The sequence below is a fragment of the Micromonospora sp. NPDC047740 genome, from assembly GCF_043204735.1.
Taxonomy (GTDB): domain Bacteria; phylum Actinomycetota; class Actinomycetes; order Mycobacteriales; family Micromonosporaceae; genus Micromonospora.
Map to the genome: position 1 here is coordinate 340,516 of NZ_JBIDCT010000004.1, position 56,506 is coordinate 397,021.

At 72.8% G+C, this 56,506-nt stretch carries 46 protein-coding genes, 1 tRNA gene and 2 pseudogenes (1 of these 49 cut by a window edge); 15 read left to right on the plus strand and 34 right to left on the minus strand.

Annotated elements, in window-relative coordinates:
• The 3 genes from ACGF4F_RS10770 to ACGF4F_RS10780 form a co-directional block, all read right to left on the minus strand.
• Positions 1-15, minus strand: the start of a protein-coding gene (locus tag ACGF4F_RS10770) for an NAD(P)/FAD-dependent oxidoreductase (protein ID WP_393076726.1). 1,227 nt of this gene lie to the left of the window's left edge; the window shows 15 of its 1,242 coding nt (coding positions 1-15); the start codon lies at positions 13-15; the stop codon falls past the left edge of the window.
• A complete protein-coding gene (locus ACGF4F_RS10775; RefSeq protein ID WP_393076729.1) occupies positions 5-2,143 on the minus strand; it encodes an MMPL family transporter in 2,139 nt (712 codons plus the stop codon). Before ACGF4F_RS10775 ends, ACGF4F_RS10770 begins: the two co-directional genes overlap by 11 nt.
• A gap of 168 nt (positions 2,144-2,311) precedes the next feature.
• A tRNA-Asn gene (locus tag ACGF4F_RS10780) sits at positions 2,312-2,384 on the minus strand.
• Between the two features lie 285 nt (positions 2,385-2,669).
• On the opposite strand from ACGF4F_RS10780, the gene ACGF4F_RS10785 reads away from it, so the two are divergent.
• From ACGF4F_RS10785 to ACGF4F_RS10800, 4 genes are all read left to right on the plus strand, one after another.
• Positions 2,670-3,056 carry a hypothetical protein gene (locus tag ACGF4F_RS10785; protein ID WP_357434828.1) on the plus strand — a complete coding sequence of 129 codons (387 nt, stop codon included), beginning with the start codon at positions 2,670-2,672 and terminating at the stop codon, positions 3,054-3,056.
• 265 nt (positions 3,057-3,321) lie between these two features.
• Entirely contained in the window at positions 3,322-6,657 is a 3,336-nt protein-coding gene (locus ACGF4F_RS10790; RefSeq protein WP_393076732.1) for a ThuA domain-containing protein, read from the plus strand.
• Between the two features lie 87 nt (positions 6,658-6,744).
• Positions 6,745-7,818, plus strand: a complete 1,074-nt coding sequence (locus ACGF4F_RS10795) for a sugar phosphate isomerase/epimerase family protein (protein WP_393076735.1) — start codon at positions 6,745-6,747, stop codon at positions 7,816-7,818.
• A 110-nt stretch (positions 7,819-7,928) separates the two neighbouring features.
• Positions 7,929-9,110, plus strand: a complete 1,182-nt coding sequence (locus ACGF4F_RS10800) for an ROK family protein (RefSeq protein WP_393076738.1) — start codon at positions 7,929-7,931, stop codon at positions 9,108-9,110.
• A gap of 70 nt (positions 9,111-9,180) precedes the next feature.
• On the opposite strand, the gene ACGF4F_RS10805 is transcribed toward ACGF4F_RS10800, so the two are convergent.
• The 20 genes from ACGF4F_RS10805 to ACGF4F_RS10900 all read right to left on the minus strand — a co-directional run bounded on the left by ACGF4F_RS10805 (position 9,181) and on the right by ACGF4F_RS10900 (position 30,529).
• Positions 9,181-10,191 (minus strand): sugar phosphate isomerase/epimerase family protein, encoded by a 1,011-nt coding sequence (locus ACGF4F_RS10805; RefSeq protein ID WP_393076741.1) that lies wholly within the window; start codon positions 10,189-10,191, stop codon positions 9,181-9,183.
• Between the two features lie 267 nt (positions 10,192-10,458).
• A complete protein-coding gene (locus ACGF4F_RS10810; protein ID WP_393076744.1) occupies positions 10,459-11,526 on the minus strand; it encodes a polyprenyl synthetase family protein in 1,068 nt (355 codons plus the stop codon).
• Positions 11,523-12,917, minus strand: a complete 1,395-nt coding sequence (locus ACGF4F_RS10815; protein ID WP_393076747.1) for an alkaline phosphatase family protein — start codon at positions 12,915-12,917, stop codon at positions 11,523-11,525. The genes ACGF4F_RS10810 and ACGF4F_RS10815 overlap by 4 nt, the downstream gene beginning before the upstream one ends.
• A 76-nt stretch (positions 12,918-12,993) precedes the next feature.
• Positions 12,994-14,193, minus strand: coding sequence for a metabolite traffic protein EboE (eboE, locus tag ACGF4F_RS10820; RefSeq protein ID WP_393076750.1), 1,200 nt, complete (start codon positions 14,191-14,193; stop codon positions 12,994-12,996).
• Complete coding sequence (locus ACGF4F_RS10825) at positions 14,193-15,044, minus strand: TatD family hydrolase (RefSeq protein WP_393076753.1); 852 nt, start codon at positions 15,042-15,044, stop codon at positions 14,193-14,195. The genes eboE and ACGF4F_RS10825 overlap by 1 nt, the downstream gene beginning before the upstream one ends.
• Positions 15,044-15,664, minus strand: coding sequence for an EboA domain-containing protein (locus ACGF4F_RS10830; protein WP_357434820.1), 621 nt, complete (start codon positions 15,662-15,664; stop codon positions 15,044-15,046). The genes ACGF4F_RS10825 and ACGF4F_RS10830 overlap by 1 nt, the downstream gene beginning before the upstream one ends.
• Before the next feature lie 32 nt (positions 15,665-15,696).
• On the minus strand, positions 15,697-16,746 hold the full coding sequence (locus ACGF4F_RS10835) for a sugar phosphate isomerase/epimerase family protein (protein ID WP_393076756.1): 1,050 nt from the start codon (positions 16,744-16,746) through the stop codon (positions 15,697-15,699).
• Positions 16,743-17,633, minus strand: a complete 891-nt coding sequence (locus ACGF4F_RS10840; RefSeq protein WP_357434818.1) for an SCO3242 family prenyltransferase — start codon at positions 17,631-17,633, stop codon at positions 16,743-16,745. The genes ACGF4F_RS10835 and ACGF4F_RS10840 overlap by 4 nt, the downstream gene beginning before the upstream one ends.
• Positions 17,630-18,778 (minus strand): inositol-3-phosphate synthase, encoded by a 1,149-nt coding sequence (locus ACGF4F_RS10845; protein ID WP_393076759.1) that lies wholly within the window; start codon positions 18,776-18,778, stop codon positions 17,630-17,632. Before ACGF4F_RS10845 ends, ACGF4F_RS10840 begins: the two co-directional genes overlap by 4 nt.
• A gap of 299 nt (positions 18,779-19,077) precedes the next feature.
• Positions 19,078-20,250 carry a Gfo/Idh/MocA family protein gene (locus ACGF4F_RS10850; protein WP_393076849.1) on the minus strand — a complete coding sequence of 391 codons (1,173 nt, stop codon included), beginning with the start codon at positions 20,248-20,250 and terminating at the stop codon, positions 19,078-19,080.
• Between the two features lie 53 nt (positions 20,251-20,303).
• Positions 20,304-21,356: a substrate-binding domain-containing protein gene (locus ACGF4F_RS10855; protein ID WP_073835579.1), complete on the minus strand. Its 1,053-nt coding sequence runs from the start codon at positions 21,354-21,356 to the stop codon at positions 20,304-20,306.
• A 92-nt stretch (positions 21,357-21,448) separates the two neighbouring features.
• On the minus strand, positions 21,449-22,561 hold the full coding sequence (locus tag ACGF4F_RS10860) for an ABC transporter permease (protein WP_357434815.1): 1,113 nt from the start codon (positions 22,559-22,561) through the stop codon (positions 21,449-21,451).
• Entirely contained in the window at positions 22,558-24,171 is a 1,614-nt protein-coding gene (locus ACGF4F_RS10865) for a sugar ABC transporter ATP-binding protein (RefSeq protein WP_357435288.1), read from the minus strand. The genes ACGF4F_RS10860 and ACGF4F_RS10865 overlap by 4 nt, the downstream gene beginning before the upstream one ends.
• Positions 24,172-24,233: 62 nt before the next feature.
• The gene (locus ACGF4F_RS10870) at positions 24,234-25,412 is read right to left on the minus strand and encodes an ROK family protein (protein ID WP_357434814.1); all 1,179 of its coding nucleotides are present in this window, start codon (positions 25,410-25,412) and stop codon (positions 24,234-24,236) included.
• Between the two features lie 315 nt (positions 25,413-25,727).
• Positions 25,728-26,789, minus strand: a complete 1,062-nt coding sequence (locus ACGF4F_RS10875; protein WP_393076764.1) for a YihY/virulence factor BrkB family protein — start codon at positions 26,787-26,789, stop codon at positions 25,728-25,730.
• A gap of 61 nt (positions 26,790-26,850) precedes the next feature.
• Complete coding sequence (locus ACGF4F_RS10880) at positions 26,851-27,660, minus strand: ABC transporter permease (protein ID WP_393076767.1); 810 nt, start codon at positions 27,658-27,660, stop codon at positions 26,851-26,853.
• 11 nt (positions 27,661-27,671) lie between these two features.
• Entirely contained in the window at positions 27,672-28,436 is a 765-nt protein-coding gene (locus tag ACGF4F_RS10885) for an ABC transporter permease (protein ID WP_393076853.1), read from the minus strand.
• 857 nt (positions 28,437-29,293) lie between these two features.
• Complete coding sequence (locus ACGF4F_RS10890) at positions 29,294-29,482, minus strand: hypothetical protein (protein WP_393076769.1); 189 nt, start codon at positions 29,480-29,482, stop codon at positions 29,294-29,296.
• 55 nt (positions 29,483-29,537) lie between these two features.
• Complete coding sequence (locus ACGF4F_RS10895) at positions 29,538-29,729, minus strand: DUF397 domain-containing protein (RefSeq protein WP_393076772.1); 192 nt, start codon at positions 29,727-29,729, stop codon at positions 29,538-29,540.
• Entirely contained in the window at positions 29,720-30,529 is an 810-nt protein-coding gene (locus tag ACGF4F_RS10900) for a Scr1 family TA system antitoxin-like transcriptional regulator (RefSeq protein WP_393076775.1), read from the minus strand. The genes ACGF4F_RS10895 and ACGF4F_RS10900 overlap by 10 nt, the downstream gene beginning before the upstream one ends.
• 516 nt (positions 30,530-31,045) lie before the next feature.
• Between ACGF4F_RS10900 and ACGF4F_RS10905 the strand changes: the two genes are divergently transcribed.
• A complete protein-coding gene (locus ACGF4F_RS10905) occupies positions 31,046-31,282 on the plus strand; it encodes a flavin reductase (protein ID WP_073835572.1) in 237 nt (78 codons plus the stop codon).
• An 84-nt stretch (positions 31,283-31,366) separates the two neighbouring features.
• Here ACGF4F_RS10905 and ACGF4F_RS10910 read toward each other — a convergent pair whose 3' ends face one another.
• Positions 31,367-32,299, minus strand: a complete 933-nt coding sequence (locus ACGF4F_RS10910; protein WP_393076778.1) for an ABC transporter ATP-binding protein — start codon at positions 32,297-32,299, stop codon at positions 31,367-31,369.
• Between the two features lie 99 nt (positions 32,300-32,398).
• On the opposite strand from ACGF4F_RS10910, the gene ACGF4F_RS10915 reads away from it, so the two are divergent.
• From ACGF4F_RS10915 to ACGF4F_RS10940, 6 genes are all read left to right on the plus strand, one after another.
• On the plus strand, positions 32,399-32,548 hold the full coding sequence (locus tag ACGF4F_RS10915) for a hypothetical protein (protein WP_393076781.1): 150 nt from the start codon (positions 32,399-32,401) through the stop codon (positions 32,546-32,548).
• An 82-nt stretch (positions 32,549-32,630) separates the two neighbouring features.
• Positions 32,631-34,895, plus strand: a complete 2,265-nt coding sequence (locus ACGF4F_RS10920) for a TRAP transporter permease (protein ID WP_393076784.1) — start codon at positions 32,631-32,633, stop codon at positions 34,893-34,895.
• Entirely contained in the window at positions 34,892-35,911 is a 1,020-nt protein-coding gene (locus tag ACGF4F_RS10925) for a TAXI family TRAP transporter solute-binding subunit (RefSeq protein WP_357434807.1), read from the plus strand. Before ACGF4F_RS10920 ends, ACGF4F_RS10925 begins: the two co-directional genes overlap by 4 nt.
• Before the next feature lie 64 nt (positions 35,912-35,975).
• Positions 35,976-38,423 (plus strand): nitrate- and nitrite sensing domain-containing protein, encoded by a 2,448-nt coding sequence (locus ACGF4F_RS10930; RefSeq protein ID WP_393076787.1) that lies wholly within the window; start codon positions 35,976-35,978, stop codon positions 38,421-38,423.
• Complete coding sequence (locus ACGF4F_RS10935; RefSeq protein WP_387272597.1) at positions 38,420-38,812, plus strand: roadblock/LC7 domain-containing protein; 393 nt, start codon at positions 38,420-38,422, stop codon at positions 38,810-38,812. The genes ACGF4F_RS10930 and ACGF4F_RS10935 overlap by 4 nt, the downstream gene beginning before the upstream one ends.
• Complete coding sequence (locus ACGF4F_RS10940; RefSeq protein ID WP_393076790.1) at positions 38,809-39,777, plus strand: TAXI family TRAP transporter solute-binding subunit; 969 nt, start codon at positions 38,809-38,811, stop codon at positions 39,775-39,777. The genes ACGF4F_RS10935 and ACGF4F_RS10940 overlap by 4 nt, the downstream gene beginning before the upstream one ends.
• A 3-nt stretch (positions 39,778-39,780) precedes the next feature.
• Here the strand turns inward: ACGF4F_RS10940 and ACGF4F_RS10945 are convergent, their stop codons facing one another.
• The 6 genes from ACGF4F_RS10945 to ACGF4F_RS10970 all read right to left on the minus strand — a co-directional run bounded on the left by ACGF4F_RS10945 (position 39,781) and on the right by ACGF4F_RS10970 (position 45,769).
• Complete coding sequence (locus tag ACGF4F_RS10945) at positions 39,781-40,317, minus strand: hypothetical protein (protein WP_393076793.1); 537 nt, start codon at positions 40,315-40,317, stop codon at positions 39,781-39,783.
• The gene (dnaG, locus tag ACGF4F_RS10950) at positions 40,318-42,210 is read right to left on the minus strand and encodes a DNA primase (RefSeq protein ID WP_393076796.1); all 1,893 of its coding nucleotides are present in this window, start codon (positions 42,208-42,210) and stop codon (positions 40,318-40,320) included. It lies immediately after the preceding gene.
• A gap of 86 nt (positions 42,211-42,296) precedes the next feature.
• Entirely contained in the window at positions 42,297-43,559 is a 1,263-nt protein-coding gene (locus tag ACGF4F_RS10955) for a phosphatidylserine/phosphatidylglycerophosphate/cardiolipin synthase family protein (protein WP_393076798.1), read from the minus strand.
• 45 nt (positions 43,560-43,604) lie between these two features.
• Positions 43,605-43,853 (minus strand): helix-turn-helix transcriptional regulator, encoded by a 249-nt coding sequence (locus ACGF4F_RS10960; protein ID WP_357434801.1) that lies wholly within the window; start codon positions 43,851-43,853, stop codon positions 43,605-43,607.
• 10 nt (positions 43,854-43,863) lie between these two features.
• On the minus strand, positions 43,864-44,715 hold the full coding sequence (locus ACGF4F_RS10965; RefSeq protein WP_393076802.1) for an ABC transporter permease: 852 nt from the start codon (positions 44,713-44,715) through the stop codon (positions 43,864-43,866).
• A 76-nt stretch (positions 44,716-44,791) separates the two neighbouring features.
• Positions 44,792-45,769: an ABC transporter ATP-binding protein gene (locus ACGF4F_RS10970; protein ID WP_393076805.1), complete on the minus strand. Its 978-nt coding sequence runs from the start codon at positions 45,767-45,769 to the stop codon at positions 44,792-44,794.
• 131 nt (positions 45,770-45,900) lie between these two features.
• Here ACGF4F_RS10970 and ACGF4F_RS10975 point away from each other — a divergent pair, with 131 nt between their 5' ends.
• The gene (locus ACGF4F_RS10975) at positions 45,901-46,557 is read left to right on the plus strand and encodes a hypothetical protein (protein ID WP_393076808.1); all 657 of its coding nucleotides are present in this window, start codon (positions 45,901-45,903) and stop codon (positions 46,555-46,557) included.
• A 62-nt stretch (positions 46,558-46,619) separates the two neighbouring features.
• On the opposite strand, the gene ACGF4F_RS10980 is transcribed toward ACGF4F_RS10975, so the two are convergent.
• The 4 genes from ACGF4F_RS10980 to ppdK all read right to left on the minus strand — a co-directional run bounded on the left by ACGF4F_RS10980 (position 46,620) and on the right by ppdK (position 52,059).
• Positions 46,620-47,459 (minus strand): siderophore-interacting protein, encoded by an 840-nt coding sequence (locus tag ACGF4F_RS10980; protein WP_357434798.1) that lies wholly within the window; start codon positions 47,457-47,459, stop codon positions 46,620-46,622.
• Between the two features lie 169 nt (positions 47,460-47,628).
• Complete coding sequence (locus ACGF4F_RS10985; protein ID WP_393076811.1) at positions 47,629-48,882, minus strand: deoxyguanosinetriphosphate triphosphohydrolase; 1,254 nt, start codon at positions 48,880-48,882, stop codon at positions 47,629-47,631.
• Complete coding sequence (locus ACGF4F_RS10990) at positions 48,866-49,219, minus strand: VOC family protein (protein WP_357434796.1); 354 nt, start codon at positions 49,217-49,219, stop codon at positions 48,866-48,868. The genes ACGF4F_RS10985 and ACGF4F_RS10990 overlap by 17 nt, the downstream gene beginning before the upstream one ends.
• 131 nt (positions 49,220-49,350) lie before the next feature.
• Positions 49,351-52,059: a pyruvate, phosphate dikinase gene (gene ppdK / locus ACGF4F_RS10995; RefSeq protein ID WP_357434795.1), complete on the minus strand. Its 2,709-nt coding sequence runs from the start codon at positions 52,057-52,059 to the stop codon at positions 49,351-49,353.
• A gap of 372 nt (positions 52,060-52,431) precedes the next feature.
• On the opposite strand from ppdK, the pseudogene ACGF4F_RS11000 reads away from it, so the two are divergent.
• The 3 genes and pseudogenes from ACGF4F_RS11000 to ACGF4F_RS11010 all read left to right on the plus strand — a co-directional run.
• Positions 52,432-54,208 (plus strand): annotated as a pseudogene (locus tag ACGF4F_RS11000) (beta-N-acetylhexosaminidase); the annotation flags it as partial.
• Between the two features lie 304 nt (positions 54,209-54,512).
• A complete protein-coding gene (locus tag ACGF4F_RS11005) occupies positions 54,513-54,728 on the plus strand; it encodes a DUF397 domain-containing protein (protein ID WP_393076856.1) in 216 nt (71 codons plus the stop codon).
• Positions 54,729-56,261: 1,533 nt separating this feature from the next.
• Positions 56,262-56,506, plus strand: a pseudogene (locus ACGF4F_RS11010) (phytochelatin synthase); the annotation flags it as partial.

Here is a 56,506-nt window from a genome sequence, read left to right on the forward strand (position 1 = left end):
GGTCTCAGCGGGCATGTGTCACCTCCGCCCCGGCCCGATCCCCGTCCCGGTTGGCCCGCGACAGCCGGCTCGGCCACCAGACCTTCGGCCCGATGTCGTACGCGAGCGCGGGCACTAGCAGGGACCGGACGACGATGGTGTCGAGCAGCACCCCGATGGCGACCGCCACGCCCAGCTCGACGAGCACCACCAGCGGTAGCACGGCGAGCGCGGAGAACGTGGCGGCGAGCACGATGCCGGCGGAGGTGATCACGCCGCCGGTGACGGCGAGGCCGGCCAGCACCCCGGCCCGGGTGCCCCGGCGGACCGACTCCTCGCGGACCCGGCTCATCAGGAAGATGTTGTAGTCGATGCCGAGGGCGACCAGGAACACGAACGCGAAGAGCGGGAACGACTGGTCGACGCCGGGGAAGTCCAGGCCGTACTTGAAGATCAGCGCGCAGAGGCCGAGCGTGGCGAGGAACGACAGCACCACGGTGGCGATCAGCAGGAGCGGGGCGAGCAGGGCGCGCAGCAGCAGGGCCAGGATCACCGCGATGACCAGCAGCACCACCGGGATGATGACGTTGCGGTCCCGGACGGCGGCGTCGGCGGTGTCGACGTTGACGGCGGTGAAGCCGCCCACCACGGCACCGGCGCCGGGCACCTTGTGCACCGCCTCGCGCAGGTCGCGAACGGTCCGCTCGGCGGCGTGGCTGTCCGGCGGGTCGGCGAGGGTGGCCTCCAGTTGCACCCGCCCGTCGACCACTTTGGGCGGCGCGTTCGGTTCGGGTGGCCCGCCCGGCCCCTGGCCGGTGACCGGGCGCACCGCGGACACCCCGGGTACGCCCTGGGCCACCTGGGCGACCTGCCGGGCGGTGGCCTCGGTGGTGAAGATGGTGGCCGGGCTGCCGGTGCCGGCCGGGAAGTGCCGGTCGATCACCTCCTGCCCGGCCACCGAGTCGGTGCGGTGGGTGAACAGACTGGACTGGCCCAGGGTGTTGGCGTCGAGCTGGGTCACGCCGCCGGCGAGGGCGGCCAGGACCACCGCGGTGACCAGCCAGACGGGCCGGGCCCGCCGGGCGACGAAGCCGGCGATCCGGCCCCAGACGCGGTGCTCGGTACGCGCGTCGGCGTGGTCGTAGCGGGGCCGTCGCGGCCAGAACGCCCAGCGGCCGCCGAGCAGCAGCAGGGCCGGGAGGAAGGTCAGCATCACCAGCAGGGTGGCGGCGATGCCGACGGCGGCGACCGGGCCGAGCGCGCGGTTGGAGTTGAGGCTGGACAGCAGGAGGCAGAGCAGGCTGAGGATGACGGTGGCGCCGGAGGCGATGATGGCCGGGCCGGCGCCCTTCCAGGCGGTCCGCATCGCGTCCCACGGGCGCTCGTGCCGGTGCAGCTCCTCCCGGTAGCGGGCGATGAGCAGCAGCGCGTAGTCGGTGCCGGCGCCGAAGACCAGCACGGTGAGGATGCCCTGCGCCTGCCCGTTCAGCTTGATGACGTCACTGCGCGCGAGGTGATAGACGAAGAGCGAGGCCAGCGCGTACGACATGCCGGCGGCGAGCAGCGGGCAGATCCAGAGCACCGGGCTGCGGTAGACGATCAGCAGGATCACCAGCACCACCACCAGGGTGACCAGCAGCAGCGGCCCGTCGATGGCGGTGAAGACCTCGATCAGGTCGGCGAGCAGGCCCGCCGGCCCGGCCACGTCCACGGAGAGCCCGTCCCGGTCCGCGCCCGCGATGCCGCGCAACTGGTCGACGACCTGCCGGATCCGCTCGCCCTCGGCGCTGGCGATCGGGACGATCACCTGCACCGCCTGGCCGTCCTGGCTGACGATCGGCGGCGGCAGCGGGGCGACCACCCCCGGCACCTGGGCGAAGCGGGCCACGTCCGCCCGGACGCGCTGCTGGTCGGCCGGGGTGATGCCGGCGGTCCGCTGGTAGACGACCAGGGCTGGGGTGGTCTGCCTGGTCACGAAGCCGGCGGACAGGTCCTGCGCCCGGGTCGCCTCGGCGTTGGCCGGCAGGAAGGCCGCGTTGTCGTTGGTGGCGACATCGCCGAGCTTCCCCGAGTACGGTCCGGCGATCGCCCCGATGACGAGCCAACCCAGTACGACCGCCGCCGCGATCAGCGTCGCCGTCCAGCGGTGCGGTCCTCCGGCCATCTCCACCCACCTTTGAACCGACGCACGAACCGACGCAGCGGGAGTCCCAGTCGACCTCCATCCTGCCGGGCAGAGCGCACCGTTCGGGCGGAAACCGCCCGCGACGCCGGGGCAGGGAAACGAGAAGCGCCCGCCGACCTGGGGTCGACGGGCGTCTGTGGAGCGAAGCTCCCCCGTTTGGACTCGAACCAAAAACCTGCCGGTTAACAGCCGGCTGCTCTGCCAATTGAGCTACGGGGGACCGCAGATCACCCGGTTCGGATCTCTCCGCGCCGGGCGACGGGGACAAGAGTACAGGACATCCGGGGGTGGCGCGCCAGGGGGTTACCGCCATCCGCGGCGGCATTTCCGGGCGACACGATCAATCATCAATACGGACAAATCGCCATCTGGGCACGCGGAGGCATGAGCGGAGAGCAGGATGGGTAGTTAGCCGCCGACAGAGGACGCAGGCGCGAGATGGTCGTTCCCGGTCGGCAACCGCCCAGTCGGGGACGGCGGCGCGTCAGGTACGGAAGGAGCCGCCATGCGCGGAAAGATCATGTTTCTTGGCGGGCTGGCTGCGGGATTCGTCCTGGGCGCCCGTGCCGGTCGGGAGAAGTACGAGGAGCTCGTGGTCCGGGGTCGCAAGGTGCTCGACCACCCGACCGTCCAGGAGGCGGCGGGTGTGGCGCAGGCCCAGGCGAACCGGCTCTATGCCGAGGGTAAGGACAGGCTGGGGCAGACGAAGCTCGGCGAGAAGCTGACCAGCGGCAACGGCGGCAAGCCGGGGCTCACCTCGGCCGACAAGCCGTTTGCCGGGACGCCGGCCTCCGTCGGTGCCAAGTCCGGTTCGGCCGGTACGGGATCGAGCGGCGGGTCGAACGCGTCGACCAGCAGCGGGAGCACCAAGCCGTCCGGCAGCAACTCCTGACGCCATCAGGGCAGCGGGCCGGTCGCCATCAGGCGACCGGCCCGTTCTCGTCTGTCCGGACGGGACCCAACCTTCCTACTTTTGCTGATCCTGAACAAAAGTCGAAGCGATTCATAGAAAACTTTTGGCTCCGACCTCTTCTCTTTGGTCGCGTCCGCAAATATCGTCTCGCGTAGAACCTGGCCAGGCTCTTGTCACCACATCAGCGACCTCCTCAGCTCTCGTCCCGCGCTGAGGCGGACCCGCCCGACCAGAGCGAGGTTCGATGCGCAGACCCTTCGGCCGCAGGGCCGCCACCCACCTCAGCCTGCTCGCCCTCGTCGGCGCGACGCTCGTCGCGACGGCCGAGCAGGCTCCGACCCCGGCCCAGGCCGCGCCGGTGCTCAATGCCCCGGCACCCAACAGCAACGGCATGCAGTACAAGGTGCTCGTCTTCACCCGGTCGGCCAGCGGCAACAATGCCGCCACCGCCGCCGGCGTGCAGGCCCTCCAGCAACTCGGGCAGGAACGGCGCTTCACCGTCGAGGTCACCAACGACGCCCGCAAGTTCGACGAGCCGCACCTCAAGCAGTTCCGCGCCGTGGTGTTCCTCAACACCGCCGGCGACGTGCTCAACGACGCCCAGCAGGCGGCCTTCGAGCAGTACTACCGCGACGGCGGCGGCTTCGTCGGCGTGCACTCCGCCATCGAAGCCAACCCGAACTGGTCCTTCCTGACCAACGTGCTGGGCACCCGGGCCACCGGCGCGCCGTCGGCCGCCAGCAAGGCGACCGTCACCGTCGCCGACCGGGTCCACCCCGCCTCGAAGACGCTGCCGCAGCGGTGGAGCACCACCGACCGGTGGTACAACTTCGCGGCCAACGTCCGCGGCGTCTCGCACGTGCTGGCCACGGTCGACGAGAAGACGTACACCGGCGGCACGATGGGCTTCGACCACCCGGTCACCTGGTGCAAGGACTACCAGGGCGGCCGGTCGTTCTACACCGGACTCGGCGCCACGCCGGAGAGCTACAGCACCGTGGACCTGCGGGCCCACCTGGGCGGGGCGATCCAGTGGGCGGCCGGCGTGACCGACGGCGACTGCGGCGCGACCGTGCTGGCCAACTACCAGATGACGGTGGTCGGGGCGCAGCCCAACGTCAACGAGCCGATCGGCTTCGACGTCCTTCCCGACGGCCGGGTGCTTCAGACCGACCGGCGCGGCGGCGTACGCCTGCACAACCCGGACGGCAACGAGACCAAGCTGCTGGCGCAGATCCCGGTCTACACCCACAGCGAGGACGGGATGTACGGCCCGGCGATCGACAACGACTTCGCCACCAACAAGTGGGTCTACCTGTACTACGCGCCCCCGCTGAACACCCCCACCGGGGCCGCGCCGACCACCAGCACCGACCCGCACGCCTGGGACGTGTGGCAGGGCTACTTCCAGCTCTCCCGGTTCAAGTTCGTCGACGGGGAGAACCCGTCGCTCGACCTGAGCACCGAGCAGAAGATCATGCAGGTGCCGGTCGACCGGGGCGCGTGCTGCCACGTGGCCGGTGACATCGCGTTCGACTCGAAGAACAACCTCTGGCTGGTGACCGGGGACGACACCCCGGCCGGCGGCGGCGGTTCCGGCGGCTTCTCGCCGCACAACGACTCGGTCAGCGCCACCGGCGTCTACCAGGCGCCCTTCGTGGACGCCCGGCGCAGCTCGGCCAACACCAACGACCTGCGGGGCAAGATCCTGCGAATCACGGTGGGCGCGGACGGCTCGTACACCGTGCCGGCGGGCAACCTGTTCCCGGGCGGCACGGCGAAGACCCGGCCCGAGATCTACGCGATGGGCTTCCGGAACCCGTTCCGGATCACCCTCGACAAGAACGACGTCGCCTACATCACCGACTACTCCCCCGACTCCTCGGTCGCCCAGGTCGGGCGCGGACCGGCGGGCACGGGCCGGATGATGGTGGTCGACAAGCCGGCCAACTACGGCTGGCCGATGTGTGTGCAGCCGAACCTGCCGTACATCGAGATGAACTGGACCACGAACCCCATCTCGCCGGTCGCGCCGTTCGACTGCGCGGCGCCGAAGAACACCTCCCGGCACAACACCGGCCTGACCGACCTGCCGAAGGTGGAGAAGTCTGAGCTGTGGTACTCGTTCCAGGCGCCGACCCCCTGCCCGGAGTCCTACCTGTCGACTCCGACGCAGACCTGCCCGGTGCTCTTCCCGGAGCTGGGCACCGGTGGTGTCGGCCCGCACGGTGCGGCGAAGTACGACTACGACCCGGAGCTGAGGTCGGAGACGAAGTTCCCCGAGTACTACGACGGCGCCATCTTCTTCGGCGAGTTCACCCGGGACACCCTCAAGGAGATCCGGCTGGACGACCAGGGTGAGATCCTGAAGATCAACAATGTGTTGAACTGCGGGCAGGCGCCCACCACCCCGGCCAAGCCGTTCCTCTGCGACAACCCGATGGACATGCGCTGGGGCGCGGACGGCAACTTCTACCTGCTGACCTACGGCGACGGCTTCTTCAACATCAACCCGGACGCCGCCATGCTGAAGTTCAGCTACGTCAAGGGCCTGCGGGCGCCCACCGCCGTGCTGAACGCGACCCCGACCAACGGCCGCGCGCCGCTGACGGTCTCGTTCTCCAGCGAGGGCTCGAAGGACCCGGACCCGGGCGACTCGATCCGGTTCGCCTGGGACTTCGACGGCAACGGCACCACCGACTCGATCGACCCGAACCCGTCGTTCACCTACACCACCAACGGGGTCTACACCGCCCGCCTGACGGTGACCGACTCCAGCGGCAAGACGGCGTCGGCGAACACCACGATCACCGTCGGCAACACCGCGCCGACCGTCACGGTCAACACCCCGCTCGAGGGCGGCTTCTTCAGCTGGGGCGACGACATCCCGTGGACGGTCACCGTCACCGACCCGGAGGACGGGCCGATCGACTGCAGCAAGGTCGAGGTGACCTTCGTGCTCGGCCACGACACCCACGGGCACGGTGAGGCCAACCAGTTCGGCTGCTCGGGCGTGCTGCCCACGGAGGCGGACGACGCCTCGCACGGCGGCTACATCTACGGCGTGGTCAGCGCGTCGTACACCGACAAGGGCGCCAACGGCCAGCCGGCGCTGACCACGGTGGACCAGCAGATCATCCAGGCCAAGCGGCAGGAGGTCGAGTTCGCCACCGAGGAGTCCGGCACCACGGTCGCCACCACCGCCGACACCGGCGGCGGGCAGCAGCGCGGCGGCCTCGACCCGGGTGACTGGATCGCGATCAACAACACCGTCAACCTGAAGAACATGCAGTCGATCACGCTGCGCACCTCCGGCGGCAGTGCCGCCACCGCCGGGCAGCCCCGGTTCGGCGTCCAGTTCCGCCTGGACTCCCCCACCGGCCCGCTGCTGACCACCGCCACGGTCAACGCGACCAGCGGCAACAACGCCTTCACCAGCACCACCGTGCCGATCACCGACCCGGGCGGGACGCACAAGCTCTACCTGGTCTTCACCACCGTCTCCGGCGGGCCGACCAGCGGCTTCGGCAACCTCAACTGGGTCGAGTTCACCGGCCAGGGCATCGGCGTCACGCCGTGACGCCCGGTGGGGCCGTCCACTGGGCGGCCCCACCCGGCCCGACTCCCCCTTCCAACACCACCCATCACCTGAGAAAGGCAGCCCGAGATGAACGACAGCACACACGGGATGAGCCGCCGACGGATGCTCGGCACCATCGCCGGGGCGGCCGGGGCGGTCGCCGTCGGTGCCGCCGGCTGGGCCCCCTCGGCCACTGCGGCGAGCAACGGCGTACTCGTCCCGCCCGGCAAGCGCGGCATCATCCTCTACAGCGTCCGTGACCGGATCGGCGCCGCCGACGACGGCAGCGGAGTGCCGTTCGGCTTCGAGCGGGTGCTCGGCCGGCTCGCCGAGATCGGCTACAAGGAGGTCGAGTTCGCCGGGTACACCCAGCACACCTCGATCCTCGGCCGGCAGATCACCCCGACCGAGATCCGCAAGATCCTCGACGACAACGGGCTGCGCGCCAACGGCTCGCACGCCTCGGTCCCGGGCACGGTCACCCCGACCACGATCGCCCAGTTCGAGCAGACGCTGGACACCGCCGAGATCCTCGGCATGACCCACATCGGCACCGGCAGCGACCCGACCGGCAGCAACTACAAGGCCGACTGGGACGCCGCCGCCGACCGGTGGAACACCTTCGGCGAGATGGCCGCCGCGCGTGGGCTGAAGCTCTACACCCACAACCACGACGCGGCGTACAACTTCCTGCTGGACAGCGGGCCGCTGGACGCGCTGGGCCGCCCGACCCGGTCCTCCGGCGTCCGCAAGCTGGAGTACTTCTTCGGGCTCACCAACCCGGAGTGGGTCTGGTTCGAGATGGACATCTACTGGGCGCACGTGGCCCAGTACCGGTACCGCAGCTACACCGACCCGGACGGCGTGACGCAGACCAACGTCTTCGACCCGCTGGCCACCGTGGCCGCCCGGACCAACCGGTTCCCGCTATTCCACGCCAAGGACGGCAAGATCAACACGGGCACCACCAACGGGTACGACATGGTGCCGCTCGGCCAGGGCGACATCGACTACGGCGGCTTCTTCGCCAACATGGGCGCCAAGGGCTACCACAACCCGATGTGGGAGCAGGACACCGCGCCCGGTGGCAGCGCCGACCCGGGCCGGTCGCTGCGCTACGCGGAGATCAGCTACCGGCACATGTCGAGCCTGCGGGGCTGACCCGACCTGTCCGACCGCAAGGGGGGCCGCTCCCGGGAAACCGGGGGCGGCCCCCTCGCGTCACGCCGCTGTGACGCACGTATGGCACATTCGGAGCGGGGGTGATCGCGATGACGATGGTGGGACTGGAGAGCGCGGACCAGACAAGGCTGCTGCGGCTGCTGCGCGACGGCCCGCGCTCCCGGGTGGAGCTGACGGACGCCCTGGGCCTGCCCCGGGCCCGGTTCGCCGCAGAGGTGGACCGGCTGACCGCGCAGGGCCTGGTGGAGACCGCGGGGCCGGCCGCGTCCCGGGGCGGGCGGCGGTCGTCGCTGCTCCGGATGGCCGGGCAGGTCCGGTTCGGCGCGGTGGTCGTCGGTGACGGGCGGCTCGAGGTGGCGCTCACCGACGGCGAGCTGACCCTGCTCACCCGGCACGCCGAGCCGCTGGACGTACGGGTCGGCCCGGAAGCGGCGGTGAGCCGCGCGGTCGAGGTGCTCGGCAAGCTCCGCGCTGAGGCCGGGCTGGCCCGGCTGGCCGGGGTCGGTGTGGCCCTGCCCGGGCCGGTCGCGGTCCGGGCCGGCGCGCCGGCCGTCGCGCCCGCCCTGCCCGGCTGGCACCAGTTCCCGGTCCGCGACACCATCGCCGCCGAGCTGGGCTGCCCGGTGCAGGTCGACAACGACGCCAACGTGATGGCGCTCGGTGAGCTGCACGCCGGCACCGGCCGGGCGTTCGACGACTTCCTCTACGTCAAGCTGGGCAACGCGGTGGGCTGCGGGCTGATCCTCGACGGCGCGCTCTACCGGGGCGCGGCCAGCGGGGCCGGTGACGTCGGTCACCTCCCGCTCGTCGAGGACGGGCCACTGTGCGGCTGCGGTCAGACCGGCTGCCTGGAGGCGTACTGCGGGGATGCCGCGCTGGTGCGGGAGGCCGTGGCCGCCGCGCGGGCCGGGCGCTCGACGGCGCTCGGCGACCGGCTGGCGGCGGCCGGCACGCTGACCATGGCCGACGTGGGCCGGGGCGTGACCGACGGGGACCCGGTCGCGCAGACGCTGGTCCGCGACGCCGCCCGCCGGCTCGGGCAGGTGGTGGTCGGCCTGGTCAGCTTCGTCAACCCGGCCATCGTGATCATCGGCGGCGCGGCCCCCGGCATCGGTCCCGTCCTGCTGGCCGAGATCCGCGGCGTGGTCTACCGACGCTCGACGCCGCTGGCCACCGGCAGCATGCCGATCGTCCTCTCCGACCTGGACGACCGGGCCGCCCTGATCGGTGGCGCTCGCCTGATCAGCGACCACGTCTTCGCGGCCTGCTGAGCACCGCCCTGACCTGAACAGGCGGGAGGCGACCTCGGTCGCCTCCCGCCTGTTCGTGGCGGCCGAACCGTCAGTCGCGGTTGCTGCTGAAGGCGGCGTCGAAGGCGGCGGCCGGGGCGTCGAAGGCGTGCCGGCGGACGAACTGGAGCGCCTCGGGCGCACCGACCAGCCGGTCCATGCCGGCGTCCTCCCACTCGATGGAGATCGGGCCGTCGTAGCCGATCGCGTTCAACGCCCGGAAGCAGTCCTCCCACGGCACGTCCCCGTGGCCGGTGGAGACGAAGTCCCAGCCACGCCGCAGGTCCGCCCACGGTAGGTGGGAGGAGAGCCGCCCGCGCCGCCCGTCGCCGGTGCGGACCTTCGCGTCCTTGCAGTCGACGTGGTAGATCCGGTCGGCGAAGTCGAAGATGAAGTTGACCGGGTCCAGCTCCTGCCAGACGAAGTGGGACGGGTCCCAGTTCAGCCCGAACGCGGGGCGGTGGCCGATCGCCTCCAGCGTCCGCTTGGTGGTCCAGTAGTCGTACGCGATCTCGCTGGGGTGCACCTCGTGCGCGAAGCGGACCCCCACCTCGTCGAAGACGTCGAGGATCGGGTTCCACCGGTCGGCGAAGTCCTGGTAACCGCGTTCGATCATCGCCGGCGGCACCGGCGGGAACATCGCCAGCGTGTGCCAGATGGATGAGCCGGTGAACCCGACCACCGTCCGCACCCCCAGCTTCGCCGCCGCCCGGGCGGTGTCCTTCATCTCCTCGGCGGCCCGGCGGCGCACGCCCTCCGGCTCGCCGTCGCCCCAGATCCGGGTGGGCAGGATGTCCTGGTGCCGCTCGTCGATGGGGTGGTCGCAGACCGCCTGCCCGACCAGGTGGTTGGAGATGGCGAAGACCTGGAGGTTGTGCTTGGCGAGGGTGGCCCGCTTCCGGTCCACGTACGACTCGTCGGCGAGGGCCTTGTCGACCTCGAAGTGGTCGCCCCAGCAGGCGATCTCGAGGCCGTCGTACCCCCACTCGGCGGCGAGCCGGCAGACCTCGTCGAACGGAAGATCGGCCCACTGGCCGGTGAAGAGCGTGATGGGTCGCGCCATTGTCCTTCTCCCCTGTGTGATGGGGGATTCCGTTGCGGGCCGGGCGAGGGCGACCGGGTGCTGGCGACCTCGACGGACACCGGTGGGCGCGGTCGCGCCTGAGGCCCGACGGGTTGCGCCTCCCGTCGGGTCACCGGCCACCTCGCGGTCGCCGCCCCCACTCTATTTCCGCCGCCCCGCTCGCGGAAGGCCCCACCTGATCGGGGTGTCCAACCGGGCGCCCCACCTTGCCGCTACCGGCCGGAGGTCACCACCGAGGACGGCGGCTCAGTGCCGGCGGTGCGCGGCCCGGGTGGTCAGCTCGACCAGTGCCGACCGGGCGGGCTCGGCCAGCGGTGTCCGGTCCAGCGCGGCGCGGGCCTGGTCGACGCGGGCCCGGATCATGCCCTCGACCCGCTCCCGCGCGCCGGTGGCCTCGATGATCCCCTGCACCTCGGCCGCGCCCCCGTGGTCCAGCTCGGGGTCGCCGACCAGCGCCCGCAGTCGCGCCGCCTGCGTCGGGCCGGCCGCCTCCCGGGCGAGCGCCAGCAGCACGGTCGGCTTACCCTCCCGCAGATCGTCCAGGTTCGACTTGCCGGTGACGGCCGGGTCGCCGAAGACGCCGAGCAGGTCGTCGCGGAGCTGGAAGGCGTCCCCGAGCGGGTCGCCGAACTCCGCCAGCGCGGTCACGATGGCGGGGTCGGCGCCGGCCAGGGCGGCGCCGATCTGCACCGGGCGGGTCACCGTGTACCGGGCCGTCTTCATCCGGACCACGGCCAGGGCGGCGGCCACCGAGCCGTCGCCGACCGCGGAGACCACGTCCAGGTACTCCCCCGCGATCACCTCCGCCCGCATCCGGGCGAAGACGGCGAGCCCGCGGCGGACCTGCGCCGGTTCGAGCCCGCAGTCGTGGAACATCTGGCCCGACCAGGCGGCGCAGAGGTCGCCGCAGAGCAGGGCGGCGTCCCGGCCGTACGCCGCGGGGTCGCCGTGCCAGCCGGAGCGGGTGTGCAGCTCGGCGAAGACCCGGTGCACCGAGGGCTGGCCGCGCCGCAGGTCGCTGCCGTCCAGGATGTCGTCGTGGATAAGCGCGAAGGCGTGGAACAGCTCCAGCGCCGCCGCGGCGACCATGATCGGGCCGCCGTCCGGGCCGCCGAAGCCGCGCCAGCCCCAGTAGCAGAACAGGGGCCGCAGCCGCTTGCCACCGGCGAGAACGAACCGGCGCAGCACGGCGTGGACGGCCCCCGTACCGTCGTCCGACCGACCCGGCCGCCGCTCGTGCAGGAACGCGGCGAGCGCGGCGTCGAAGCGATCCCGCAGCAGGGCCGGGTCGGTCGGTGCGACGGTGACGGTCATGGTGCCTCCCGGGCCAGTCCGGCGAGCTGGAGCAGCAGGGCCTTCACGTCGGTCGCGGCGACCCGGTCCCGGGCCGCGGTCGGGTCGGAGCAGAGCAGCACCGGCCCGTCGGCCGGGTCGGCGGGCAGCCGGCCGTGCGAGCCGCGGACCGCCCGCGCCCCGGCGTCCAGCCCCACCACGCTCATCAGGTAGCGCATGCCGAGCTTCTTGCGGGCCAGCGCCACCCCCGCCCGGCGCTTCGCGGCGCCCGGGGCGGCCGGGTCGAAGAACAGCTCGGCCGGATCGTAGCCGGGCTTGCGGTGGATCTCCACGAGGCGGGCGAAGTCGGGTGCGCGGGCGTCGTCGAGCCAGTAGTAGTAGGTGAACCAGGCGTCCGGCTCGGCCACCAGCACCAGCTCGCCGGAGCGCTCGTGGTCCAGCCCGTAGCCGGCCTGCCCGGCGGCGTCCAGCACCTCGGCCACCCCGGGCAGCCCGGCGCAGAGCTTCGCCACCGCCGGCACGTCGGCCGGGTCCTTCACGTAGACGTGCGCGACCTGGTGGTCGGCGACCGCGAAGGCCCGGGACGTCCACGGGTCGAGGTACTCCATGCCGTCCTGGGTGTAGACCCGCAGCAGCCCCTCGGACCGCAGCAGGCGGTTGACGTCGACCGGGCGGGAGACGTCGGTGATGCCGTACTCGGAGAGCGCCACCACGGTGGCGTCCCGCTCCCGGACGGCGTCCAGCAGCGGGGCGAGCACCGCGTCCAGCTCGGCCGCCGCGGCGGCGGCCTGCGGCGAGGACGGGCCGAACCGCTGCAGGTCGTAGTCGAGGTGCGGGACGTAGACCAGGGTCAGGTCCGGGGCGTGGTCGGCGAGGATCCGCTCGGCCGCCCGGCAGATCCACCGCGACGACGGCAGCCCCGCCCCGGGCCCCCAGTAGGTGAAGAGCGGGAAGGTGCCGAGCGCGTCGGTGAGCGCGTCGTGCAGCTCGGGCGGATCGGTCCAGCAGTCCGGCTCCTTGCGCCCGTCCGCGTAGTAGATCGGGCGCGGCGTCACCGTCCAGTCCACGTCGGCGCCCATCGCGTACCACCAGCAGACGTTGGCGACCCGGTAGCCGGGCTCGACCCGGCGGGCCGCCTGCCACAGCTTCTCCCCGCCGACCAGGGCGTTGTGCTGCCGCCAGAGCAGCACCTCGCCGAGATCCCGGAAGTACCAACCGTTGCCGACGATCCCGTGGCCGGCCGGTGGTTCTCCGGTGAGGAAGGTGGACTGCACCGAGCAGGTGACCGCGGGCAGCACCGTGCCCAGCTCGGCGGAGAAGCCCGACTCGGCGACCGCGCGCAGCCGGGGCATGTGCGCCAGCAGGCGCGGGGTCAGCCCCACCACGTCGATGACCACTAGCCGCTTGCTCATGCCGGCACCTCGCTTCGCTCGGCACCGCCATGAGGCACCACGGCACCGTGTCGATGATTCGCTCGCTGACGCTCGCTCATGCCGGCACCTCGCTTCGCTCGTTCGCCGTCGTGGCCAGCCCGAGCCCGACCAGCTCGTCGCGGGCGAAGGCCAGCTCGGCGGCGATCCCCGCGGCCAGCTCCGCGTCGGTACGCGGCCGCCGCGCCGCCGGGAGCACCCCCCAGGTGTACGTCTCGACGTCGAGGTGCTCGCAGCCGGCGACCGGTCCGGCGTACAGCGCGGCGAGCGCGGCCCGCAGCACCGGCAGGGTGGACCGCAGCGGCGGCTCCGGCGGGGCGTGCAGCGGCACGTGGTAGTGCACCCGCCACGGCCCGGGCAGCCGGGTGTCGAGGGCGGCGTCGAGATCGTCGGCGGCGTACGCCGGATCGGCCGGGTCGCTGCCCCCGGCGCAGCCGGCGGCTCTGGTCTGGTGCAGGAAGCGCGGCTCCACCCAGCGGCGCAGCGCCTCGGCCGAACCCTCCGGATCGGCCGCCTCGACGGCGGCGGAGACCTGCACCTTGACCACCGGCAGCCCGGCGGCCCGGAGCCGGCCCAGCGCCTCGACCGGCTCCTCCCAGGCGCAGGCGAGGTGGGCCAGATCGAGGCAGATCCCGAGCCGGTCCGAATCCATGGTTGAGAATATCTCACGCGCCTGTCCGGTGGACTCCACCAGGCAGCCCGGTTCCGGCTCGAAGCCGACCCGGATGGTCCGCCCGGTCTCCCGCTCCACCGCGGCGAGCCCGGCCGCCAGCTCGTCGAGGCGGCGCCGGGCGGCGTCGGCCCGGGCGGCGTCCCACGGCGTACGCCAGGCCAGCGGCAGGGTGGAGATCGAGCCGCGGGCCGCGTCCTCGGGGAGCAGGTCGGCCAGCACCCGGGCCAGGTCCAGGGTGTACCCGAGCCGCTCCGGGGTGGTCCAGTCCGGGTGGTACACCGCGCCCTTCACCACCGGCGCCTGGAAGGCCGCGTACGGGAAGCCGTTGAGGGTGACCACTTCCAGCCCGCGTACGGTCAGCTCGTGCCGGAGCCGGCGGCGGGCCGCCGGGTCGGCGGCGAGCGCGGCGGCCACCGGGGCGGCCAGCCAGAGCCCCAGTCCGAGCAGGTCGGCGCCGAGCGCCCGGCGGACCGGGAGCGCGTACGTGTCGAGCTGGGCGAGGATCCCGGCCAGGTCCTCGGCCGGGTGGACGTTGGTGCAGTAGCCGAGGTGGACGGTGCTGCCGTCGGCATGGCGGAAGCGCATCACTCGCCCCCGCGCAGGATGGAGTTGCCGGCGAAGGAGGGCGCGGGTGCGTCCACGTCGGTGAGGTCCAGCTTTCCGGACTGGCCGTAGAACTCGACCGGGTTGCGCCAGAGCACCCGGTCCACGTCGTCCTCGGTGAACCCGGCGAGCAGCATCGCCTCCCCGGTGGCCCGGGTGAGCAGCGGGTCGGAACGCCCCCAGTCGGCGGCCGAGTTGACCACCATCCGCTCGGTCCCGTACGTCTTCAGCAGCTCGACCATCCGCGGCGGCGACATCTTCGTCTCTGGATAGATGGAGAAGCCCAGCCAGCAGCCGGTGTCCCGGACCAGCTTCACGGTGACCTCGTTGAGGTGGTCGATCAGCACCCGCCCGGGGTCGATGCCGGACTCGGCGACCACCGCCAGGGTGCGCTCGACGCCGCGGGCCTTGTCCCGGTGCGGGGTGTGCACCAGGGCGGGCAGGTCGTGCCCGACGGCCAGGGCGAGCTGCCCCGCGAAGGCGGCGTCCTCGGCCGGGGTCATCGAGTCGTAGCCGATCTCGCCGACCGCCACCACGCCGTCCTTGTCCAGGTAGCGCGGGAGCAGGTCGAGCACGGGGCGGCAGCGGGAGTCGTTGGCCTCCTTCGGGTTCAGCGCGACGGTGGCGTGGTGCCGGACGCCGAACTGCCCGGCCCGGAACGGCTCCCAGCCGATCAGCGAGTCGAAGTAGTCGACGAACGAGGCGGCGCTGGTGCGCGGCTGGCCGAGCCAGAACGCCGGCTCCACCACCGCGCGTACCCCGGCGGCGGCCATCCGCTCGTAGTCGTCGGTGGTACGTGAGGTCATGTGGATGTGCGGGTCGAAGATGCGCATCACGCCTCCCTGGCGGTGGTGGGGTGCGAGCCGGCGCCGAGCCGGTCGAGCAGGGCGGTGGCGTCGGCGGGCATGGTCCGGCCGGCCGCGTTCCGCTCGGCGGCGAACGCGGCCAGCATCGCCGCCAGTTCGCCGTCCGCCCGGCCGTGCAGGTCGTCCACGTCCGCCAGCGGTACGCCGGTGAACACGCACTTGAGCACGGCCTGCCGCCAGGCCGGCTGCTCCAGGTGCCGGGCGTACGGGCCGAGCGCGGCGGCGACCAGCCGGGTGTCGTTGGTGCGGATCGCGTCGTGCAGCAGCGGCACGCAGGCCGCCCCGATCGGCAGCAGCGGCAGCGCACGCAGCACGGCCCGCTTCTCGGCGGCGTCGCCCTGCCGATAGAGGGAGTCGGCCACCGCCGCGTGGTCGGCGGGGAGCGCGGTGAGCAGCAGCGCCCGGGCCGCCTCGTCGACCGTCCAGCCCGGCGGATCGGGCAGCGGCCCCCGACCGCACCGCCGGGCGGCGGTGGCGAAGAGGCGCGCGATCGCCGTGGGCTCGGTCGCGACGCGGCGCAGGGCCGCGTCCAGCCACTGCGGATCGGGTACGCCCCGCAGCGCGGCGCGCAGTCGATCGGGTGTCATTCCGTCTCCCCTCTGAGCCGGGTGGCAGGTGCTCAGCCACCGCCTTTGCTCTGCAGCCCCTTACGCAGCACCCGCGGTCCGGACGTGTTGCCTCCGTGGCTGCAGAGCAAAGGGTCCGAGTCGGTTGTCCGGGGCCGGTCGGCCCCGGCGGCGGCGTGCAGAAACTCGATCGACCGGGCGGCGACGGCCGGCGCGGCGTGCGAGTGCCGGGGCAGTTCCACGGCCACCAGGCCGCGGTAGCCGGCATCGGCGAGAGCGCGCAGCACCGGCGGAAAGTCGATCTCGCCGGTGCCGAACTCCAGGTGCTCGTGCACGCCCCGGCGCATGTCGTCGATCTGCACGTTGACCAGGTGGTCGGCGACCGCCGTCACGCAGTCGGGCACCGGCTGCGGCTCCAGGCAGCGGCAGTGTCCGATGTCGAGGGTGATGCCGAAGCCGGGCGGCGCGCCGAGCGCGTCCCGCAGCCGGTGCCAGCCGGCGATGTCCTCGACCAGCATGCCCGGCTCGGGCTCGAACCCGAGCGGCACGCCGGCCGCCGCGGCCTCGGCGCAGACCGTGGCGCAGCCGGCGACGAGCCGGTCCCAGGCGACCGACTCCGGCACCTCCGGCGGGCGTACCCCGGCCCAGAAGGAGACCGCCTCGGCGCCCAGGTCCGCGCCGATCCGCACGGCCCGGCGGAGGAACTCGATCCGCAGCGCCGGGTCGTCGTGCAGCAGCGTCGGGGCGTGCTTGTGCCACGGGTCGAGCAGGTAGCGGGCGCCGGTCTCGACCACCACAGCCAGGCCGAGTGCGGTCAGCCGGCGGTGCACCGCGGCCACCCGGCGGCCGAGCTCCGGCGCGAACGGGTCGAGGTGGTCGTGGTCGAGGGTGAGCGCCACCCCCTGGTAGCCGAGGTCGGCGAGCACGCCGAGCGCGTCGTCGAGCCGGTGGTTGGCGAAGCCGTTGGTCCCGTATCCGAAGCGGAGCCCGGCCGGGTCCGGCGCGCCCCCGCGCCCGGCCGGCGCAGCCCCGGCGTCCGCCGTCGGCGGGGCGCCGTGCGGCACGGACGGGGATGGCGGGCTGGGCGCCGGCCGGCCGGTCATGTCGGCGAGACCAGTCGGGCCAGGCGGCGGCCGAGCGGGGCGGCGGCCGCCACCGCGAGGCCGAGCAGTCGGGCGCCGGCCCGGGCGGTCAGCGCGCCCTGCAACGCGGGCAGTCCGGTGATGCCCGCGCCCACGGCGGCGCGGACCCGGGCCGGTGACGGATCGGCGAGCACCCGGACCTGCGCCGACCCGTAGCTGGTGGCGTAGCCGGCGGCGAGCACGGCGGGGACCGGCTCGGTACGGCTCAGCGCGGTGGCGGCGACCAGGGCGGTGCCGGCCAGGGTGGCCTGCGGCAGCCGCCGGTCGGCGCCGGACACCTCGCGGCGGGACAGCGCGGTGACCGTCCAGGTGTGTGCGGCGACGGTCAGCGCCGCCGGCAGCGCCCGGACGAACCCCCGCCGGGCCGAGGGGACCCGGCCGGCAGCGCGTGGCGCGCTCCGGCCGGCGGGGCTCGCGCCGAGCAGCACGTCTAGGCCCCGGCAGGCGGCCATCACGGCGGGGCCGGCGGCGGTGTTCTTGGCGAGCAGGTCGTACCCCCAGATCGCGCCGGCGAGCGGGACCGCGACGGCGGCCGCCCGCCGGCCGCCGGCGGCCGTGGCCACGGCGAGCCCGGCGGCGGTCAGGCCGGCGGCGACGCCGAACGCGGCGGCGGGGTGCACCCGGCCGGACGGGATCGGCCGCTCGGGGCGTTCCACGGCGTCCAACCGCCGGTCGGCCCAGTCGTTGGCGGCCATGCCGGCCCAGTAGAGCAGCACCGACGCCCCGGCCAGGGCCGGCGTCCGGCGGTCCAGTGCGCCGGCCGCCGCCGCGCCGGCCACCACGTCCCCGGGTACGGAGAGCGCGGCGGGCGCCCGGACCAGTTCGGCGAGGTCGGCCAGCCGGGTCATCGCCCGGCTCCGGCGTGCAGCCCGGCGACGAAGTCGCACAGCACCGTCCACTGCTCGGCGAGCGAATGGGCGGGCGCGTCGATGCCGTCCTTGAAGAAGAAGGCCAGCTCGGCGAGGGGGCCTCGGCGGCCGGCGGCGTGCGCGGCGGCGGTGAGCCGGGCCAGGTCGAGCACCAGCGGGGCGGCCAGCGCCGAGTCGCAGCCGTGCCAGGTGAACTCCATCCGCATCCGGGTGCCGAGGAAGCCGGCGAAGGTGATCAGGTCCCAGGCGGTCTTGAAGTCGCCGAGGTCCTCGACGTAGTCGATCCGGGTGTCGCCCTGCGGGACGTAGCCGAGGGTCTCGCCGAGCACCCGCTGCTTGCTGCTCACCTTGGCGGCGTTGGCGGCCGGCTCGGCGAGCGCGGCACCGTCCCCGCCGCCGAGCAGGTTCAGCCCGGACCAGGAGCGCACGGCCAGGTTCCGCATCGCGAACATCGGCGCGAGCACCGCCTTGACCAGGGTCTCCCCGGTCTTGCCGTCGTTCCCGGCGTACGGCAGGCCGCGCTCCTCGGCCAGGGCCGCCAGCGCGGGCAGCCGGGCCCCGGTGGACGGCGTGAAGTCCACGTACGGGCAGCCGGCGGTGAACGCCGCGTACGCGTACAGCGAGCTGGCCGGCAGCACCTCGGCGGGGCCGGCCAGTGTGTCCCGCAGCGCGGCGAGGTCGTGGTGGGCCGGGTGCGCGGTGGCGGCCGGTTCGGTGGTGGAGACGTTGACCACCACCACCCGGTCCAGGGCGTGCCGGCTCCGGAAGTCGGTCAGGTCGCGGGCCACGGCGGCAGCCCGCTCGGCCTGGGTGCCCTCGGTCGGGGCGGGGCGCAGCGCCGCCTCGACACCGGCCAACTCCGCGCTGAGGGCGTCCAGCAGCCGGCCGGGCAGCACCCCGGCGGCGGCGAGCGCCTCGGCTCGCTTGCTGAGCGGGCACGCCACCACGTCATGGCCGCCGAGGACGAGGTCGGCGAAGGTCGGCAGGGCGGGCCCGCGCAGCTCGGGCAGCTCGGTGACGCAACCGGTCGGGTCGGTGAGCCCGGCCCGCAGGGCCAGCGCCCCGACGATGCTGGTGGTCGCGACCGAGCCGCGCGCTCCCACCAGCCAGACACCCGTACGCATCGTGCTCCCTCCCCAGGGTCGGGTCGGTCCGCCGGTGCGGCCGGGGAATCCCGGTCCGGCCGCACCGGAGGGCCGTGCTTGGTCGTGCCGCGCCGGAGGGGCTCCGGTGGCACGTTCCCCGGAATCCGACCTCATCCCCGCCGTGGGGCGCAACCGCGGCGGGTCCTCGCCGGTCGGGTTCCGGGAAACCTCCTCGGGCGGTGCCCTGCGGGCGCCGCATCGGTCCGGCGGCACCCCAGCCAACGCGAGGCACCGCATCCGTCAGGCGGCACCCCAGCCAACGCGAGGCGCCGCGTGGGTCAGGCGGCCACTTCGGCCAGCGCCGGCTCCACCTCCGTCCAGCTGGCCAGCTCCGCCGAGCGGGTCACCGCGTCCAGCACCAGCTGGACCTGCAGCGCGTCGGCGAACGACGGCGCCGGGTCGGTGCCGGTGGCGATCGCCTCGACGAAGTCGCGCATCTGGTGGGTGAAGGAGTGCTCGTAGCCGATGATGTGGCCGGGCGGCCACCAGGCCGACATGTACGGGTGGTCCCCCTCGGTCACCAGGATCCGGGTGAAGCCCTGCTCGGCGGTGGGCCGCGTGGCGTCGTAGAACTCCAGCTCGTTGAGGCGTTCCAGGTCGAAGACCAGGGTGCCGAGCGAGCCGTTGATCTCCACCCGGAGGGCGTTCTTGCGGCCGGTGGCGAACCGGCTCGCCTCGTACGTGGCGAGCGCCCCGCCGTCGAGCCGGGCCACGAACGCCGCCGCGTCGTCTACGGTGACCTGACCCATCGCCTGGCCGTGGCCGTCGGCCTGCGCGGCCAGGCCGCTCGACCCGGCCGGCAGCGGCCGCTCCTTGACGAAGGTCTCGGTCACCGCGCTGACCCCGGTGATCCGCTGCCCGGTGACGTACTGGGTGAGGTCGATGATGTGCGCACCGATGTCACCCAGCGCGCCGGAGCCCGCCTTGTCCTTCTGCAGCCGCCAGACCAGCGGGAACTGCGGGTCCACGATCCAGTCCTGCAGGTACGCCGCGCGGATGTGCCGGATCTCGCCGAGCCGCCCGTCCGCGATGAGCTGCCGCATCATGGTGACCGCGGGCACCCGGCGGTAGTTGAACCCGCACATCGCCCGGGTCCCGGCAGCCCGGGCCTGGGCGGCGGCGGCCGCCATCTGCCGAGCCTCCTCGACGGTGTTGGCGAGCGGCTTCTCGCACAGCACGTGCTTGCCGGCGGCCAGCGCGGCGATGGCGATCTCGCAGTGGCTGTCCCCCGGTGTGCAGATGTCGACCACGTCGATCTCGTCGGACTCGACGAGCCGCCGCCAGTCTGTGGTGTGCCCCTCCCAGCCGAGCCGGCCGGCGGCGTCGGCCACCTTCAGCTCGTCCCGGCCGCAGATCAGCGCCATCCGCACCCGCGCCGGCAGGTCGTACACGCGGTTCACGGTGCGCCACGCCTGTGAGTGCGCGGCGCCCATGAACGCGTAGCCGACCATGCCGACCCGCAGGACTTTGTCGTGATTGGACAAGGTGGGTCTCCCCCCGTGTATCAGAACCCGAGCTTCAGGTAGTCGCCCGCGTTCTCCTTGGTGATCGTCTCGGAGGCGAGCACGATCTCCTTCGGGACCTGGAGTTCCACCAGGTCCGACATGCCCTTGTTCTGGCCGATCAGGCGGGCCAGCGAGATGGCCGAGGAGGCCATCGACGGGCTGTAGGTGACGGTCGCCTTCAGGACGGTGTTGTCGGCCTGGATGTCCTCCATAGCCTTCTTCGAGCCGGCGCCGCCGACCATGAAGAACTCCTTGCGGTTGGCCTGGTTGACCGCCGCGAGGACGCCGATGCCCTGGTCGTCGTCGTGGTTCCAGAGCGCGTCGATCTTGGGCAGCGCCTGGAACAGGCCGGTGGCCGCCTGCTGGCCGGAGTCGGCGGTGAACTCGGCCGGCCGGCGGTTGGCCACCTTCAGCCCGTACGACGCCAGGGTGTCGGCGAAGCCCTTGGAGCGTTCCTGGGTCAGCTCCAGCGAGTCGATGCCGGGGATCTCGCCGATGACCGGGTTGCTGACGCCCTTGGCCTTGAGCTGCTCGTAGATGTAGGTGGCTGCGGCCACCCCCATGCCGTAGTTGTCGCCCTTGATCTGCAGCCGGTAGGCCCGCGCGTCGGGGAAGGCCCGGTCCAGGTTGACCACCGGGATGCCGGCCTTCATCGCCTCCAGGCCGAACGCGTTGAGTTCCTTGCCGTCGTGCGGCAGCAGCACGATCACGTCGGGCTTCTGGGAGATCAGGGTGGAGAGCGCGGCGCGCTGGGCCGCCGCGTCGGCGCCGGCCTCCACGGACTTGAGCTCCACGTCGGAGTACGCCCCGGCCTGCGCCTTGGCGTTGTTGGTGATCGCGGCGATCCAGCCGTGGTCGGCGGCCGGCGCGGAGAAGCCGATGGTCACCTTCTTGCCGGGCTCGCTGTTGCCGCCGGTCGCGGCGGCCTTGGTCTGCGCGGCGGTGGGCGCCTTCTCGTTGCTGGTGCAGCCGGCGAGCACGACGCCGGCGGAGAGCGCTGCTCCACCGAAGAGCAGCCGGCGGCGCGACAGGTCGCGACCCTGCGTTGTCATGACGGCCTCCTGGATGAGGTGGTGGGGTGAAAATGGGTGTGCTGGGCCCGGCCACCGTCGCTGTCGAGGTGGCCGCCGGTGTCGCGGTCGGATCAGGTGGTGCTGGTGGCCCGGTTGCGGCGGAGGAACTGGGTGAGGCTGCCGAACTGGACCTGCTGGACCAGGACGGCGGCGACGATGATGCCGCCCTTGACCATGTTCTGGGCCTCGGTGGAGAGGCCGTTGATGGCGAAGAGGTTGGTGATGGTGGAGAAGATGATTACGCCGAGCAGGGAGCCGACGATGGTCCCGCGCCCGCCGCTGAGCAGCGTGCCGCCGATGATCGCGGCGGCGATCGCGTCCAGTTCGTAGAGGTTGGCCATGGCCGCCTGCGCGGAGGTGGCCTGCGAGGTGAGCATGACCGCGGCGATGCCGCAGCACAGCCCGGAGAGCGCGTAGAGCAGCAGGGTGTGCCGGCGGACGTTGATGCCGGCGAGCCGGGCCGCCTCCGGGTTGCCGCCGACCGCCACCGTGCGGCGGCCGAAGGTGGTGCGGTTGAGCAGCACCCAGCCGGCCACCACCACCGCGGCGAGGATGTAGACCAGCAGCGGGATGCCGAGCACGTTCGTGCTGGCGATGCCGTTGATGAAGGTGTCGTTCGAGACCTGGGTCTGCTTGTCGGAGATCTCGGCCGCCAGGCCGCGGGCGGCGACCATCATGGCCAGCGTGGCGATGAACGGCACCAGCCGCCCGTACGAGATGAGCAGGCCGTTGACCAGGCCGACCGCGAGCCCGACGGTCAGCGCGCTGAAGATCATGCCGCCGGCGCCGTAGCTCTGGGTGGCGAGCGTGGTGGACCACACCCCGGCGAGCGCGACGATCGCGCCGACCGACAGGTCGATGCCGCCGCCGATGATCACGAAGGTCATCCCGACGGTGACCACCCCGACCACCGAGGCGAGCTTGAGGATGGTGAGCGTGTTGCCCCACACCCAGCTCGCGTTGCCGTAGAGGTCGGGCCGGGTGAGGATGCCGATGACGACCAGCACCAGCAGGGTGGCCAGCAGGCCGAGGTTGCGCCGGGCGCCCTCGCCCCCGTCACCGCGCCACCAGGAGAGCCGGGCCGGCGGCTCGGCCTTCGCGGTCTCGGCCTGGTCGACCGGCGGCGACTGGGCCGGCAGCCCCGCCGCCCGTTCCGGTGTGGCCGTAGGTGTCGTCTCGGTCATGCCGGCGCGCCTTCCATGAGGGACCCCGCCATGACGAGGTCGAGCACGGTGTTCTCGTCGATTTCGCCGGCCGGGGCCTCCCGGACCACCCGGCCCTCCCGCATCACCAGCACCCGGTCGGCCAGGCCGAGCACCTCGGGCACCTCGCTGGAGACCAGCAGCACCCCGACGCCCCGCGCGGCGAGGGCCCGGATGACCTGGTACAGCTCGGCCCGGGCGCCCACGTCCACGCCCCGGGTCGGCTCGTCGAGCAGCAGCAGCCGGGTGTCCCCGAGCAGCCACCGGCCGACCACCACCTTCTGCTGGTTACCGCCGGAGAGGGTGCGCACCGGCCGGCGTACGTCACGGGGCCGCAACTCCAGGGAGTCGGCGATCTGGTCCGCCTCGGCCCGTTCCCGGCGGGCGTCGGTGAAGCCGAGGCGGGCGTACCGGCCAAAGGTCGCCAGGGTGACGTTGCGGTAGATCGGCTCGCCGAGCAGCAGCGCCTGGCTCTTGCGCTCCTCCGGGGCCATGCCCATGCCGGCCCGTACCGCCGCGCCGACGCTGCCCGGGCGCAGCGTCCGGCCGCCCATCCGGACCGTGCCGGCGTGCGCCCGCCGGGCGCCGTAGATGGTCTCCAGCAGCTCCGAGCGGCCGGAGCCGACCAGCCCGGCAATGCCGACGATCTCCCCGGCCCGCACGGCCAGCGACACGTCGGCGAACTCCCCGGACCGGGTCAGCCCGTCGACCCGCAACAGCTCCGCGCCGGCGGTCTCGTCGGCCGGGCGCTCCGGGAAGACGTACTCGATGGTCCGCCCGGTCATCCGGGCGACCAGGTCGTTGGTCGGGGTGTCGCGGGCCGGCAGGTTCGCCGCCGTGGTCCGGCCGTCCTTGAGTACGGTGACCCGGTCGCCGATCTCGCGGATCTCCTCCAGCCGGTGCGAGATGTAGATGACCGCGATGCCCTGCGCGGTGAGTTCCCGGATGATCCGGAACAGATTGCCCACCTCGTCGTGGGCGAGCACGGCGCTCGGCTCGTCCATGATGATCAGTCGGGCCTCGTGGGAGAGCGCCCGGGCCATGCTGACGATCTGCTTGCCGGCGGCGGGCAGGTGCCGGACCAGCCGGCCGGGCGGGATCTCCGGGTGGCCGAGCCGGGCCAGGATCTGCCGGGTACGCCGGGCCATGTGGCCGCGGCGGACGAAGCCGAGCCGGCGCGGCTCGTGGCCGAGGAAGGCGTTCTCCGCCACCGACAGGTCCTCGACCAGGTCGAGCTCCTGGTAGATGGTGGCGATCCCGGCCCGCATCGCGGCCTGCGGGTTGGCGAAGCTCGCCGGCTCACCGCGCCACTCGACCTCGCCGGAGTCCGGCCGGTGCACCCCGGCGAGCACCTTGATCAGGGTGGACTTGCCGGCGCCGTTCTGACCGAGCAGGCAGTGCACCTCGCCGGCCCGGACCTCCAGCTGCACCCCGTCCAGCGCGCGTACCCCGGGGAAGGTCTTGACGACGTCGGTGAGGCGCAGGACCACCTCGCCCGCGACGGTGTCGGCGGGGGCCGCCACCAGCGGCTTTGTCACGTCGGCCTCCTTGCTGTCCGCCGGCGCGGCGGGCGGTTCCGGGACGGCGCGCATCCCCTGGCCGGCCCCACCGGCCCCGCGCCGTCCCGGAACGGCCCCGTCTTCGTGCCGGGTCGTCATGACGCCTCCCCGAAGGCCAGGTCGCTGGCGAGCACGGCGGCGCCGGCCACCCCGGCCCGGTGGCCGAGCTCGGAGAGGACGACCGGCAGGTTGCCGGTGGCCAGCGGCAGCGACCGGCGGTAGACCACGCTGCGGATCTCGGCGAGCAGGATGTGGCCGAGCTGGGCGAGCCCACCACCGATCACGATCATCGACGGGTTGGTGAAGCTCACCAGCCCGGCCAGCACGCTGCCGACCCGGCGGCCGCCGTCGCGGATGAGCTGGATGCAGGTGACGTCCCCCTCGACCGCCCCCTGCGCCACGTCCAGCGCGGTCACCGTGCCCCGCGCGGCCAGCCGGTCGGCGAGCGCCGGGGACACCCCGGCCCGGGCCGCCGCGGTGGCCTCCCGGGCCAGCGCGGCGCCGCTGAAGACGGCCTCCAGGCAGCCGAGGTTCCCGCAGGAGCACATCGGACCATTCGGGTCGACCTGGATGTGGCCGATGTCGCCGGCGCACCCGTCGGTGCCCCGGTAGACCTCGCCGTTGAGGTAGATGCCGCAGCCGATACCGGTGCCGATCTTGATCAGCAGGAAGTCGTCCACCGAGTGGGCGACCCCGCCGTGCCGCTCACCGATCGCCATGATGTTCACGTCGTTGTCGACCACCGCCGGGCAGCCGTGCTCGCGGGTGAGCACCTCGCGCACGGGGAAGCGGTCCCAGCCCGGCATGATCGGCGGCGAGACGGGCACGCCGTCCCGGAAGCTCACCGGCCCGGGGACGCCGATGCCCACCGCGTCCAGCCGCTCGTACGCGCCGTCCACCTTGGCCTTGTGCAGCAGCTCGCTGACCCGCTGCAGGATCACCTTCGGGCCGGAGCGGATGTCGGCCGCCTCGGTGTACGCGGCCACCGGCTCGAGCCGGCCGTTCACCACCTCGACGTCGATCGAGCTGGCGCCCAGGTCGACCGCGGCGAAGCGCAGGTGTGGGCTCAGTTCGACCAGCGTGGAGCGCCGTCCGCCACGGGACGCGGCCAGCCCCGCCTCGGCGACGTACCCGAGCCCGACCAGCCGCTCCAACTCGGCGAGCAGGCGGGGGCGGGGCATCTGCAGGCGGTCGCCGAGCTCGGCCCGGGACACCGCCCCTTCGTCCCGGAGCAGTCGCAGGAGTCGTACGTGCAGGGGGTCCACAGTCCGCACCGGCACACCTCCGCATCGGAGTGGTTCACATCGACGCAACGGCGACGTGTCGTGTCCGACACAGTAGGAGTCTTCCGGGTCACGTGTCCATAGCTTCGGCACATCTGATCCAAACTTTTGTCCATGTGAACAAAAGCCGGGGTGTGGATCACGAAAAGCGTGATCCTCTTCAGTTCAATGGACAGCGTGGCGTGATCGCCCGACAGCGCCTGGTCGGCCATCTGGCTGAACCATGGCTCGCCCGACCGCCACCGCCCCGGGTGCCACGGGCGCGGCGGGGGCGGCGGGGGCGGCGGGAAGGGCGGCGCGGCCGAGTCAGCGGCCGGTGGGAGGCTTGCGCTTATTCCTGAGCTTGCGGTCGTCGCGCAGCTCGACGTACGGCTCCGACTCGGCGGGGTGCCCGGCCGCGATGGCGCGACCCCGCTCCAGCTCGGCGTCGAACTCCGCGCCGAGCAGGATGGCGATGTTGGTCAGCCAGAGCCAGATCAGGAAGACGATCACGCCGGCCACCGACCCGTACGTCTTGTTGTACGAGCCGAAGTTGCCGACGTAGAGGGCGAACAGCGCGGACACGACCAGCCAGATCACCACGGCCAGCACGCCGCCGGGGCTCACCCAGCGGAAGCCACCGTGGCGGGCGTTCGGCGAGGCCCAGTAGAGGATGGCGAACATCAGGCTCACCAGGATCAGCAGCACCGGCCACTTGGCGATGTTCCATACGGTCACGGCCGTCGAGCCCAGGCCGATCGCGCCGCCCACCTGCGTGGCCAGCTTGCCGGTGAAGACCACGATGACCGAGGCGGCCAGCAGCATCACCCCGACCAGGAAGGTCACCCCGAGCCGGATCGGCAGCGTCTTCCAGATCGGCCGGCCCTCCGGCACGTCGTAGATCGTGTTGGAGGCACGCATGAACGCGGCGATGTAGCCGGAGGCCGACCAGAAGGCGCCCAGCACACCGACGATCGCGGCGATACTGGCCAGGCCGCCCGAGCTGCCCGCCTGAGCGATCGCGATGTCGATGATGTGGCGGATGGTCGGCTGCGGCGCCGTCTGGTCGAGGGTCTCCTTGACGCCCTTGACGGCACCCGGGCCGAGCAGGCCCACCACCGAGATGAGCGCCAGCATGCCGGGAAAGATCGAGAGCACCCCGTAGTAGGTGAGCGCGGCCGCCCGATCGGTCAGGTTGTCCTGCTGAAACTCCCGGACCGTGCGCCTGAGCGCCGCCTGCCACCCGGTGCCCGGCAACGCCGTCGGGCGCTCCGGGCCCTCGTCCTGGCCGACCGGCCCGGTCCGCCCCGAACCGTCCCGTCCGCCCGCGGTGGTGCCCGAATCGTGGCGGTCCCGCCCGCTCCGGGCGGAAGACTCGTCGGTGGCCATCGGCCCTCCCTCGTGGTCGGCGTTGTCCCCACGAGTGCCCGACGGCAGGCCGGTTAACCGCCTACTTGTAGAGCAACCTCCCCATCCGTCGGGAGGCGAGCGCGAGCATCCCGGCGGTCAGCGCCAGCAGGTAGGCCACGTCCGGCAGCCACGACCAGCCGGACATCCCCACGCAGACCTCCCGGATCAGGTGCACCGACCGGTAGAGCGGGGTCACCTCGACCACCCAACGCAGCGCGGCCGGGTAGGCCTCGGCGGGCACGAAGGTCCCGGAGAAGAGGAAGAGGGTGAACTGGGCTGACCCCATCAGGTCGAAGTCCTGCCAGCTGCGCAGGAGGGTGGAGACGGTCATGCCGAGCGCGCCGAACGCGAAGCCGATCAGCACCGCGGCCGGGAAGGCGAGAACGGCCCGCGCGGCGGTGGTCAGGTCCATCGCCACCATGATCATCAGGAAGGCGGCGGAGTAGAGGCTGCCCCGGGTCATCGCCCAGCCCAGCTCGCCGAGGGCGATCTCGAACGGCTGCACCGGGGTCGCGATGATCCCGTCGTACAGCTTCATGTACTTCATCTTCCCGAAGAAGTTGAAGGTGGTCTCCGACAGCGCACCGCTCATCGCCGAGGAGGCGAGCATCGCCGGGGCCACGAACGCGGCGTACGACACTACCTGCCCGCTCGGCAGGGTGAGGTCGCCGACCAGGGCGCCCACCCCGACCCCGATCGAGAACAGGTAGAGCACCGGCTCCAGAAAACCGGAGAGCAGCACCAGCCAGTACGCGCTCCGCAGCGCGGTGAGGTTGCGCTCGGCGACCGAGGCGGAGCGGCGCGGTGCCCCCTCAAAGCTGACCAGCCGGGGCAGGACGAGACTGACCACGACATCCTCCCCTAGACGACGAGCGAGCGGCGGAACACGCGCCGGGCCAGCAGCCCGCCGGCGGCGGCCCAGGCGGCGAGGTAGAGCAGGTGACCCGTGATCGACCACTGCGGAGCGACGCCCAGCGTGGCGGCCCGGCAGAGATCCACGCCGTGCCAAAGCGGGGTCGCGTAGGCCACCTGGCGCAGCCCCGCCGGCAGCGACTCGACCGGAAAGAACACCCCGGCGAAGAGGGTCATCGGGATGACCGCGAAGCGGAACAGCAGGGCCAGGTAGCTGTCGCTGGGCACGGCGGCGCTGAACGCGAAGGTCGGCGCGGCGAGGGCCAGGCCGAGCAGCAGGCTCACCGGCAGGACGGCCACCGCCCAGGGTGACCGCAGCGCCCCGAACAGGGCCGTCACGAGCAGGAACGCCGCCGTGCTGGTGAGCACCCGGAACAGCACGTAGGCGAGATGGCCGGCGAGGATGTCGCCGATCCGCAGCGGCGCCGCCACCTGGGCGTGGTAGGTCCGGATCCAGCGGAAGTTGCTGTGCACCGGCCAGGTGGACTCGGCGACCGCGATCTGGAGCGCGGTGGAGGCGATCAGGCCGGGCACCAGCCAGTGGAGGTAGGGCACCCCGCCGACACCCCGGTCGACGTACGCGCCGACGCCGACGCCGAAGCCGAGCACGGTGAGCACCGGCAGCAGGAAGGACGAGAAGACGCTCGCCCGCCAGGTGCGCCGGTAGCCGACCAGGTAATGCGCGAGCACCGCCAGCGCCGGCACCCGAGGCATCGCCGGCCCGGCCCGCTCCGCCACGCTCACGTCGACCACCCCCGTCCGCCGTCCACGTCGTTCCTACCGCTCGGGTACGACAAGACCGCCGGCCACCCTACGACGGGTCATCCGTGATGTCGCGCCGGTTTCTCCGCTCTCGCAGGCCCTCGGGCACCCGCCGGAACCTGCGGGCGGCTGCGCCGACGGCGCTCCGCGCACCGCCGGGCAGCCAGCCTCGCACAGTCCGCCCCCTCGTCCGTGCGGCCGATGGGCGGGCCGACCGGTGGCGCTGCCGGACCTCGGGGACTGCTCCGCGCCATAACTCCGCTGCGCCTACAAACTTGATGACTCAGATGATTCACCGCCGGAGCTGACTTTCTCCCGGCGGCCTCTTCCTGACTGAGCAGGCCCTTCGGGACATGTTCGGGGCCGCCGCCGGGCACGGCGACAGCCCCGAACCAGCGCGTGCTGAGCGCCGCGCGGTCGGCCGGTCGGTCACCGGGGTCGCCGGACCCTTCCCGGCTGGGCGGACCCTTCGTGCTGAGCGGACCTTCGTGTTCAGCCGGCCCTTCGTGTTCAGCCGACCCTGCCCCGCTGAATCGTTTACGTCATCAAGTTCGTAGCGTCCCCTCGGCAAGGGCAGGCGCCGCGAACGGCAGGCCGGTCCGCCGAAACAGGCAGAAGGATCACGCCACACCCGCCGGCATCGCGTCGACCGCCACTCACCGCCGTCCACCGGCCTACCGCCGTCCACCGGGGCCTACCACCACCCGCCCGACCTGCCGCAGCCATCCGGCTCGGCCAAGGGTGAGCGCCACGGCCACCTCCACCTGGCGTCCGTGATCGTCGACTTCAGCCAGCGACGAGGACGGCCACTACCGACGTGCCGCGAACCAGATCGACGTGTGTACAAGCCGGTTGAAGACGATCTCCAGCCGTACTCGGCCAAGCCAGTAGCGCACGGGCGTGAAGCGGCCACCGGATTCCTTCAGCTGTGCCAAGGCCGCTTTCTCCAGGCGATACCGCTCGGCGAGAATCGCGGACGGATCTGACAACGCTGCCATACCAGACTCCCTCCAACCTGAACGCCCTCGAAGCGGACCACCGATGGCGACCGCGCTACGGCCGCTCGGCAACCCGTGCGACGAACGCGCGCCAGGCGTCGGGGGCGAAGGTCAGCGCAGGGCCGCCTGGGTCCTTGGAATCGCGCACGGCGACCAGGCTGGGGAGGTTGTCGGCCACCTCCACGCAGTTGCCGCCCTGGCCGTTGCTGCGGGTGCTCTTGCGCCACCGGGCGCCGCTCAGGTCCATGTCTCCGCCACTTCCGCTATCAGGTTCAGGGACTGCTGCTGCGATATTGCCTCGCCCCGGATCGACTCCCAAACCTCGACCATCTGCCGCACGTACTCGGGACGGTCGATCACCTGCCCGTGGAGTTGCCCCTCCACGTAGACGAGGTCCTCTCCACTTGGCAAGGTGGCGATCACGAAGGGGCCGCCGAGCCCAGCGTAAGCCCCGGCGGAGAGCGGCACGACCTGGATTCGGACCCGGGGCAGCGTGGAGCCGAGCTTCACCAGATGAAGCAACTGCTCGCGCATCACCTCCGGCCCGCCGATCCGGCGGCGCAGCACGTACTCGTCGATGACCACGGTGAGCAGCGGCGGCCGATCGCGGGTCAGCGCCGCTTGGCGGTCCAGCCGGGTCGCCACCTGCTGCTCGATCTCGTCGGACGCGAACAGCCCGCCGCCGACATGGATGGCGCGGGCATACGCCTCGGTCTGCAACAGGCCGGGCGCATAGAGCGGCTCGAACGAACGCAGCGCCGTCGCCTCCGCCTCGATGCCGGCCCAGTCGCGGAACCACGGGACCACGGTCTCCCGGCTGATCCGCCGCTGGATGCGTTCGAACCGCCCGTCCGCGCCGAACACGGTGTCGCACCGGCGCGCGAAGTCGAGGCTCGGCCGGCGCTCGGAGGTCTCCACCTTGGCGACCAGGGCACCCGAATAGCTCAACGCCTCGGCGAGCGCGCTCTGCGACATGCCACTGGTGGCCCGGGCGAGCCGCAGTTCCTCCGCGAAGTGGTCCAGCATGGACGAGCATTCCACGGACACCCTCCGTACATCTTCGTACCGCCTCGGGCCGGCCGCCGTACGCGCTGGTCGTCGGCGCGCGGGACCTCCCACCGTAGTCGCGTCCTCAGCAGACTGTCACGCAGCGGAACCGCTCACGGAATCGGACGGCGGGCGGAACCAGGCCGGGGGCGTCCTGCGGACAACGAGGTCCAGGGCGCCCCCTCCCACCCCGACGGAGGCTCACCCATGCGATTCAGGTTCTGGCGCTGCCGCCCGACGCCGCCCACCACGCTCCCCCGGCGTACCCCCAACGCGCGCCCGACGTGGGCGACCGCACCGACCGAGGTGTTCCCGACCGACGGTCCGGGACGCCCGGGGCGGCTGACCCGCGCGCAGGAGTGGCGGGCGAAACGGGGGCCGCTGGCTACCGTCGCCGCGCGGACCCGAGGAGGATCGGCGCAGACCGCATGATCGGCGCGGACCGCAGGAGCCGCGCGGACCGCAGGAGCCGCGCGGACCGCAGGAGCCGCACGGGCTCGATGAGGGCACGCACTGATGCCCCGCTACCGCCCGCACGTCGCGGCGCGCCCGTCCTGGCGATGCCGGGTTTGCGGCGCCGCGTGGCCGTGCTCCCCGGCCCGGCTGGCGCTGCTCGGCGAGTACCGCGAGAACCGGACCGGCCTGCTGATCTACCTCGGCACACTGATGCATGAGGCCATGACCGACCTGACTGGCCAGCTCCCGCCGCAGCGACTGACCGACCGCTTCCTGACCTGGGCCAGAGCCCGTTGAGCCGAACCGTGGTCGCTGGCAGCTCAGCAGCTCGACACGCCGCCACGACTGCAGTCTGGGCGTCAACGATCGGCGGCACGCACCTCAGTCGACCAAGGTGCGGCCGGTGAGGTGGAGGAAGACGTCCTCCAGGCTGCTGCGCCGAACCAGGACGCTGGCCGGCACGAGGCCGCGGGCGCTAACCTCGGCCGCCGCCGCGTCGCCGTCGGCCACGTAGAGCAGGATCCGGTCGGGCAGCACCTCGACCCGCTCTCCCAGCCCGCTCAGCTTGCCGGCGAACATCTCCTGCGACTCGACGGCGAAGCGCAGCTCGACCACCTCGCGGGTGGAGTGCCGCTCGATGAGGGTGCGGGGCGACCCCTCGGCCACGATCCGGCCGCGGTCCATCACCACCAGCCGGTCGCAGAGCTGCTCCGCCTCGTCCATGTAGTGCGTGGTGAGGACCAGCGTGACGCCCTGCTGCTTGAGCCGGAACAGCCGCTCCCAGACCAAATGCCGGGCCTGCGGGTCGAGGCCGGTGGTGGGCTCGTCGAGCAGCACGATCTCCGGGTTGTTGACCAGTGCGCGGGCGATGGTCAACCGGCGCTTCATGCCGCCAGACAGCGGGTCCACCTTGCTGTCGGCCCGCTCGGTGAGCTGGACGAATTCGAGCAGCTCGGCGGCCCGCTCGCGGGCGACCCGGCGCGGGATGCCGAAGTAGCGGGCGTAGGTGGTGAGGTTTTCCCGGACGGTGAGCTCCGGGTCGAGGCTGTCGAGCTGTGGGCAGACACCCAGCCGGGCCCGGATCGCGGGACCGTCGCGGACCGGGTCCATGCCGAGAATGCTCAGCTCCCCGCCGGAGGGCGGGGAGATGCAGCCGATCATGCGCATGGTCGAGGACTTGCCGGCCCCGTTCGGCCCGAGGAAGCCGAACGCCTCGCCCGGGTGCACCGCCACGTCGATGCCGTCGACGGCGGTGAAGTCGCCGAACCGCTTCACCAGCCCCCGCGCCTGGATGAGTGGTTGAGCACTGGTCACCGGCCGACCCTAGCGGCCGGGTCCGACAGACTCGACCGGTTAACCGCCGCCACGGATGCCGGACACTGGGCGTAGCGTCAATCACTCGGAGTGACGGCCGTGGCGGCCAGCACCGCCGACCCCTTCACCTGGGACATCACCCGCCAATCCGGACAGATCGCTCCGATCGACGGGCAAAACCAGCACCCGGCAATGTCGACCGCCTACACATTCGTGAAAATCGCTCCGAAACAAGTGTGCAGCGAGTAATTGCCACCCATTCTCGTTACTTGGCGCAATCACGTCGGGCAATGGTTCCATAATGTGAACTATTCGCGTATCGTGCCCCCTCGTGTCGCCCGTTCGCCCGTCCGACGGCTCCGCGCCGACGCCCCTGCCCACCGGCCCGCAGGACACCGCGTCCAAGCTGGACAGTGTCCCGGTTTCGCTCCCGCCCGAGGACGGGGCGGTCGGCAAGCCGCGGCGGGCCGACGACGCACCGCTCGCCGCACCCCGCGACACCCGGGAACTCGCCGCCCAGTTCGAGGACGAAAAGCCGGGACGGGTCCTGTCCGGACCGGTCGGGCTGCTGTTCACCGGAGTCACGGTCGCGGTCGCACTGCTCGCCCTCTGGCAGGTGTTCTTTCCGCTCCCTCAGGGCAGTAAGTACTACCTGATCATTTTCCTGACCGGCATCCTGCCGGTGGTCTTCCTGGCGTACCCGTCAGGGGTGCGGCCGCCGCGGCGGCGGCCCGCGACCGCGCCGGCGGCGGGCGACCCGGTCGCGGACGGCGCAACCGCACCGGCCGCCGACGACGCGCGGCGCGGCGGGCCCACCCTCGTCGACTGGCTGCTGGCCCTGGCCGCGCTGCTGAGCTGCCTCTACCCGGTGCTGCCGGTGACGCTCGGCGCGGGCGGCGGCGGCTACGACGCCTTCCTCGACCGGCAGGGCCTGCTCGTGCCGCTGGACGTGGCGATGGGCACCGTGCTGATGCTCCTGCTGCTGGAGGCGTGCCGGCGGACCACCGGCTGGATCCTCCCCGCCGTCTGCCTGCTCTTCCTGGCCTACGGCTACTACGGCGGGCTGCTGCCGCAGTCCTGGGCGGTGGCCCACGCCGGGCTCGACTTCGGGCAGCTCATCGACGCGTTCTACAACTCCGACAGCGGCTTCTACGGCACCCCGCTGGACGTGGCCGCCTCGTACATCGTGCTCTTCACCATCTACGGGGCGGTACTCGACCTCTCCGGGGCCGGCCGGTTCTTCGTGGAGCTGTCCGCCGCCGCGTTCCGCCGCTCCCGTACCGCCGCCGGCCGGACCGCCGTCGCCTCGGGCTTCCTGCTCGGCACCGTGTCCGGCTCCGGAGCGGCCACCACGGTCAGCATCGGCGCGGTCACCTGGCCGATCCTGCGCCGCGCCGGCTACCCCGCCGAGCGGGCCGGGGGCATGCTGGCCGCCGCCGGAGTCGGCGCGATCCTGTCCCCGCCGACGCTGGGCGCGGCGGCCTTCATCATCGCCGAATACCTGGGCGTGTCCTACCTGCAGGTGCTCGGCTGGGCGACGGTGCCGACGATCCTCTACTACCTGGGCATCCTGCTCTCCGTCGAGATCGACGCCCGGCGCTCCGGCGTCCGCGCGGTGGTCATCGACAGCGGCTCCGCCTGGCGCCTGCTGGCCCGCTTCGGATACCACTTCCTCTCGCTCATCGTGATCATCGTGGTGCTCGCGACAGGCGCCTCGGCGACCCGCGCCGTGGTGATCGCCACCGTGCTGGCCGCCGCGCTGTCCTTCCTGGACCGACGCCACCGGCTCACCCCGGCCCGCCTGGTCGAGGCGCTGCGCGGCGGCGTACGCGGGGTGCTCGCGGTGAGCGCGGTCTGCGCCGCGGCCGGCATCATCACCGCCACCACCACCAAGACCGGACTCGGCCCGCAGGCCGCCGCACTGCTGGTGAGCGGGGCGCAGGCGGTCAGTTCCGAGCCGGCCGTGGTGCTGGCGCTCACCGCGCTGCTCGCCGCCGTCGCGCTCAGCCTGCTCGGCCTGGCCGTGCCGGTCACCGCGTCGTTCGTGATCGGCTGGGTGATCATCGGTCCGGCGCTGCTCAACCTGGGCGTCGCCGCCCCCGCCGCGGCGATGTTCGTCTTCTACTTCGCGGTGCTGTCCGAGGTCTCCCCGCCGACCGCGCTCGCCGCGGTGGCCGCCGCCGCGGTGACCGGCGGCCGGCTGGTCCCGACCATGTGGCAGACCCTCCGGTACGCGCTGCCGGCGTACCTGATCCCGATCGCCTTCGTCATCACGCCGACCGGTCTCGGGCTGCTCGGCATCGGCGGGGCGGAACGGATCCTGGTGGCCGGCGTGGTCTCCGCGCTCGGCGTCACCGTGCTGGCGGTGGCGGCCGGCGGCTGGCTGCCCGGCGTCGGCCCGGCCGGCGTGCCCGAGCGGATCGTCGGCGCGGTCGCCGGGCTGGTGCTGCTCTGGCTCGAACCCGTGCCCGTCACGGTCGGCGCCGTGCTGGCCGCGCTGACCGTGGCGGGTGTGCTCGTCCGACGTGGATCCGCCGGCCGCGCCGGCGCCCCGTCGGTGCCGAAACAGCTGGTTCCTGGGGAGGAGAGAGAATGACACGGATCAACTCGCGGGTTGCCGCGGGCGTCGGAGTGCTGGCCCTCGTCGCGGCCGGTGCCGCCGGGTGCGGGGGCCGGCAGGACGGGGCGGCGACGGACGACGCCGCCAGCGAGGTCACCTGCAAGGTCACCAAGGACACCCGGGTCGGCATCGCCACCGGCAACGCCACCGGGGTCTACTACGTCGTCGGCAACGCGCTGGCCGGCCAGCTCTCGGCCACCACCGATGGCAAGCTCACCGGGACCGCCGCCGAGACCGGCGCCTCGGTGCAGAACGTCGAACAGCTCGTCGCCGGCCAGTACGACGTCGCTTTCTCGCTCTTCGACACCGCGGTCAACGCGGTGCAGGGCAAGGGCAGCTTCACCGCCCCGCAGCCGGTGAAGGCGCTGGCCCGGATCTACGACAACTACACCCAGGTGGTCGTGCGGGCCGACGCGGGGATCACCTCGGTCGCCGACATGAAGGGCAAGAAGATCTCCACCGGCTCGCCCAAGTCCGGCACCGAGGTCATCGCGAACCGGCTGCTCACCGCCGCCGGCCTCGACCCGGCCAAGGACATCCAGGCGCAGCGGCTCGACCTGACCAAGACCGTCGACGGCATGAAGGACGGCAGCATCGACGGCTTCTTCTGGTCCGGCGGCCTGCCCACCGGCGGCCTCACCGACCTCTTCACCACCTCCGGCGACAAGGTGAAGTTCCTCGACCTCAGCCCGCTGCTGCCCAAGATGGCCGAGCTGAACCCGGCGTACCAGGCCGGGACCATCGGCAAGGACGTCTACCGGACCGCCGCGGACACCCCGACCATCCTGGTGCCGAACGTGCTGCTGGTCCGGGACAACCTCGACGCCAACGTGGCGTGCGCGATCACCAGGACCGTCTTCGAGAAGAAGGACGCCCTCGCCCAGGCCAACCCGGCCGCCAAGGCGATCGGCCTGGAGAATGCCCGCAAGACCGAACCGGTGCCGCTGCACCGGGGGGCGGACAAGGCGCTCAAGGACCTGGGCGCGAGCTGACCCGACGACGCCGGGCCCGGACGCCACGTCCGGGTCCGGCGTCCTACCCCGACCGGGAGACCCCGTGCCGCTCCCCCTCCCCGGCCGCGTACGCCGGCACCACCGCCCGCCGGGCCATACCCACCGGCTCTGGTCGGTGCGCACCCAACTGCTCGCGCCCATCCTGGTGGCGACGGTCGGCCTGGTGGTGCTCGGCGCCGTCCAGACCGACGCCGCGCTGGCCGCCTCCGCCGACGCCGATCGGGCCCGCGTCCTCGCCGGTACGGCCACCGCGACCGTCCGGCTGGTGCACGAGCTGGAACGCGAGCGGGGCGAGACGGCGGCGCTGCGCCAGCGCGGTGGCACGGCCGGCCGGCCGCTGGTCGACGCCCAACGGCGGCGGGTGGACGCCGCCGTCGACCACTACCGGTCCGCCAGCGGTGAGGCCCGCCGGGCCGCCCCCGACCTGGCTCCGGTGCTCAACGACGCGGACGGCCAGCTCAGCCAGCTCGGCCCCACCCGCCGGCTCGCGCTCGGCGGTGACAGCGGCGACCCGGCGTACGTGACGCTGGTGGATTCGCTGCTCGCCGTCGCCGACGCCCTGCCGGCCCAGCTGCGCGACGCCCAGCTGGCCAACGGCGCCCGGGAGGTGGCCACGATGGCCACCCAGGAGCACCTGGCGGCCCTGGAACGCGACCTGCTGCGCGGCGTCTTCGTCCGGGGCGCCCTGGCCCGGGGCGAGCTGGTTCGGCTCGGCCGGTTGCGCGGCGCCCGGGAGCAGCGCCAGGCCGAGTTCCTCCGGATCGCCACCGGCCCGGCACGCGCCGCCTGGTACCGCCTGGCCGGCGGCGACATCGAGACGGCCCGCCGGATGCGGGACGAGGTGCTCGACACCGACGGCGGGCCGGAGGCGCTGAAAACCGACGGCGACGCCTGGTACGTGGCGCAGAGCGGCACGATCCGCCGGTACAACCTGCTCGGCCGGGAACTCTCCGAGGGCCTCGACCGGGACGCTGCCGCGCTGGCCCGGACCGCCCGGCAGCGCGCCCTGCTCACCGCCGGCGGCACCACCGCCGTCGCGCTCGCCTCACTGCTCACCGCCGTGCTGCTGGCGGTACGCACCAGCCGCCGGCTGCGCCGGCTGCGGGTCGCCGCGCTCACCATGGCGAACCGGGAACTGCCGGAACGGATCACCGCGATCGCCGCGGGCGACGGCTGCCCGGGCGACGGCACGGCGACCCGGCTGACCGCCGGCATCCGCCGGGGCCGGGACGAGGTGGCCCAGGTGGCCGAGGCGTTCGACACGGTGAACAAGGCCGCCCTGCGGCTCGCCGGCGAGCAGGCCGAGCTGCGGCTGGACGTGACCCGGATGGCCGAGGCGCTGGCCCGCCGGATCCGTACGCTGATCACCCGCCAGCTGCGGCTGCTCGACGAGTTCGAACGCGAGGAGACCGACCCGGACGCGCTGGCCCGGTTCTTCGCGCTGGACCACCTCGCCGCCCGCCTGCGCCGCAACGGGGAGAACCTGCTGGTCCTCGCCGGGGGCGAGCCGGGCCGCGGGCACGAGGGGGCGCTGCTCCTCGACGACGCGGTCCGGGCGGCGGCCTCCGAGATCGAGGACTACCCCCGGGTGGAGGTGGACGTGCCGACCGCGGCGGTGCACGGCGCGGCGGTCGGCAATCTGGTGCACCTGCTCGCCGAGCTGCTGGAGAACGCCACCGTCTACTCCCCGCCGGACGCACCCGTGCTGGTGGACGGGCGGCGCACCGTCGACGGGGTCACGGTGCGGGTGCACGACCAGGGCATCGGCATCGGCGAAAGCCGGCTGGCCGAGATCAACGAACGGCTCGCCGCACCGGCCACGCTCTCCAGCGCCGCGGCCGGCAGCATGGGCCTGCACGTGGTGGCCCACCTGGCCGCCCGGCACGGGATCCGGGTGCAGCTGCACCACACCGACACCGGCACGGTCGCCCAGGTGGAGGTGCCCGAGTCCGCGTTGACCCGGGTCGAGTCGGCGACCCGGCGGGCCGACCGCCGGCCGACCGCCGGCCGCGACGCGCCCTGGTTCCGGTCCGGGCCCGCCGCCCCCACGCCGGTGACCGACGCCCGCGATCTGGTCATCATCCCGCCGCATCCGGCCGGCCGGCCCGACGCGCCCACCGTCGCCGTACCGGTGATCGGGACCCGCCCGCCGGCCGCACGCGGTGTCGCCGCAGTGCCGCCGCCCGGCGCCGCCATCCTGGCGCCCGGCGCCACCCCAGCCGGGGCCGCCGGGCACGACCAGGGCGGGGCGACGGTCCGCCCGGCCGGCGGCTCGCCGGTGCCGTCACCGGCCACCGGGGCCGCGCTGCCGCGCCGGACCCGGGGCGGTCAGCTGCCCGTAGCCCTGCCCGCCACCAGCCCGCCGCCCCGACCCGCCGACGACCTGCTCGACCCGGAGGTGGTGCGGGCCCGCCTGTCCGCGCTCGCCGAGGGCGTGGCCAGCGCGATGCGGCGTACCCCGAACACCACACCCACCGGGAGAAACCCATGACCTCATCCGTGACCGCCGGACTCGACTGGCTGCTGGCGAACTTCGCCGAGCGGGTGCCGGACGTGTCACACGCCCTCGCGGTGTCCCAGGACGGGCTGCGGCTGGCCGCCTCCCCCGACCTCTCCGTCGAGCAGGTGGACCAGCTCTCCGCCGTGATCAGCGGGCTGGCGAGCCTGGGCGTGGGCGCCGCCCGGCTGATGTCCGCCGGCCGGGTACGCCAGCAGATCCTCGACATGGACGGCGGGGTGCTGCTGGTGATGGCGGTCGGCGAGCGGGCGTTGCTCGGCGTGCTCGCCGCGCCCGGCTGCGACCTGGGCCAGGTCGGCTACGAGACGGCGATGCTGGTCCAGCGGGTGGCGGAGGCGCTGGAACCGGCGGCCCGCCCGTGACCGGCCGCCCGCTTCGGCTGGCGGCCGCCCTGCTGCTGGCCGCTCTGGTCGCCGGCTGCGGTACGGCCGAACCCGGGCCGCGGGCGTGGCACGGCGGGCGGATCTTCCTCGCCACCGGCAACACCACCGGCGTCTACTACCAGCTCGGCGGCGGCTACGCGGACCTGATCAGCCGGCACCTGCCCGGCTACGAGGCACGGGCGGAACCCACCGGCGCCTCGGTGGAGAACATCAACCGGCTCGCCGGCGGCGACATGGAGATCGCCTTCAGCCTGGCCGACACGGCGGCGGACGCGGTCAACGGGCGAGGCGTGTTCGACGGCCAACCGCAGCCGGTACGGGCGCTGGCCCGGGTCTACCGCAACTACACCCACGTGATCGTCCGGACCGGCGGGAAGATCGACCGCTTCGCCCAACTGCGCGGCAAGCGGGTCTCCACCGGCTCGCCGAAGTCCGGCACCGACATCATTGCCGGGCGGCTGCTGGCCGCCGCCGGGATCGACCCGGACCGGGACATCCAGCGGGCCAACCTGTCGCTGCCGGAGACGGTGAAGCGGATGCGGGCGGGCACCCTGGACGCGATGTTCTTCTCCGGTGGCCTGCCCACGCCGGGCATCAAGGACCTGCTCGCCGGCGCGCCGGGGATGTTCCAACTGCTCCCGCTCACCGACCTGGTCCAGCCGCTCGCCGCCCGGTACGGCTCGGTCTACACCACGGCGACCCTGCCGAAGGAGGCCTACGGCACCCCGGCGGCCACCCCGACCATCACCGTGTCGAACGTGATCCTGGTCGCCGCGGACATGCCGGACCAGCTCGCGTACGACCTGACCCGGGTGCTGTTCGCGCACCAGGACGAGCTGATCAGGGTGCACCCCGAGGCGGCCAACTTCACCCGGGACAGCGCGGCGGGCACCGATCCGATCCCGCTGCATCCGGGCGCGGCCCGCTACTACCGCACCGGCTGAGGCTCAGACGTCGGCGGGGGCGGTGGCCGACCGGGCGGCGGCGACCAGCCGGTCGGTCTCGGCGGCCACCGCCTCGTCGTCGGAGGCCGTGCCCGGGTCGTAGCGGACCGTCCAGGTCAGCCCGTCCACCCCGGGCACCCGGCGGGCGGCGATCCGGCCCGCGCCGCCGGGCACCGGGTGGTGACTGGTGTACGCCACCGAGCGGGTGACCCGGGCCCGCACCTGGTGCGGCAGGTCGCCCGGGTCGAGCAGCAGGTAGGTCTCGGCGGGGCAGTCCGCCACCACCAGGTAGCCGTCCCGCTCGGTGACCCGCTCGGCCAGGGTTACGGTGAGCTCGCGCCCCGACCAGACCGCCTTGAGGATGTCGTGCCAGCCGATCCGGTGCCCCCGGCCGGGCAGCCAGAGGCCGAGGTTGCTGGCGACCAGCACGCCGTCGCCCTCGCCGTTGCCGGCGGCGGCCCAGGCGAGCACCCGCTCCTCGGCGGCCAGCGGCGGGCGGGCGGCGGGCGGCAGCTTCGGCTTGCGGTTGAACAGTCCCATTCACAGCCCTCCGGCGGCCTGCTCGCGTAGCGCCCGCGCGTGCTGCTCCAGCGAGAGCAGTTCACCGAAGAGCGCGAAGTACTCGTCCTTGTTGCTCACCGGGTTGATCCGCTGGATCTTCGACTTGAGGTCCTTGATCCGGCCGGTCACCGAGCCCCACTGGAGCTGGGCCAGGGTCACCGTGACATAGCGCGGGTCGGGCTCGCCGTCGATGCGCAACGGCTCGACAGCCAGCTCGCCGACGAGCGCCTGGCCCGCCAGGTCGTCGCAGGCGTCCCGGACCTGCTCGATCCAGACCGCGCCGCCGGTGGCCGCCGCCGCCCCGCCAGCCGTGGCGATGGCCGCCCGCACCGCCACGTGCACCGGGTGCCGGTATTCGCCCGCCTCCACCGCGTCGAACATCGGGCCGGCCAGCACCGGCTCCTGGAGGGCGAGCTTCAGCGCCTCCCGTTCGACCATCGACTGCGGGCTGTCCACCGTCGGCGCGGCCGGGCCGGAGCGGGCCGGAGCGGCCGGCTCACCGGCCGGTTGCCCGGACGCGGCGGTCAGCACCGCGCGTTGCACCGGCTCGATCTCCATGCCGAGGTCGCCGGCGAGCTTGCGGACGTACTCGGGGCGCTTCTCCCGGTCCTTGATCTTGGCGACCAGCGGGGCGGCCCGGCGCATCGCCTCCACCCGGCCGTCGACGGTGTCCAGGTCGTACCGGTTGATCACGTGGCGGAGCGCGAAGTCGACCAGCGGCTCGCGGCGGGCGACCAGGTCGCGGACCGCCAGATCACCCTTGGCCAGGCGCAGCTCGCACGGATCCATGTTGTCGGGGCTGACCGCGATGAAGGTCCGGCCGACGAAGCGCTGGTCGTCCTCGAAGGCGCGCAGCGCGGCCTTCTGGCCGGCGGCGTCCCCGTCGAAGGTGAAGATGATCTCGCCGGCCACCGCGTCGGTGTCCAGCAGCAGCCGGCGCAGCACGCCGATGTGGTCGGCGCCGAACGCCGTGCCGCAGGTCGCCACGGCGGTGCTCACCCCGGCCAGGTGGCAGGCCATCACGTCGGTGTAGCCCTCGACCACGACCACCTTGCCCTGCTTGGCGATCTCCCGCTTGGCCTGGTCGATGCCGTAGAGGACGTGCGACTTCTTGTAGATCGGCGTCTCGGGGGTGTTGAGGTATTTCGGGCCGTCGTCGTCGTCGAAGAGCTTGCGGGCGCCGAAGCCGATCACGTCGCCGGTGAGGTCGCGGATCGGCCAGAGCAGCCGGCGGCGGAACCGGTCGATCAGGCTGCCCGAGCGGGCCGGGCGGGACAGCCCGGCGGTGACCAGCTCGTCGTGGGTGAAGCCCTGCTGCCGCAGGTGCTTGGTGAGCAGGTCCCAGGCGTCGGGGGCGAAGCCGCAGCCGTAGCGCTCGGCGGCGGCCCGGTCGAAGCCGCGCCGGGCCAGGAACTCCCGGGCCGGGCGGGCGCCGGCGGTGCTCAGCTGGGCGCGGTAGAAGTCGACGGCGGCGGCGTGCGCGGCGACCAGCCGCTGCCGCTGCCCCTGCTGCGACCGGTTACGCGGGGCCGACCGGTCGTCCTCGACGTAGCGGAGCTGGAGGCCGGCACGGTCGGCCAGCCGCTCGACGGACTCCACGAAGCTCAGGTGCTCGGCGTCCATCAGGAACTTGATGGCGTCGCCGCCGGCCCCGCAGCCGAAGCAGTACCAGACGTTGCGGGCGGGCGAGACGTTGAACGACGGGCTCTTCTCGTCGTGGAACGGGCACAGCCCCTTGAGGTTGCCGCCGCCGGCCGACTTGAGGGTCACCGTGTCGGAGATGACCTCGGCGATCGAGGTGCGCTCGCGGACCAGCGCGATGTCCTCGTCCCGGATCCGCCCCGCCATCTCCGCCACCCCCTCGGCGTACATCCTGCCCTGCCGGGCCGACGATTCGGCGGCCGGGGGCACGGGCGTGTGGCGGACACCGCCCGTGCCCCGGCGGAGCAGTCAGCCGGTCAGTAGCTGCAGCTGCCGTTGTCCGGGTTGACGCACTTGGCCCGGCTCCACAGGGTGGCGAAGTTGGCCCGGTAGTCCGCCGAGACGGTCGGGTTCTCGATCTTCACGAACGTCTCGTCGTGGTCCCGCAGCGACGGCCCGGTGAGGTTGTGCGAGCCGGTGAAGACGATGGTCCGCCCTGCGGTGCCGTTGTAGCTCCCCTTCACCACCAGATACTTCGAGTGCACGGTGACGACCCGGCCGTCGTAGTTGCTGCTCTCCGCGTCCCAGTACTTCTTGAGCTGGACGTTGGCGGAGCCGCGCAGGATCGAGTGGACCTGGTCGCCCATCGCGCCGTACACGACGCGGACCTGGCAGCCGAGCCGGGCGATGCGCAGCAGCTCACTGGCGACCGCCGTACGCGGATTGGTGAACGACGCCTGGGCCACCTCCACCGAGCAGCCACTCTCGTACTTCGTGACGTAGCTGAGCACGTTGGCGACCGTGTCGCCGCTGGCCCGGGGCGAGTGGTAGACGGTGACCCCGGTGTCCGGCGACTTGTAGTAGCCGTCCGCGTCGGCGTAGAAGTCGTTGTTCTTCTGCTGGGCCCGCATCTTGTTGAAGTATCGGGTGAAGTGGTCGTAGAGGTCGTAGTCCTCGTGCACCACCACGGCGTTGTTGAAGAGGTTGTTCTGCGAGAACGTCAGGTTCTGTGAGCTGATCAGCACCACCCGCTTCATCGTCCCCGACGTGGAGAAGGTGAAGAACTTGTTGTGGTTGATCGAATTCGAGTGATTGGCGATGCAGGCGCTCGACCCGGCGACCGATGCGGACGAGCTGCCGCAGAAGACCAGGTCGTCGAGGTTGGCGGCGCGCAGCTTCTGGATCGCCGCGTTGGCCGGGTCGAGGTTGACGTTGCCCTCCCCCTCCCGGTCCACCACCACCCGGACCACCACGCCACGGGCGGCCGCCCGGGCGAGGGCGTCGGCCACCACCGGGGAGGTCCAGCTGTACATAGCGCCGCGGATGTAGGAGCCGGCCGGCACCCCGTCGGCCAGCGCGACGATCTCGTCCTCGATGGCCCGGTCCCGGGTGCCGTCCTCTGCGGGCACGTTGAACCGGGTGTACGCCGGGAAGGTCGCGGTCACGGTCAGGTCATCGGTCAGGTCGGGGGCCGACGCGGCGCTTCCCGCCCCCGGCGCGGCGACGCCCGGCGTACCGGGGGCCACGGCGAGGAGGGGAAGCGCGAGCGCGGCGGCGAGCAGGCGCCGTCGAAGGTTCATATACAGGTTTCTATGACAAAACGGCGGCTCGATCAAGGTGCCCGATCAGGCCGACCGGCCCGCCCCCGCGCCCTGCCCGATCCGCGGGAACGGCTCGATGGAGAAGACCACCTCGACCGGCACCTCGAAGTACGCGGCGATCCGCAGCGCCAGGTGCAGGCTGGGCCGGAACTCGCCCCGTTCCAGGTAGCCCACGGTCTGGTAGTGCACGCCCAGCGCGTCGGCGAGCTGCCGCCGGGAGATGCCCCGCTCGGCGCGCAGCACCGCGATGCGGTTGTGCACGGTCTCACTCATCGACGCCCTCTCACCCCACCCGCTGCATGGCCTTCTCACGGCGCGCCGCGACCCGGGAACCGGACTCGCGGCGGGCCATCCGGCGCAGCACGACCGGGGCCAGGGTCAGCCCGAGCACGGCCCAGAGGCCCAGCACACCGAGCGTCTCCAGGTGCCGCCAGGACCCGCCCAGCTCCACGGCTGCCAGCTCCGGCGGCAGCAGCGCTGAGCGCATCCCCAACCCTAGCCAGTAGATCGGGAAGGCCTGGGCGACCGCCTGGAGCCAGCCGGGGTAGCCGTTGAGCGGGTAGAAGATGCCGGAGAGCGCGATGAGGCCGAAGATGGGCAGCACCACCAAGCCCATGTTGCGGGGGTTCTCGATCAGCGAGCCGATCACCGCGCCCAGCGGTAGCGTCGCCACTAGCCCGAGCGGCACCACCCAGGCCATCGTGAGCCAGGCGCCGCCGTCGGTCAGCCGGATCCCGTCCAGGAAGAACAGCGCCGGGGTGAACTGGAGGACCAGCCCGATCAGCGCCACCGTCGAGAGCATGACGATCTTGCCGATCAGGTAGCCGAGCATGCCGTTCGGCGTCGCCTTGGCCCGCAGCAGTGTGCCGTCCTCCCGGTCGACGATGAGCTGCTGGGACAGGCCGAGCAGCCCGCCGAACGCGAGTCCCATGCCGAGCGCGCTGGGCAGCGTGCGCGCGCCGAGGGAGAAGGAGGTGCCGGGCACGGTCGCCCCGCGCATGAAGAACATGGTGACCAGCAGGATGACGGTCGGGAAGAAGTAGTTCCACAGGTCCTGCGCGTTGGTGAAGGTGTTGCGCAGCTCGATCACACCGCGCTGGACGCCGGCCCGGGCGGCCGCCGTGGTCGGGTTCATGCCGCCACCTCGCTCCGCTCGGCGCCGGCATGAGGCACCACGACGCTGCGCTGATGATTCGCTCGCTGGCGCTCGCTCATCGGTCATCCCCCTGCCGCCACACCGAGGCCGCCGCCGTGCCGGCCCGGACCCCGGACTCCTCTTCGTAGACCAGTGCCATGTACGCGTCCTCCAGGCTGGCCCGACGGACCTCCAGCTCCTGCACGCCGTCGCCGTGCTCGCGCAGCAGGTCGCGGACGAAGCCGGTGGCGTCGGCCGCGACGTGCACGAAGCGCTCGCCGTCCCGGGTCCACCGGATCTCCGCGTCCCCGGCGACCCGGCGGGCCAGCTCGTCGGGCGAGCCGTCGGCGATGATCCGGCCGCCGGCCAGGATGAGGATCCGGTCGGCGAGCTTCTCCGCCTCGTCCAGGTCGTGCGTGGTGAGCAGGATGGTGGTCTCGTCCAGGTCGGCGAGGCGGTGCACCAGCTCGTGGAACTCGCGCCGGGCGGCCGGGTCGAAGCCGACCGTCGGCTCGTCCAGGAAGAGCAGCTCCGGGCGGCCGACGATGCCGACCGCCACGTCCAGCCGGCGGCGCTGGCCGCCGGAGAGCTGGTGCACCCGCTTGCCCTGGTGCGGCGTGAGCCCGACGGTCGCCAGCAGTTCGTCGACCGGCCAGGGTCGACTGATCCGGTCCGTGGCGTACGGCGCGTAGAAGGTGCCGAGGTGGGCCAGCAGGTCCCGGACCCGCCACTTGCCGTGGTCCCGCCAGGACTGGAGCACCACCCCCATCCGGGCGCGCCAGCGCTCGTCGCCCCGGCCGGGGTCAGTGCCGAGGACGCGGACCTCCCCGGCCGAGCGCATCCGGAAGCCCTCCAGGATCTCGATCGTGGTGGTCTTGCCGGCGCCGTTGGGCCCGAGCAGGGCGAGCACCTCGCCGCGGCGGGCGGTGAAGTCGACCCCGTGCAGCACGTCGACGGTGCCGTACCGCATGCGCAGGTCGCGGACGTCGAGGACCAGGCCCTCGTCGGGCGGGCGGGGAGTCGGGGCGACTCCCGGTAGTTCGACCGCAGTCATACCGCGAAATGTAGCACCTCTACTACATGTCGAGGCACACCCGCTCCCCGTCGGAAGCGTGACAGGCCGCCCCCACCACTCTCGCCGATCTTGGCTACGGTGATACCCGCGATCGGGGAGGGGACCGCCGGATGGCCGACGACACGGAGCTGACCATCGCGCTCGCCGAGTACGAGCACCTGCGCGAGCTGAGCCGCACGGTGCACGACCAGTCCAGCGCCCGGTTCACCTTCTTCCTGGCGGTGGCGTCGGGAGCAACCGCCGTATCGGCCGGGCTGATCACCACCGGCCGGCCCGACGGCCAGATCCGCCCGGCGGTGCTGGCCGGGCTCGGCCTGCTGGTCCTGCTGCTCGGGGTCTTCGTCTTCGCCCGCCAGGTCGAGCTGAACGACCGGGGCCGCCGGTACGCGGTCGCGGCCACCGTGCTCCGCACCTACCTGGCCCGCCGCGCGCCCGGCCTGACCCCGTTCATCATCATGCCGACGTTGGACGACGCGGGTCCGTTCGCGCCCGAGCCGTTCCACCGGCACTGGTTCCGCGACCTGGTCAGCCAGGCCGGCATGATCGCTCTGGTGAACAGCGTGCTGGTCGCCCTGGCCGCCACCATGGCGGTGCTGCTGCTCGGCGGACCGGTCTGGCTGGCGGCACTGGTCGCGGTGATGGTCGCCACCGCCTCGGTCGCCGGGCATCTGCGCGCAATCCGCCGCCGCGTCGCCCGCTCCGCCGCCCAGGTGGGCACCGTCCTCACCACCCGCTCGCTCGCCGCGCCCTCGCGGGTGGCTGGTTGATCACGAGGGTTGAGCCGCGGCCCACCTGGTCGGCGGCGGCCCCGGTACGCCGCGAGGCGGACTCAGGCGGGCAGGGCGGCGGTGGCTTCCTCGGCCTCCACCTGCGCGTTCCAGGCGGCCTTCGTGGAGCGCCAGCCCTCGTCGTCCATGCCGCGCCGCCAGTAGCCGGAGATGGACAACGCCTCCCGGGGCACCCCGCGCTCGACACGCAGCAGCCGGCGCAACTCCTTGACGGCGCTGGCCTCGCCGTGGACGAAGGCGTGCACCCGGCCGGGCGGGAAGTCCAGCGCCCGGACCGCCTCGACCAGCGCCTCGCCCACCGGGCGGCCAGCGCGGTGCAGCCAGCACAGCTCGACCGCACCCAGGCTGGTCAGCGGAAGCTCGTCGGCCGGGCCGCCGACCTCGAGGTAGACCTTCGCGGGCGCGCCGGCCGGCAGCCGCTCCAGGGCGGCGGCGATCGCCGGCAGCGCGCTCTCGTCCCCCACCAGCAGGTGCCAGTCGGCCGTCGGGTCCGGGGCGTACGCCCCGCCGGGGCCGGTGAACAGCACCCGGTCGCCGGGGCGCAGGCCGGCCGCCCACGGCCCAGCCAGCCCCTGGTCGCCGTGGTACACCACGTCGACGGTGAGTTCGCCCGCCGCCGCATCCCAGGCCCGGACCGTGTACGCCCGCAGCCGCGGCCACTGCGCGGCCGGGAACTCCCGCTTGATGGTGGCCAGGTCCGTCGGGTGCGGATAGCTCACCCCGGCCGGCGGGAAGACGAACTTGACGTAGTGATCGGTGTACGCGCCCACCGGCAGGCCGGCCAGTTCCTCCCCGCCCAGCACCAGCCGGACCAGGTGCGGGGTGGGCCGCTCGGTCCGTACGACCGTGGCGGCGGTGACCTTCTTCGGGCGCTGCGTCATGCCACTTAGGCTAGCCTAAGTCGCCAGCCCCGCCGCCTCCGCCCGTGCCCCTCCCCAGGCCAGGGCCCGGGGAGATCCGGACAAAATCGGGGATGGTGCGCCTTGCCGACACGGAGAGGCAGCAACTACCGGGATGTTGCGCGAACCCTTCCGCGCGGGGCGGGGCGGGTCAGCTGCGGACCAGGCGGACGTGCCAGGCCAGGGCGGCCGGGTCGGTGAGCGAGGCCACCTGGTCGATCACCACGCGCAGCCGCGCGAGGTCGTCGGGCGCCTCCCGCCACAGCGGCGCGAAGACCGGGTCGAGCGCGTCCGGCGCCCGGTCGACCAGGACGGCGACCAGTTCGGCGAGGATCTCCCGCTGCTGGGCGTACCGGGCGCCAGCGCCGGGGCGGCGCATGACGTAGCGCAGCGCGATGCCCTTGAGCAGCGCGCACTGCACCCGGATCCGACGCGGCACCACCAGATCGGCCGCGTACCGGCGGTGCGGGCCGGGGCCGTGCCGCTCCTCGGTGGCGGCCACCACGGTGGCGACGAAGCGGCCGGTGAGCACGCTGGTGGTCGCCTTCAGCGCCGCCAGGGCCCGGTGGCTGCCGTCGTACGCGGCGAGCGGGGCAAGCGCCGGCTCGGCGAGCAGTTCGACCAGGACCTCGTGCAGGTCCTCGGGGGCCTCCCCGGAGTACGTCGCGGCCACGTCGGCGCAGAGCGCCCGCCGCTCGTCGGGGTCGGTCAGCAGCGGCCGCAGGCTGACGTACCCGCCGTGGATGCCGTCCTCGACGTCGTGGACCGAGTACGCCACGTCGTCGGCCCAGTCCATCACCTGCGCCTCCAGGCAGCGCCGCCCGCCGGGCGGGGCCCCGGCGCGCAGCCAGTCGAAGACCGGGCGGTCGTCGGCGTACACGCCGAACTTGCGCTCACCCGGCCGACGCTCCCAGGGGTACTTGCTGACCGCGTCGAGGGAGGCCCGGGTCAGGTTGAGCCCAGCGGAACGGCCGTCCGGCCCGAGCACCTTGGCCTCCAGCCGGGTGAGCACCCGCAGCGTCTGCGCGTTGCCCTCGAAGCCGCCGCAGCCGGCGGCGATGACGTCCAGGGCGTCCTCGCCGTTGTGCCCGAACGGCGGATGCCCCAGGTCGTGGGCCAGTCCCGCGGTGTCCACCACATCCGGGTCGCAGCCGAGCCGGGCGCCCATCTCGCGGGCGATCTGCGCCACCTCGAGCGAGTGGGTCAGCCGGGTACGCAGGAAGTCATCGGTGCCCGCAGTGTGCACCTGGGTCTTCGCGGCGAGCCGGCGGAACGCCGCCGAGTGCAGCACCCGCGCCCGGTCCCGCTCGTACGGTGACCGCCCGTACCCGGTGTCCTTGGCCGGCTCGGCGACGAAGCGCGCCCCGTCCTCAGCCCCGGGACCCGGCTCACTCCTCGCGCTCACGGAGCACGCAGAACTCGTTGCCCTCCGGGTCGGCCAGCACGGTCCACCCGACGTCGCCCTGGCCGATGTCCACGTGCCGGGCCCCCATGTCGACCAGCCGCTCGACCTCCGCCTCCTGGTTCGCCGGGCGCAGGTCGAGGTGCAGCCGGTTCTTGGTCTCCTTCGCCTGGGTGACCGGGACGAAGACGATGCCGGGGAGCTGGTCCGGCGCCCGGCGGATCTCCACCTCGTCCGGCTTCTCGCTCACCACCTGGTAGCCGAGCGCCTCGGCCCACCAGTGGGCGAGCCGCGACGGGTCCTGGGCGTCCACGGTCAGGCTCTCCCAGACGCTGGTCATGCGGCCACCCTTCTGCTGATCGACACGAGCGAGCCCAGGTTACGCCCGGAGCCGCCGGACGGCGCGCCGGGCGAGGCGGGGAACCCGTCGGGGGGCCGCCGGCCGGCGCACCGGCGGCCCCCCGACCGCGCTCAGCGGGAGTCGGAGCCCTGGGTTTCCACCACGGCTCGGCCGGCCTCCAAGCGGGCCACCGGGACGCGGAAGGGGGAGCAGGAGACGTAGTCGAGCCCGACCTCGTGGAAGAAGTGCACCGAGTCGGGGTCGCCGCCGTGCTCGCCGCAGACGCCGAGCTTCAGCCCGGGCCGGGCGGCCCGGCCCTCCTCGGCCGCGATCCGGACCAGCCGGCCGACGCCGTCCCGGTCGATCGACTCGAACGGCGAGATGCCGAAGATGCCCAGCTCCAGGTAGCGCCAGAAGAAGGCGCCCTCCACGTCGTCCCGGGAGAAGCCCCAGCCCATCTGGGTCAGGTCGTTGGTGCCGAACGAGAAGAATTGCGCCGCCTCGGCGATCTGCCCGGCGGTCAGCGCCGCCCGGGGCACCTCGATCATCGTGCCGATCAGCACCTCGACGCCGCTGTCGCCGACCACCTCGGCGATGATCTTCTCGGCCTCGGCGCGTACCGTCTCCAGCTCCTGCACGGCGCCGACCAGCGGGACCATGATCTCCGGGCAGGCCGACCCGCCGGCCCGCACGACCGTCACGGCGGCCTCGGCGATCGCGCGGACCTGCATGGCGAACAGGCCGGGGATGACCAGGCCCAGCCGTACGCCGCGCAGGCCCAGCATCGGGTTCTCCTCGTGCATCCGCCGCACGGCGGCGAGCAGCGCCTCCTCCTTGGCCACGTCCTCGCCGCGCTCCTGGGCGACCGCGACGTTGACCGCGAGCTGCTCCAGCGGGGGCAGGAACTCGTGCAGCGGCGGGTCGATCAGCCGCACGGTGACCGGCAGGCCGTCCATCTCGCGGAAGATCTCGACGAAGTCCTCCCGCTGCAGCGGCAGCAGCGCGCCCAGCGCCGCCTCCCGCTCCGCCTCGCCGGAGGCCAGGATCAGCCGCTCCACCAGCTCCCGCCGGTCGCCGAGGAACATGTGCTCGGTGCGGCACAGGCCGATGCCCTGCGCGCCGAACCGCCGGGCCCGGGCCGCGTCCGCGCCGGTGTCGGCGTTCGCCCGGACCGCCAGCCGCCGCTTGGCGTCGGCGTGGGTCATGATCCGGTGTACGGCCCGGACCAGCGGGTCGTCGGTCCGCTCCGCGTCGAGCGTGCCCTCGAAGTACTGCACCACCTCGGACGGCATGACCGGCACCTCGCCGAGGTAGACCTTGCCGGTGGTGCCGTCGATGGAGACGACATCGCCCTCGCTGACGGTCTGCCCGGCGACCCTGAACCGCTTCGCCGGGACGTCGACCTCGAGTTCGTCCGCGCCGGACACGCAGGTCTTGCCCATGCCCCGGGCCACCACGGCCGCATGGCTGGTCTTGCCGCCCCGCGAGGTGAGGATGCCCTTGGCGGCGATCATCCCGTTCAAGTCGTCGGGATTGGTCTCCCGGCGGACCAGGATCACCGCCTCACCCTCGGCGGCCAACTCGACCGCCCGGGCGGAGGTGAAGACCGCCTTGCCGACCGCCGCGCCGGGTGAGGCCCCGATGCCCTTGGCCACCGGCTCGTACTCGTGGTCGAGCTGGAACCGGGGGAACATCAGCTGGGCGAGCTGCGCGCCGTTGACCCGGTGCAGCGCCTCGTCCAGGTCGATCAGACCCTCGTCGACGAGCTGGCCGGCGATGACGAAGGCCGCCGCCGCGGTGCGTTTGCCGACGCGGGTCTGGAGCATCCAGAGCTTGCCGCGCTCGATGGTGAACTCGATGTCGCAGAGGTCCTTGTAGTGCTCCTCCAACCGGGCCATGTAGTCGAGCAGCTCGTCGTAGGACTTCTTGTCGATCCGCTCCAGCTCTTCCAGCGGCACGGTGTTGCGGATGCCGGCGACCACGTCCTCGCCCTGCGCGTTGGCCAGGTAGTCGCCGTAGATGCCCTGGGCGCCGCTGCCCGGGTCGCGGGTAAAGGCGACGCCGGTGCCCGAGTCGGCGCCGAGGTTGCCGAAGACCATGGCCACCACGTTGACCGCGGTGCCCAGGTCGGCCGGGATGCGCTCCTGCCGCCGGTAGACCACCGCGCGCTCGGCGTTCCACGACTCGAAGACCGCGCGGATGGCCAGGTCGAGCTGCTCCCGGGGCTCCTGCGGGAACTCCCGGCCGGTGTGCTTGGCGAAGATCTTCTTGAACGTGTCGACCAGGCCGCGCAGGTCGTCCGCGTCCAGGTCGAGGTCGTTGTCCGTACCCTTGGCGCGCTTGGCGTCGTCGATGGCGTGCTCGAACTCCTCGCCCGGCACCTCGCAGACGGTCTTGCCGAACATCTGGATCAGGCGGCGGTAGGAGTCCCAGGCGAACCGGTCGTTGCCGCCGGCCCGGGTGGCGAGTCCGATGACACTGCGGTCGTTGAGGCCGACGTTCAGGACGGTCTCCATCATGCCGGGCATGGAGAACTTGGCCCCGGAGCGGACCGAGACCAGCAGCGGGTCGTCCGGGTCGCCGAGTCGGCGGCCCATCTCCCGCTCCAGTGCCTCCAGGTGCGCCTCGATCTGGCCGGCCAGCCCGTCCGGCTCCCGGCCGGTCGCCAGGTACGCCTTGCAGGCCTCAGTGGTGATGGTGAAGCCGGGCGGCACCGGCAGCCCGAGATTGGTCATCTCGGCCAGGTTGGCCCCTTTGCCGCCGAGCAGGTCCTTGAGGTCCTTGTTGCCCTCGGCGAAGTCGTAGACGTACTTGTGATCGACCGTCTCTTGCGCTGCCACCAGAGCCTCCCACGCGCGCCGGAATTGACACTTAACGAAGGTTCAGTTCGGACATACCCCGAGACCGATCACCGGTAATCCCGGTGTGGTCAGCGGCCGGTGGGCGAAGGTTAAGCGAACATCGGGGGGGCTGGGACCGTTCGGTGACTATTGGCACAACCGTCACCACTATCCGCGTCCGTACCGGTTTTTGGAAACGCTTCCACGCGCAGGATCACGCAATCCCCGATCCCCTCGTACGCTTGACGGCACTGGTTTCGCTGAACCTCACCTTTGCCATATCCAGCGCAAATACACCCGGGAGCCGTCACCGTGCCGACCACCCCCGCCGCCCCGTCCGAGACCGGTCCCGAGCCGCTCGACGCGGTCGGCCTGTCCGCCCGCCAGCCGGCCGCCGCCGAGCTGGCCCGGAGCGCCGCCCGGGCGGCCGGCGAGCTGCTCGCCCCGCCCGCGCCGGTACGGCTGGCCGACGTGGTGCCCGCCCCCGAGCTGGTCACGCCGGACCCGGCGGCCGACTTCGTGCTCGCCGAGGACGCGGTGATCCGCGTCGACGCCGACCCGGCCGCCCGGGACGTCGCCGAGCAGCTCGCCGGGCTGCTCCGCCCCGCGACCGGCTACCCGCTCCCGGTCACCGACTCCGCCGCTCGGGCCGACGGTTCGCTCGTGCTCACCCTGACCAGCGTGGCGACGTCCACCGGCGCGGCGAGCCCCGTCGGCGCGGCGGGCCCCAGCGGCGCAGCGGGCCCCAGCGGCGCAGCGGGCCCCGTCGGCGCAGCGGCATCGGCGCCGGCTGGCGCGAGCGCCGCCGAAACAGGCCGCGCGGCTGCCGAGGCGCTGGGCGACGAGGGCTACCGGCTCGACGTGACCGGCGCCGAGGTCCGGATCACCGCCGGCAGCGCAGCCGGCCTGTTCCACGGCGTGCAGACGCTCCGGCAGCTCCTTCCGGCGGCGGTGGAGAGCACCACCCCGGTCGCCGAGCGCTGGGTGGTGCCCGGCGGCACCATCGTCGACCGGCCGCGGTTCGCGTACCGGGGCGCGATGCTCGACGTGGCCCGGCACTTCTTCGAAGTCGACGACGTGCTTCGGGTGATCGACCACCTGGCCCGCTACAAGCTCAACCACCTGCACCTGCACCTCACCGACGACCAGGGGTGGCGGATCACGGTCGACTCCTGGCCGAAGCTCGCCGAGGTCGGCGGCACCACCGAGGTGGGTGGCGGACCCGGCGGCTGGTACACCAAGGACGACTACCGGCGGATCGTCGCGTACGCCGCTCGCCGCCACGTCACCGTGGTGCCGGAGATCGACCTGCCCGGGCACACCAACGCGGCGCTGGTCGCGTACCCCGAGTTGGCGCCGGGCAAGATCCCGCCGCCGCCGTACACCGGCACCGAGGTCGGCTTCAGCTACGTCGACCCCGCGGACGAGCGGACGTACGCCTTCGTCGCCGACGTGGTCGGCGAGGTGGCCGCGCTCACCCCCGGGCCGTGGCTGCACCTCGGCGGGGACGAGGCGTTCAAGGTGCCGGCCGACACCTACCGCGGCTTCATCGAGCGGGCGCAGGAAGTGGTGGCGGCGACCGGGAAGACCGTGATCGGTTGGCACCAGCTCGCCCCGACCGGGCACGCCGACGGGCGGGTGCTCCAGTGGTGGGGCACCAACGGCGACGACCCCGAGACCGCCGACGCGGTACGCCGCGGCGCCCGGCTGATCCTCTCCCCCGCCAACCACGCCTACGTGGACATGAAGTACACCCCGGACACCCCCATCGGGCACGACTGGGCCGGCCTGATCGACGTGCGGCGGGCGTACGACTGGGACCCGGGGACGCACCTGACCGGCGTACCGGCCGAGGCCGTGCTCGGAGTCGAGGCGCAGCTCTGGACAGAGACGGTCACCACGCTGGCCGAGGTGGAGTTCATGCTCTTCCCGCGCCTGCCCGCCATCGCGGAGCTGGGCTGGTCCCCCCGGTCGGCGCATGACTGGGCCGCCTTCCGGGACCGGCTGGCCGGCCACGGCCCACGCTGGACCACCGCCGGGATCACCTTCCATCCCGCCCCGGAGATCCCCTGGCCGGCGACGCCCACCCGCCCCATCCCGACCCAACCGTCCCGGGACGAGGCGGCCCAGACCAGCTGACCCGCCCACACCCAACCACGCCGCGCCGCCCCTGGCGGGCGCCGGCAAGCGGGCAGCCGTGCCCAAGATCCGAGTTCGTGGCGATCCGCCTCGATCTGGCGAATCTGCGCATGCTCGCAGGCGACTATCGGAGGACACGGGACGACTTTGCGAAATTGGCACTGCTCCTTGAGTAGCCCGCCGGCGACCAGAGCGTGGCCGAGCACTGCCGGGAGCAGGACGATCCCGTCAGGACGAACGCTAGTACCTGCGGCCTGGCTTAGTTCGTCGACGGGCCCCGTCAGGTGCCTGAACAGTGCCCTGAGTTGAGCTGACTGGCGCGCACCTGGTGGACCTGCGCCCGCAGCGGCGACAACGGTGACAACTGCGTCGAGGTGGCCGACAACCTTCCCGCCGTCGTCGTATGCGACAGCAAGGACCGCCGGCGGGCCGGCAAGCAGAGTTACGGCTCGGTCTACCCGGGGAGACCGGCGCTCATCGTTGACAGTCGGTCCTGGGCCGTCGCGGGCCGGTCCCCGGACCGCCTCTGAGGGTCCGCGTAGACACGCTCGCGGTCCGGGACACCACCGTCGCGGTCCCGCCTCGGCGGACCAGCGCTCGGCGGTCCCGGACGGGTTCGGCGGTCCCGGACGGTGTTCGGCGGTCCCGGACCGGCGGGCGGGCGACACACACCGGTCCGGGACAGGCCCGCAGATCGTCGGTCTGGTCCCGGCCGCCTGGACCGCCCACACCCGACCGGCTCACGCGGGACCTGCTGCAGATCGGGACTCTGCGTGACGGGACCACGGCCCGTGATTCAGGTCAGACTCCGCTGTCTCTGTGAGGCGAGCGAGCGCTGCTGTCAGCAAGTCGCTGTCTGACAGAACCTGACCCGACCTAACAGGACCTGACCCGACGGGTGGGCCAACAGTTGGTCTTCCTAGACCCCGGGGCAGTTCAGATCGGCGGCGCTGTCAGCAGCCGTGACGGGGGCTGACAACGGTGCAGCAGCGGTGTGGAATCCCGCGACCGTCGCGGTGGCCTGCGGCCTATGCGGCGACCCGTGCGAGCGGTCGGAAAGGGTCTGTCCTGGGCGCTTGTCGCCGCCGAGCCGGCCTTGTGGTTGTCAGCTCGCGTGTGGGGGCTCGGCTAGGTGCGGCATTGGGGGCTCGGTTGGGGGTGTCGGCGATTCGAGGCCCCAGACGAGTCCTGCCGATCCGCCGTGTCAGGTGGCTGAGCTGCGGAAACCTGATCCGATAGGAGCCCACAGAGAAGATCAACCCGTCCCGACTCCCTAAGCTTCTTAGGGATCCCCAGGGGGTTCTTACGCGGGTACGCCACGGTGGAGACCTCGACTGCCTGGCGAGGTACCGCCGGGAATTGCCTTGGCCCGACTGGGATGTGCTGGTTCGGGCGATGGCGGCCAGCGCAGCCCTCCATGTCCAGCGGCTGGCGATATCGCCAAGGGGGTCGTGGGGAGGCGGTGTGTCCGGGCGGACCTTGCTGAACGGCCGCTACGATCCGTTAAGTGGCGCTCGTGTCGCAGGAGCGCGGGCGGTGCGGATGTCGACGCCCGCTGCCAAGTTTGCGCCATATCCGTGACATCGGGAGCGGACCTCCGGCCAGGCGGCGAGATCCCCTAGCCGGCAGGCGCACTGAAGGGCGCACCGCGTGCGGTGTCTGTTTCGGCCGGAGCCAGGCGAGGGCTGGATGCCCGGTTTGCGACCGGCTGTACCGATGGCCCGGGGCCTCGGGCGGAATGATGGCCGGGCCGGGGGCGTTGAACATGGCTGACCGCACCGGATCTCCAGCCCGTCAACCATGGGCCCCGGCGCGGAATGACCGGCCGCTGGCCGTGGTTACATCCCCTGGACCGCGAAGCAGATCCCCCCGATTCGCCAGCCGGCCCCCTGGGCGCCGGGCGGAATGATCCCCGGTCCCCGGTCGTTACATCCGGGACGCCGCGAGCAGGCCCCGTAGGGCCGCCGGGCACCCCCTCTTCCTGACTTCCCTTTCACCCGGCACCTCGCGCACCCCCCTGGCGTGTGTGTGCCGTTCCCCCGACCGAAAGGCTTGTGATCATCATGCGTACCAACACCATCCTGCGTAAGACCCTGCTGACCACTGCCGGCATCGCCGCCACCGCCGGTGGCATCGCCGGACCCGCCATCGCCGCCCACGCCGCCCCCGCCGACAAGCCGGCCACCCAGGCCAGCAAGAACGGTGAGCGGGAACTGAACGTGCGCTACGAGGCCCAGCCGAACTTCTACTACTGCGGCCCCGCCGCCACCCGCAACGCCCTCTCCGTCCAGGGCAAGAACATTGATGT

What these genes read in the sequence shown, in the direction of transcription:
- ACGF4F_RS10990 (WP_357434796.1), bottom strand. Translation starts at nt 49,219, where the DNA reads ATGACCAGCGTCTGGGAGAGCCTGACCGTGGACGCCCAGGACCCGTCG.
- ACGF4F_RS10850 (WP_393076849.1), bottom strand. Translation starts at nt 20,250, where the DNA reads ATGGTCGGCTACGCGTTCATGGGCGCCGCGCACTCACAGGCGTGGCGC.
- dnaG (WP_393076796.1), bottom strand. Translation starts at nt 42,210, where the DNA reads ATGTACGCCGAGGGGGTGGCGGAGATGGCGGGGCGGATCCGGGACGAG.
- ACGF4F_RS10955 (WP_393076798.1), bottom strand. Translation starts at nt 43,559, where the DNA reads ATGAACCTTCGACGGCGCCTGCTCGCCGCCGCGCTCGCGCTTCCCCTC.
- ACGF4F_RS10860 (WP_357434815.1), bottom strand. Translation starts at nt 22,561, where the DNA reads ATGACCGAGACGACACCTACGGCCACACCGGAACGGGCGGCGGGGCTG.
- ACGF4F_RS10840 (WP_357434818.1), bottom strand. Translation starts at nt 17,633, where the DNA reads ATGACCCGGCTGGCCGACCTCGCCGAACTGGTCCGGGCGCCCGCCGCG.
- ACGF4F_RS10810 (WP_393076744.1), bottom strand. Translation starts at nt 11,526, where the DNA reads ATGACCGTCACCGTCGCACCGACCGACCCGGCCCTGCTGCGGGATCGC.
- ACGF4F_RS10815 (WP_393076747.1), bottom strand. Translation starts at nt 12,917, where the DNA reads ATGAGCAAGCGGCTAGTGGTCATCGACGTGGTGGGGCTGACCCCGCGC.
- ACGF4F_RS10805 (WP_393076741.1), bottom strand. Translation starts at nt 10,191, where the DNA reads ATGGCGCGACCCATCACGCTCTTCACCGGCCAGTGGGCCGATCTTCCG.
- ACGF4F_RS10935 (WP_387272597.1), top strand. Translation starts at nt 38,420, where the DNA reads ATGACCTCATCCGTGACCGCCGGACTCGACTGGCTGCTGGCGAACTTC.
- eboE (WP_393076750.1), bottom strand. Translation starts at nt 14,193, where the DNA reads ATGCGCTTCCGCCATGCCGACGGCAGCACCGTCCACCTCGGCTACTGC.
- ACGF4F_RS10835 (WP_393076756.1), bottom strand. Translation starts at nt 16,746, where the DNA reads ATGACCGGCCGGCCGGCGCCCAGCCCGCCATCCCCGTCCGTGCCGCAC.
- ACGF4F_RS10855 (WP_073835579.1), bottom strand. Translation starts at nt 21,356, where the DNA reads ATGACAACGCAGGGTCGCGACCTGTCGCGCCGCCGGCTGCTCTTCGGT.
- ACGF4F_RS10975 (WP_393076808.1), top strand. Translation starts at nt 45,901, where the DNA reads ATGGCCGACGACACGGAGCTGACCATCGCGCTCGCCGAGTACGAGCAC.
- ACGF4F_RS10795 (WP_393076735.1), top strand. Translation starts at nt 6,745, where the DNA reads ATGAACGACAGCACACACGGGATGAGCCGCCGACGGATGCTCGGCACC.
- ACGF4F_RS10960 (WP_357434801.1), bottom strand. Translation starts at nt 43,853, where the DNA reads ATGAGTGAGACCGTGCACAACCGCATCGCGGTGCTGCGCGCCGAGCGG.
- ACGF4F_RS10905 (WP_073835572.1), top strand. Translation starts at nt 31,046, where the DNA reads ATGCCCCGCTACCGCCCGCACGTCGCGGCGCGCCCGTCCTGGCGATGC.
- ACGF4F_RS10980 (WP_357434798.1), bottom strand. Translation starts at nt 47,459, where the DNA reads ATGACGCAGCGCCCGAAGAAGGTCACCGCCGCCACGGTCGTACGGACC.
- ACGF4F_RS10785 (WP_357434828.1), top strand. Translation starts at nt 2,670, where the DNA reads ATGCGCGGAAAGATCATGTTTCTTGGCGGGCTGGCTGCGGGATTCGTC.
- ACGF4F_RS10830 (WP_357434820.1), bottom strand. Translation starts at nt 15,664, where the DNA reads ATGACACCCGATCGACTGCGCGCCGCGCTGCGGGGCGTACCCGATCCG.
- ACGF4F_RS10885 (WP_393076853.1), bottom strand. Translation starts at nt 28,436, where the DNA reads ATGCCTCGGGTGCCGGCGCTGGCGGTGCTCGCGCATTACCTGGTCGGC.
- ACGF4F_RS10945 (WP_393076793.1), bottom strand. Translation starts at nt 40,317, where the DNA reads ATGGGACTGTTCAACCGCAAGCCGAAGCTGCCGCCCGCCGCCCGCCCG.
- ACGF4F_RS10970 (WP_393076805.1), bottom strand. Translation starts at nt 45,769, where the DNA reads ATGACTGCGGTCGAACTACCGGGAGTCGCCCCGACTCCCCGCCCGCCC.
- ACGF4F_RS10965 (WP_393076802.1), bottom strand. Translation starts at nt 44,715, where the DNA reads ATGAACCCGACCACGGCGGCCGCCCGGGCCGGCGTCCAGCGCGGTGTG.
- ACGF4F_RS10845 (WP_393076759.1), bottom strand. Translation starts at nt 18,778, where the DNA reads ATGCGTACGGGTGTCTGGCTGGTGGGAGCGCGCGGCTCGGTCGCGACC.
- ACGF4F_RS10825 (WP_393076753.1), bottom strand. Translation starts at nt 15,044, where the DNA reads ATGCGCATCTTCGACCCGCACATCCACATGACCTCACGTACCACCGAC.
- ACGF4F_RS10865 (WP_357435288.1), bottom strand. Translation starts at nt 24,171, where the DNA reads ATGCGCGCCGTCCCGGAACCGCCCGCCGCGCCGGCGGACAGCAAGGAG.
- ACGF4F_RS10890 (WP_393076769.1), bottom strand. Translation starts at nt 29,482, where the DNA reads ATGGCAGCGTTGTCAGATCCGTCCGCGATTCTCGCCGAGCGGTATCGC.
- ACGF4F_RS10775 (WP_393076729.1), bottom strand. Translation starts at nt 2,143, where the DNA reads ATGGCCGGAGGACCGCACCGCTGGACGGCGACGCTGATCGCGGCGGCG.
- ACGF4F_RS10875 (WP_393076764.1), bottom strand. Translation starts at nt 26,789, where the DNA reads ATGGCCACCGACGAGTCTTCCGCCCGGAGCGGGCGGGACCGCCACGAT.
- ACGF4F_RS10790 (WP_393076732.1), top strand. Translation starts at nt 3,322, where the DNA reads ATGCGCAGACCCTTCGGCCGCAGGGCCGCCACCCACCTCAGCCTGCTC.
- ACGF4F_RS10895 (WP_393076772.1), bottom strand. Translation starts at nt 29,729, where the DNA reads ATGGACCTGAGCGGCGCCCGGTGGCGCAAGAGCACCCGCAGCAACGGC.
- ACGF4F_RS10800 (WP_393076738.1), top strand. Translation starts at nt 7,929, where the DNA reads ATGACGATGGTGGGACTGGAGAGCGCGGACCAGACAAGGCTGCTGCGG.
- ACGF4F_RS10925 (WP_357434807.1), top strand. Translation starts at nt 34,892, where the DNA reads ATGACACGGATCAACTCGCGGGTTGCCGCGGGCGTCGGAGTGCTGGCC.